General features: G+C 39.6%; 50 protein-coding genes, 1 tRNA gene and 1 pseudogene (2 of these 52 running past the window's edge). 37 read left to right on the top strand and 15 right to left on the bottom strand.

Annotated elements, in window-relative coordinates; all coding sequences use genetic code 11:
- The 6 genes from rpoC to tnpB all read left to right on the top strand — a co-directional run.
- Window positions 1-3,877 carry the 3' portion of a DNA-directed RNA polymerase subunit beta' gene (rpoC, locus tag PALI_RS04010; protein WP_077536748.1) on the top strand. Its footprint begins 299 nt before the window's first position, so 3,877 of the gene's 4,176 nt are visible here — the last part of the coding sequence; its start codon lies off the left edge, out of view; its stop codon occupies window positions 3,875-3,877.
- A 193-nt stretch (window positions 3,878-4,070) separates the two neighbouring features.
- Window positions 4,071-4,445: a 30S ribosomal protein S12 gene (gene rpsL, locus PALI_RS04005; RefSeq protein ID WP_008165517.1), complete on the top strand. Its 375-nt coding sequence runs from the start codon at window positions 4,071-4,073 to the stop codon at window positions 4,443-4,445.
- Between the two features lie 96 nt (window positions 4,446-4,541).
- Complete coding sequence (gene rpsG / locus PALI_RS04000; RefSeq protein ID WP_010392135.1) at window positions 4,542-5,012, top strand: 30S ribosomal protein S7; 471 nt, start codon at window positions 4,542-4,544, stop codon at window positions 5,010-5,012.
- A 27-nt stretch (window positions 5,013-5,039) separates the two neighbouring features.
- On the top strand, window positions 5,040-7,154 hold the full coding sequence (gene fusA / locus PALI_RS03995) for an elongation factor G (RefSeq protein WP_193154985.1): 2,115 nt from the start codon (window positions 5,040-5,042) through the stop codon (window positions 7,152-7,154).
- Between the two features lie 62 nt (window positions 7,155-7,216).
- Window positions 7,217-8,401, top strand: a complete 1,185-nt coding sequence (gene tuf, locus PALI_RS03990) for an elongation factor Tu (RefSeq protein ID WP_024589451.1) — start codon at window positions 7,217-7,219, stop codon at window positions 8,399-8,401.
- A gap of 457 nt (window positions 8,402-8,858) precedes the next feature.
- Window positions 8,859-9,059, top strand: coding sequence for an IS66 family insertion sequence element accessory protein TnpB (gene tnpB, locus PALI_RS20320; RefSeq protein WP_193155043.1), 201 nt, complete (start codon window positions 8,859-8,861; stop codon window positions 9,057-9,059).
- A gap of 409 nt (window positions 9,060-9,468) precedes the next feature.
- Here the strand turns inward: tnpB and PALI_RS03980 are convergent, their stop codons facing one another.
- Window positions 9,469-10,149, bottom strand: a complete 681-nt coding sequence (locus PALI_RS03980; RefSeq protein ID WP_077536751.1) for a 4'-phosphopantetheinyl transferase family protein — start codon at window positions 10,147-10,149, stop codon at window positions 9,469-9,471.
- Window positions 10,150-10,495: 346 nt separating this feature from the next.
- Window positions 10,496-10,618: a hypothetical protein gene (locus PALI_RS20225; RefSeq protein WP_264299765.1), complete on the bottom strand. Its 123-nt coding sequence runs from the start codon at window positions 10,616-10,618 to the stop codon at window positions 10,496-10,498.
- 593 nt (window positions 10,619-11,211) lie between these two features.
- On the opposite strand from PALI_RS20225, the gene PALI_RS03975 reads away from it, so the two are divergent.
- The gene (locus PALI_RS03975) at window positions 11,212-11,631 is read left to right on the top strand and encodes a hypothetical protein (RefSeq protein ID WP_077536753.1); all 420 of its coding nucleotides are present in this window, start codon (window positions 11,212-11,214) and stop codon (window positions 11,629-11,631) included.
- Window positions 11,632-11,675: 44 nt separating this feature from the next.
- Here the strand turns inward: PALI_RS03975 and PALI_RS03970 are convergent, their stop codons facing one another.
- Complete coding sequence (locus PALI_RS03970) at window positions 11,676-12,107, bottom strand: VOC family protein (RefSeq protein ID WP_193155042.1); 432 nt, start codon at window positions 12,105-12,107, stop codon at window positions 11,676-11,678.
- A gap of 529 nt (window positions 12,108-12,636) precedes the next feature.
- Between PALI_RS03970 and PALI_RS03965 the strand changes: the two genes are divergently transcribed.
- The 7 genes and pseudogenes from PALI_RS03965 (at window position 12,637) to PALI_RS03935 (ending at window position 20,317) form a co-directional block, all read left to right on the top strand.
- Window positions 12,637-13,794 carry an IS30 family transposase gene (locus PALI_RS03965; protein WP_193154361.1) on the top strand — a complete coding sequence of 386 codons (1,158 nt, stop codon included), beginning with the start codon at window positions 12,637-12,639 and terminating at the stop codon, window positions 13,792-13,794.
- A gap of 6 nt (window positions 13,795-13,800) precedes the next feature.
- A pseudogene (locus PALI_RS03960) lies at window positions 13,801-14,628 on the top strand (IS3 family transposase); the annotation flags it as partial.
- 653 nt (window positions 14,629-15,281) lie between these two features.
- Window positions 15,282-16,265 (top strand): class I SAM-dependent methyltransferase, encoded by a 984-nt coding sequence (locus tag PALI_RS03955; RefSeq protein ID WP_193154984.1) that lies wholly within the window; start codon window positions 15,282-15,284, stop codon window positions 16,263-16,265.
- 10 nt (window positions 16,266-16,275) lie between these two features.
- Complete coding sequence (locus tag PALI_RS03950) at window positions 16,276-16,653, top strand: cupin domain-containing protein (protein WP_077536759.1); 378 nt, start codon at window positions 16,276-16,278, stop codon at window positions 16,651-16,653.
- A complete protein-coding gene (locus PALI_RS03945; protein ID WP_077536760.1) occupies window positions 16,654-17,727 on the top strand; it encodes a pyridoxal phosphate-dependent aminotransferase in 1,074 nt (357 codons plus the stop codon).
- Window positions 17,720-19,054 carry an MATE family efflux transporter gene (locus tag PALI_RS03940; protein ID WP_193154983.1) on the top strand — a complete coding sequence of 445 codons (1,335 nt, stop codon included), beginning with the start codon at window positions 17,720-17,722 and terminating at the stop codon, window positions 19,052-19,054. Before PALI_RS03945 ends, PALI_RS03940 begins: the two co-directional genes overlap by 8 nt.
- A 30-nt stretch (window positions 19,055-19,084) precedes the next feature.
- Entirely contained in the window at window positions 19,085-20,317 is a 1,233-nt protein-coding gene (locus tag PALI_RS03935) for an ATP-grasp domain-containing protein (protein WP_193154982.1), read from the top strand.
- Window positions 20,318-20,588: 271 nt separating this feature from the next.
- Here the strand turns inward: PALI_RS03935 and PALI_RS03930 are convergent, their stop codons facing one another.
- The 6 genes from PALI_RS03930 to PALI_RS03905 form a co-directional block, all read right to left on the bottom strand.
- On the bottom strand, window positions 20,589-20,930 hold the full coding sequence (locus tag PALI_RS03930) for a hypothetical protein (RefSeq protein ID WP_226894484.1): 342 nt from the start codon (window positions 20,928-20,930) through the stop codon (window positions 20,589-20,591).
- A gap of 9 nt (window positions 20,931-20,939) precedes the next feature.
- The gene (locus PALI_RS03925; RefSeq protein WP_193154981.1) at window positions 20,940-21,371 is read right to left on the bottom strand and encodes a VOC family protein; all 432 of its coding nucleotides are present in this window, start codon (window positions 21,369-21,371) and stop codon (window positions 20,940-20,942) included.
- Between the two features lie 399 nt (window positions 21,372-21,770).
- A complete protein-coding gene (gene rnk / locus PALI_RS03920) occupies window positions 21,771-22,184 on the bottom strand; it encodes a nucleoside diphosphate kinase regulator (RefSeq protein ID WP_193154980.1) in 414 nt (137 codons plus the stop codon).
- Window positions 22,185-22,377: 193 nt separating this feature from the next.
- Window positions 22,378-24,024, bottom strand: coding sequence for a chaperonin GroEL (gene groL, locus PALI_RS03915; RefSeq protein ID WP_193154979.1), 1,647 nt, complete (start codon window positions 24,022-24,024; stop codon window positions 22,378-22,380).
- A gap of 48 nt (window positions 24,025-24,072) precedes the next feature.
- The gene (locus PALI_RS03910) at window positions 24,073-24,360 is read right to left on the bottom strand and encodes a co-chaperone GroES (protein ID WP_077536773.1); all 288 of its coding nucleotides are present in this window, start codon (window positions 24,358-24,360) and stop codon (window positions 24,073-24,075) included.
- A 109-nt stretch (window positions 24,361-24,469) separates the two neighbouring features.
- Complete coding sequence (locus PALI_RS03905; RefSeq protein ID WP_193154978.1) at window positions 24,470-24,946, bottom strand: FxsA family protein; 477 nt, start codon at window positions 24,944-24,946, stop codon at window positions 24,470-24,472.
- A 177-nt stretch (window positions 24,947-25,123) separates the two neighbouring features.
- Here PALI_RS03905 and cutA point away from each other — a divergent pair, with 177 nt between their 5' ends.
- The 15 genes from cutA to PALI_RS03830 all read left to right on the top strand — a co-directional run bounded on the left by cutA (window position 25,124) and on the right by PALI_RS03830 (window position 40,681).
- Window positions 25,124-25,444 (top strand): divalent-cation tolerance protein CutA, encoded by a 321-nt coding sequence (cutA, locus tag PALI_RS03900; RefSeq protein WP_193154977.1) that lies wholly within the window; start codon window positions 25,124-25,126, stop codon window positions 25,442-25,444.
- Complete coding sequence (locus tag PALI_RS03895) at window positions 25,444-27,279, top strand: protein-disulfide reductase DsbD (protein ID WP_193154976.1); 1,836 nt, start codon at window positions 25,444-25,446, stop codon at window positions 27,277-27,279. The genes cutA and PALI_RS03895 overlap by 1 nt, the downstream gene beginning before the upstream one ends.
- Window positions 27,280-27,507: 228 nt before the next feature.
- On the top strand, window positions 27,508-27,960 hold the full coding sequence (gene aroQ, locus PALI_RS03890; RefSeq protein ID WP_077536777.1) for a type II 3-dehydroquinate dehydratase: 453 nt from the start codon (window positions 27,508-27,510) through the stop codon (window positions 27,958-27,960).
- Between the two features lie 41 nt (window positions 27,961-28,001).
- Window positions 28,002-28,457: an acetyl-CoA carboxylase biotin carboxyl carrier protein gene (gene accB, locus PALI_RS03885; protein WP_193154975.1), complete on the top strand. Its 456-nt coding sequence runs from the start codon at window positions 28,002-28,004 to the stop codon at window positions 28,455-28,457.
- 26 nt (window positions 28,458-28,483) lie between these two features.
- Entirely contained in the window at window positions 28,484-29,824 is a 1,341-nt protein-coding gene (gene accC / locus PALI_RS03880) for an acetyl-CoA carboxylase biotin carboxylase subunit (RefSeq protein WP_077536779.1), read from the top strand.
- A gap of 126 nt (window positions 29,825-29,950) precedes the next feature.
- Entirely contained in the window at window positions 29,951-30,421 is a 471-nt protein-coding gene (gene tsaE / locus PALI_RS03875; protein WP_182702969.1) for a tRNA (adenosine(37)-N6)-threonylcarbamoyltransferase complex ATPase subunit type 1 TsaE, read from the top strand.
- Between the two features lie 24 nt (window positions 30,422-30,445).
- Entirely contained in the window at window positions 30,446-31,789 is a 1,344-nt protein-coding gene (locus PALI_RS03870; protein ID WP_193154974.1) for an N-acetylmuramoyl-L-alanine amidase, read from the top strand.
- Between the two features lie 36 nt (window positions 31,790-31,825).
- Window positions 31,826-33,673, top strand: a complete 1,848-nt coding sequence (gene mutL / locus PALI_RS03865; RefSeq protein ID WP_193154973.1) for a DNA mismatch repair endonuclease MutL — start codon at window positions 31,826-31,828, stop codon at window positions 33,671-33,673.
- A 10-nt stretch (window positions 33,674-33,683) separates the two neighbouring features.
- The gene (gene miaA, locus PALI_RS03860; protein ID WP_193154972.1) at window positions 33,684-34,601 is read left to right on the top strand and encodes a tRNA (adenosine(37)-N6)-dimethylallyltransferase MiaA; all 918 of its coding nucleotides are present in this window, start codon (window positions 33,684-33,686) and stop codon (window positions 34,599-34,601) included.
- 79 nt (window positions 34,602-34,680) lie between these two features.
- Window positions 34,681-34,944: an RNA chaperone Hfq gene (hfq, locus tag PALI_RS03855; protein ID WP_077536783.1), complete on the top strand. Its 264-nt coding sequence runs from the start codon at window positions 34,681-34,683 to the stop codon at window positions 34,942-34,944.
- A 16-nt stretch (window positions 34,945-34,960) separates the two neighbouring features.
- Window positions 34,961-36,250, top strand: coding sequence for a ribosome rescue GTPase HflX (gene hflX / locus PALI_RS03850; RefSeq protein WP_077536784.1), 1,290 nt, complete (start codon window positions 34,961-34,963; stop codon window positions 36,248-36,250).
- Between the two features lie 100 nt (window positions 36,251-36,350).
- Window positions 36,351-37,520: an FtsH protease activity modulator HflK gene (gene hflK, locus PALI_RS03845; protein WP_077536785.1), complete on the top strand. Its 1,170-nt coding sequence runs from the start codon at window positions 36,351-36,353 to the stop codon at window positions 37,518-37,520.
- Between the two features lie 5 nt (window positions 37,521-37,525).
- Window positions 37,526-38,404 (top strand): protease modulator HflC, encoded by an 879-nt coding sequence (gene hflC, locus PALI_RS03840; protein WP_193154971.1) that lies wholly within the window; start codon window positions 37,526-37,528, stop codon window positions 38,402-38,404.
- 214 nt (window positions 38,405-38,618) lie between these two features.
- On the top strand, window positions 38,619-39,932 hold the full coding sequence (locus PALI_RS03835; RefSeq protein WP_077536787.1) for an adenylosuccinate synthase: 1,314 nt from the start codon (window positions 38,619-38,621) through the stop codon (window positions 39,930-39,932).
- Between the two features lie 110 nt (window positions 39,933-40,042).
- Entirely contained in the window at window positions 40,043-40,681 is a 639-nt protein-coding gene (locus PALI_RS03830) for a tetratricopeptide repeat protein (RefSeq protein ID WP_193154970.1), read from the top strand.
- 69 nt (window positions 40,682-40,750) lie between these two features.
- Here the strand turns inward: PALI_RS03830 and PALI_RS03825 are convergent, their stop codons facing one another.
- Window positions 40,751-42,598 (bottom strand): cation:proton antiporter, encoded by a 1,848-nt coding sequence (locus PALI_RS03825; RefSeq protein WP_193154969.1) that lies wholly within the window; start codon window positions 42,596-42,598, stop codon window positions 40,751-40,753.
- A gap of 861 nt (window positions 42,599-43,459) precedes the next feature.
- Here PALI_RS03825 and proB point away from each other — a divergent pair.
- Entirely contained in the window at window positions 43,460-44,566 is a 1,107-nt protein-coding gene (proB, locus tag PALI_RS03820; RefSeq protein WP_077536790.1) for a glutamate 5-kinase, read from the top strand.
- Complete coding sequence (locus tag PALI_RS03815; protein ID WP_193154968.1) at window positions 44,563-45,810, top strand: glutamate-5-semialdehyde dehydrogenase; 1,248 nt, start codon at window positions 44,563-44,565, stop codon at window positions 45,808-45,810. Before proB ends, PALI_RS03815 begins: the two co-directional genes overlap by 4 nt.
- Window positions 45,811-46,040: 230 nt before the next feature.
- Here PALI_RS03815 and PALI_RS03810 read toward each other — a convergent pair whose 3' ends face one another.
- The 4 genes from PALI_RS03810 to PALI_RS03795 all read right to left on the bottom strand — a co-directional run bounded on the left by PALI_RS03810 (window position 46,041) and on the right by PALI_RS03795 (window position 53,283).
- Entirely contained in the window at window positions 46,041-48,242 is a 2,202-nt protein-coding gene (locus PALI_RS03810) for a two-component system response regulator (RefSeq protein WP_193155041.1), read from the bottom strand.
- A gap of 331 nt (window positions 48,243-48,573) precedes the next feature.
- The gene (locus PALI_RS03805) at window positions 48,574-51,648 is read right to left on the bottom strand and encodes an ATP-binding protein (RefSeq protein WP_226894483.1); all 3,075 of its coding nucleotides are present in this window, start codon (window positions 51,646-51,648) and stop codon (window positions 48,574-48,576) included.
- Window positions 51,649-51,785: 137 nt separating this feature from the next.
- Window positions 51,786-53,048 (bottom strand): ABC transporter substrate-binding protein, encoded by a 1,263-nt coding sequence (locus PALI_RS03800; RefSeq protein ID WP_193154966.1) that lies wholly within the window; start codon window positions 53,046-53,048, stop codon window positions 51,786-51,788.
- Window positions 53,049-53,207: 159 nt separating this feature from the next.
- Window positions 53,208-53,283, bottom strand: a tRNA-Ala gene (locus PALI_RS03795).
- A 165-nt stretch (window positions 53,284-53,448) separates the two neighbouring features.
- On the opposite strand from PALI_RS03795, the gene PALI_RS03790 reads away from it, so the two are divergent.
- Both PALI_RS03790 and PALI_RS03785 read left to right on the top strand, forming a co-directional pair.
- Window positions 53,449-53,844 carry a hypothetical protein gene (locus tag PALI_RS03790; RefSeq protein WP_193154965.1) on the top strand — a complete coding sequence of 132 codons (396 nt, stop codon included), beginning with the start codon at window positions 53,449-53,451 and terminating at the stop codon, window positions 53,842-53,844.
- Between the two features lies 1 nt (window position 53,845).
- The gene (locus PALI_RS03785; protein WP_193154964.1) at window positions 53,846-54,346 is read left to right on the top strand and encodes a prolyl-tRNA synthetase associated domain-containing protein; all 501 of its coding nucleotides are present in this window, start codon (window positions 53,846-53,848) and stop codon (window positions 54,344-54,346) included.
- Here PALI_RS03785 and PALI_RS03780 read toward each other — a convergent pair.
- Complete coding sequence (locus tag PALI_RS03780) at window positions 54,313-55,461, bottom strand: MFS transporter (protein WP_138584541.1); 1,149 nt, start codon at window positions 55,459-55,461, stop codon at window positions 54,313-54,315. The two genes, PALI_RS03785 and PALI_RS03780, sit on opposite strands and share 34 nt — an antisense overlap.
- A gap of 198 nt (window positions 55,462-55,659) precedes the next feature.
- Between PALI_RS03780 and PALI_RS03775 the strand changes: the two genes are divergently transcribed.
- From PALI_RS03775 to PALI_RS03760, 4 genes are all read left to right on the top strand, one after another.
- Window positions 55,660-56,199, top strand: a complete 540-nt coding sequence (locus tag PALI_RS03775; RefSeq protein WP_138584540.1) for a DUF2058 domain-containing protein — start codon at window positions 55,660-55,662, stop codon at window positions 56,197-56,199.
- 181 nt (window positions 56,200-56,380) lie between these two features.
- The gene (locus tag PALI_RS03770; RefSeq protein WP_077536799.1) at window positions 56,381-56,704 is read left to right on the top strand and encodes a c-type cytochrome; all 324 of its coding nucleotides are present in this window, start codon (window positions 56,381-56,383) and stop codon (window positions 56,702-56,704) included.
- 141 nt (window positions 56,705-56,845) lie between these two features.
- Window positions 56,846-57,613 carry a class II aldolase/adducin family protein gene (locus PALI_RS03765; protein WP_077536800.1) on the top strand — a complete coding sequence of 256 codons (768 nt, stop codon included), beginning with the start codon at window positions 56,846-56,848 and terminating at the stop codon, window positions 57,611-57,613.
- Between the two features lie 26 nt (window positions 57,614-57,639).
- Window positions 57,640-57,671 carry the 5' portion of a mandelate racemase/muconate lactonizing enzyme family protein gene (locus PALI_RS03760; RefSeq protein ID WP_193154963.1) on the top strand. The gene runs 1,144 nt beyond the window's last position, so 32 of the gene's 1,176 nt are visible here — the first part of the coding sequence; its start codon is at window positions 57,640-57,642; its stop codon lies off the right edge, out of view.

The raw sequence follows: 57,671 nt of genomic DNA, 5'->3' as shown, positions 1-57,671 counted from the left end.
TCGTATGGGTCATATTGACCTTGCGAGCCCAGTTGCACATATATGGTTTTTAAAATCATTACCGTCACGTATCGGCTTAATGCTAGATATGACGCTTCGTGATATTGAACGTGTTCTTTACTTCGAATCATTCGTAGTAACTGAGCCTGGTATGACAACGCTTGAGCGTGGTCAGTTATTAGGTGAAGAAGAGTACTTAGATGCACTAGAAGAACACGGTGATGAGTTTGAAGCGAAGATGGGTGCTGAAGCAGTTTTAGACTTGCTTCGTGAACTCGATCTTGCTCAATTAATTGCTGAGATGCGTGAAGAGTTACCAACAATTAACTCTGAAACTAAGCGTAAAAAAATCACTAAACGTCTTAAGTTAATGGAATCGTTCCACCAATCAGGTAATAATCCTGAGTGGATGATCATGACAGTACTTCCAGTATTGCCACCTGATCTACGTCCATTAGTACCACTAGACGGTGGTCGTTTTGCGACATCTGATCTAAATGACCTTTACCGTCGTGTTATTAACCGTAATAACCGTCTTAAGCGTCTACTAGATTTAGCAGCACCGGACATTATTGTACGTAACGAAAAACGTATGTTGCAAGAAGCGGTAGATGCGCTACTTGATAACGGTCGTCGTGGTCGTGCAATTACAGGTTCTAACAAGCGTCCTCTTAAATCTCTTGCTGATATGATCAAGGGTAAACAAGGTCGTTTCCGTCAGAACTTACTTGGTAAGCGTGTAGATTATTCAGGCCGTTCTGTAATTACAGTAGGTCCTACACTTAAGCTTCACCAATGTGGTCTTCCTAAGAAGATGGCACTTGAGCTATTCAAACCATTCATCTATGGCAAACTAGAGCGTCGCGGCATGGCTACGACAATCAAAGCAGCTAAGAAAATGGTTGAACGTGAAGTTCCGGAAGTATGGGATGTACTTGACGAAGTAATTCGTGAACATCCAGTATTACTTAACCGTGCACCAACACTTCACCGTTTGGGTATCCAAGCGTTTGAGCCTGTGCTTATCGAAGGTAAAGCGATTCATTTGCACCCATTAGTATGTGCGGCTTACAACGCCGATTTCGATGGTGACCAAATGGCGGTACACGTACCGTTAACAATCGAAGCGCAGCTTGAAGCTCGTGCATTGATGATGTCAACAAACAACATTCTATCTCCTGCGAATGGTGAGCCAATCATCGTTCCTTCACAGGATGTTGTATTGGGTCTTTATTACATGACTCGTGACCGCATTAATGCTAAAGGCGAAGGCGCGATATTTAAAGATCCAAAAGAAGCAGAAAAAGCATACCGTAGTGGTAATGCAGACCTTCATGCAATCGTGAAAGTACGTATTAGCCAATCAGTTAAAAACGAAGATGGTGTAGTAGAAGATACTATTACTGTTATCGATACAACTGTTGGCCGTGCAATTTTGTCTCTAATTTTACCAACTGGTATGCCGTTTGCGTCAATCAACCAGCCACTAGGTAAAAAGCAGATTTCTGGCTTGTTAAATGAGTGTTACCGTCGTCTAGGTCTTAAAGATACTGTTATCTTTGCTGACCAAGTTATGTACACAGGTTTCCATTATGCAATGAAGTCAGGTGTTTCTATCGGTATCGATGATTTAGTTATCCCACCGGTTAAAGCACAAATCATTGAATCAGCAGAAGCTGAAGTGACTGAAATCAACCAACAATTCCAATCAGGTCTTGTAACGGCTGGTGAAAAGTACAATAAAGTTATCGATATCTGGTCACGTGTAAATGAAAACTTATCACGTGAAATGATGGCCAATTTGTCGAAAGACACGGTTATCAACGCACAAGGTGAAGAAGTAGAGCAACCGTCATTTAACTCAGTGTTTATGATGGCCGACTCGGGTGCTCGTGGTAGTGCCGCTCAGATCCGTCAGCTGGCAGGTATGCGTGGTCTAATGGCACGTCCAGATGGTTCCATCATCGAGACGCCAATCACAGCTAACTTCCGTGAAGGTCTAAACGTACTTCAGTACTTCATCTCAACGCATGGTGCGCGTAAAGGTCTTGCCGATACAGCACTTAAAACAGCGAACTCGGGTTACCTAACGCGTCGTCTAGTAGACGTTGCACAAGATTTGGTAATCAACGAAGATGACTGTGGCACAGAAGATGGCTTAACAATGAAACCGCTTATTGAAGGTGGTGATGTTGTAGAAGCACTTCGTGAGCGTGTACTAGGTCGTGTTGTTGCTGAAGATATTGTAATTCCAGGTACAAACACTGTACTTGTTGAACGTAATATCATGCTTGACGAAAAACTGTGTGACCTTTTAGAAGAGCACTCAGTAGATGAAGTTCGCGTACGCTCTGTTATCACTTGTGATAATGACTTTGGTGTTTGTGCTAACTGTTATGGTCGTGACCTAGCACGTGGTCATATCATCAACGCAGGTGAATCAGTAGGTGTTATCGCGGCACAATCAATCGGTGAGCCAGGTACACAGCTTACGATGCGTACTTTCCACATCGGTGGTGCGGCATCTAGAGCGTCTGCAGAAAATAATGTACAAGTTAAAACTAACGGTACGTTAAAACTGCATAACTCTAAATATGTATTAAATACAGACGATAAGATTGTTATTACTTCACGTTCAACGGAAATTACTATCATCGATAGTCATGGCCGTGAGAAAGAGCGTTATAAAGTACCTTACGGTGCGGTATTAACAGTTAAAGATAATGCAGAAGTTCAAGGTAACGACATTGTTGCTACTTGGGACCCGCATAGTCACCCAATCGTTCTTGAGCATAAATCAAAAGTATCGTTCAGCGATATTGATGACTCAAATACTGAAGCACAGACTGATGAACTGACTGGTTTAACCCGTGTAGTTGTTAAAGATCTTGCTAAAGTTAATACAAAAGAACCTAAGCTTATCATCGAAAGTGAAGAGCGCGGCTTGCAAGAAACACGTCTTCCTTCATTCACAACGATTGAAGTAATTGATGGCGTTACAGCAAACCCAGGTGACGTGTTAGCACGTATCCCGCAAGAAGGTTCGAAAACTCGTGATATCACGGGTGGTCTACCACGCGTAGCCGACTTATTTGAAGCGCGTAAGCCAAAAGATCCAGCTATTTTAGCTGAGGTTACTGGTACAATTAGCTTCGGTAAAGAGACTAAAGGTAAGAAGCGTTTAGTTATTACTCCACCAGAAGGTGATCATTACGAAGAGATGATCCATAAGTGGCGTCAACTTAACGTGTTTGAAGGTGAGCAAGTGTCTAAAGGTGAAGTTATCGCCGATGGTCCTGAATCACCGCATGACATCTTACGCTTACGTGGTGTGACTCATGTTGCTAACTACATCGTTAACGAAGTGCAAGAGGTTTACCGTTTGCAAGGCGTTAAGATCAATGACAAGCACATTGAAACAATTATCCGTCAAATGTTACGCAAATGTACCATTATACACGGTGGTGATACTGACTTCCTAGCTGGTGAACAAATCGAAGTGGCGCGCGTAAATATCGCAAACCGTGACCTTGAAAAACAAGGTAAGATCCCAGCTAAGTATGAAATCCAATTAATGGGTATCACAAAAGCATCACTAGCAACAGAATCTTTCATCTCTGCAGCGTCTTTCCAAGAGACAACACGTGTTCTTACAGATGCGGCAGTGAATGGTAAGAGCGATGAGCTTCGCGGTCTGAAAGAAAACGTAATTGTGGGTCGATTGATCCCAGCCGGTACCGGTTTTGCGTATCATCAAGAACGTATGGCTCGCCGTAAACAAAGCAAAGTAGTCGTAGAAGAGCAAACAGTAAGTGCAGAAGAGGCAACTCAAGCACTTACAGATGCTCTAAATGCTGATTTGTCTGGAAATCAATAAACTGTTCTTAATCAATAGATTAAGAAATAGTAAGGCAGTTATATACTGTCTTACTATCAGTTTAGGTTGACAGGTTAAACTTTGCTCATTAAAATTCCGCCACCCATTTACTTGTGTGCTCAATGCAGGCTTGTAAATAAAGGGCGGATTTTTTCTTTTTTCAGTAGTAATTTTAATTTCAGGAGCTATTTAAATGGCAACTATTAACCAGCTAGTGCGTAAGCCACGCCGTAGTAAGGTTACGAAAAGTAACTCAGCTGCACTTAAAGCGTGTCCGCAAAAGCGCGGTGTATGTACTCGCGTATATACAACTACACCTAAGAAACCAAACTCGGCGTTACGTAAAGTAGCTCGTGTACGTTTAACTAACGGTTTCGAAGTAACTTCATACATTGGTGGTGAAGGTCATAACCTTCAAGAGCATAGTGTAATCCTAATCCGTGGTGGTCGTGTTAAAGATTTACCAGGTGTGCGTTTTCACACTGTTCGTGGTGCACTTGACTGTGCAGGCGTTAGCGACCGTCGTCAAGCTCGTTCTAAATACGGTACTAAACGCCCTAAAGGCTAATGTTTTCCGTTAGTAAGGCCAAGCACTAAATATTTATAATTATTGTTTTGGGTGATTGACTCGAAAGAGCAAACCTGAATAAACCGGAGATACAAAATGCCTAGAAGACGCGTAATCGGTCAACGTAAAATTCTTCCAGATCCTAAGTTCGGATCGGAACTTCTTGCTAAATTCGTTAACATCGTGATGTTAGACGGCAAGAAATCTACTGCTGAAAAAATTGTTTATGGTGCGCTAGACGTGGCTGCTGAGAAATCAGGCAAGTCGCACCTAGAAATCTTTGAAACTGCACTTGATAACATCCGCCCACAGGTAGAGGTTAAATCTCGCCGTGTTGGTGGTTCAACTTATCAAGTACCAGTTGAAGTACGTCCAGTTCGTCGTAACGCATTAGGTATGCGTTGGTTAGTAGACGCTGCACGTAAGCGTGGCGAAAAATCTATGGGCTTACGTTTAGCTCAAGAAATCGTTGATGCTGCTGACAACAAAGGCACTGCGGTTAAGAAACGTGAAGACGTTCACCGTATGGCTGAAGCGAATAAAGCATTCGCTCATTACCGTTGGTAATCTGTCTTTAACCTTTAAGAGGATCATATGGCACGTACAACTCCACTTGAGCGCTATCGTAATATAGGTATTGTTGCTCACGTAGATGCAGGCAAAACCACCACAACAGAACGTGTTCTGTTCTACACGGGTCTTTCTCATAAGATCGGTGAAGTACATGATGGCGCTGCAACTATGGATTGGATGGAGCAGGAACAAGAGCGTGGTATCACAATCACTTCTGCTGCAACAACGTGTTTTTGGAAAGGGATGGACGCTCAATTTGACGCCCATCGTATCAATATTATTGATACTCCAGGACACGTAGATTTCACTATCGAAGTAGAGCGTTCTTTACGCGTACTAGATGGTGCGGTAGTTGTTCTTTGTGCTTCATCTGGTGTACAGCCGCAAACTGAGACAGTTTGGCGTCAAGCGAACAAATACGAAGTTCCGAGAATGATCTTCGTAAATAAAATGGATCGCACGGGCGCTGACTTCTTAGCAGTGGTTAGCCAGGTGAAATCTCGTCTTGGAGCAACGCCTGTTCCAATTCAGTTGCCTGTAGGCGCTGAGGACGACTTTAAAGGTGTTATTGACCTTATAAAAATGAAAATGATTAACTGGAACGAAACGGACCAGGGTATGACTTTTTCTTATGAGGCAATACCGGCAGAACTTCTGGAATTGGCTGAAGAATGGCGCTCTCATTTAGTTGAAAGCGCTGCTGAAGCTTCAGAAGAACTGATGGATAAATACTTAGAAGGTGAAGAGTTAAGCGAAGCAGAAATTAAAAATGCTTTGCGTCAACGCACATTAGCTAATGAGATTGTTCCAGTTACTTGTGGTAGCGCATTTAAAAACAAAGGCGTTCAAGCTGTGCTTGATGGCGTTGTTGAATATATGCCGTCGCCAGAACAAGTGAAACAAATCCAAGGTATCTTAGAAAATGGTACTGAGGAAGAACGTCCGGCTAATGATAAAGCGCCGTTTGCTGCACTCGCTTTTAAGATTGCAACAGACCCGTTTGTTGGCACCTTGACCTTTTTCCGTGTTTACTCTGGTACTGTTAAACAGGGTGACACGGTATATAATCCAGTAAAAAGTAAGCGTGAGCGACTTGGCCGTATCGTACAGATGCATTCAAACTCTCGTGAAGAGATCAAAGAAGTTTTCGCAGGCGACATCGCGGCAGCTATTGGTCTTAAAGACGTAACAACAGGTGAAACACTGTGTGATCCGAATTCTATTATTACGCTTGAGCGTATGGAATTCCCAGAACCAGTAATCTCTATTGCGGTTGAGCCTCGCACTATAGCTGACCAAGACAAGATGGGTATCGCGCTAGGTAAACTAGCAGCTGAAGACCCTTCTTTTCGCGTACAAACTGATGAAGAATCAGGCCAGGTTATAATCTCTGGCATGGGTGAACTTCACCTAGATATCATCGTCGACCGTATGAAACGTGAATTCAGTGTTGAATGTAACGTTGGTAAGCCGCAGGTCTCATACCGAGAAGCTATTCGTTCAACTGTTAAAGTTGAAGGGAAGTTTATACGTCAGTCAGGTGGTCGTGGCCAATATGGGCACGTTTGGATTAAACTTGAACCGATGGATATTACGGATGATGAGTCACCAATTTACGAGTTCGTTAACGAAACCGTTGGTGGGTCTGTTCCTAAAGAGTTCGTCCCTGCGGTAGACAAAGGTATCCAAGAGCAAATGTCTCAAGGTGTACTGGCAGGCTACCCATTACTTGGCGTTAAAGCGACTCTATATGATGGTTCATTCCATGATGTAGACTCGAATGAAATGGCATTTAAAATAGCGGGTTCACTGGCAATGAGAGACGGGGCGCTACAAGCGAAACCTGTACTTTTAGAACCAGTAATGAAGGTTGAAGTACTTACGCCTGATTCAAATATGGGTGATGTAGTTGGCGACCTAAACCGTCGTCGCGGCATAATCGAAGGCATGGAAGATGCATTAGGTGGACTTAAGCAAATTAATGCGCAGGTTCCTCTTTCTGAAATGTTTGGTTATGCGACTGCTTTACGATCTGCAACACAGGGCCGTGCCTCATACTCTATGGAGTTTGTGAAGTACGCTGAAGCCTCTAAAAACGTTGCAGATACAATAATTTCAGCTCGCGCTGTTATATAATTTTAGCTTGTCTGGCTCAATAGTGAGTCAGGCTTTAATTTCTTTATTAGGAATTTTTTAAGATGGCAAAAGAAAAGTTTGAACGCGTAAAACCGCACGTAAACGTTGGTACAATTGGCCACGTTGACCACGGTAAAACTACACTAACTGCAGCAATCACTAACGTACTTGCAAAAGTATACGGCGGTGTTGCTAAAGATTTCGCATCAATCGATAACGCTCCAGAAGAGCGTGAACGTGGTATCACTATTTCAACGTCTCACGTTGAATACGATACTCCTTCACGCCACTACGCGCACGTAGATTGTCCTGGTCACGCCGATTATGTTAAAAACATGATCACTGGTGCTGCTCAAATGGACGGCGCGATCTTAGTAGTTGCTGCGACTGATGGCCCTATGCCACAAACGCGTGAGCACATCCTTCTTTCTCGTCAGGTTGGCGTTCCTTACATCATCGTGTTCATGAACAAATGTGACATGGTTGATGACGAAGAGCTACTTGAACTAGTAGAAATGGAAGTTCGTGAACTTCTTTCAGAATACGATTTCCCAGGTGATGACTTACCTCTAATCGCTGGTTCTGCGCTTAAAGCGTTAGAAGGCGAGAAAGAGTGGGAAGATAAGATTGTTGAGCTTGCAAACGCACTTGATACTTACATCCCAGAGCCAGAGCGTGACATCGATAAGCCTTTCATCATGCCTATCGAAGACGTTTTCTCAATCCAGGGTCGTGGTACTGTTGTAACTGGTCGTGTTGAAGCTGGTATCATCCGCATCAATGACGAAGTAGAAATTGTTGGTATCAATGATACAACTCGTTCTACTTGTACTGGTGTTGAAATGTTCCGTAAGCTTCTTGACGAAGGTCGTGCTGGCGAAAACATCGGTGCACTTCTACGTGGTACTAAACGTGAAGACGTTGAACGTGGTCAAGTACTAGCTAAGCCTGGTTCAATCAACCCACATACTACATTCACTTCAGAAGTATACGTACTTTCGAAAGATGAAGGTGGTCGTCATACTCCATTCTTCAAAGGTTACCGTCCACAGTTCTACTTCCGTACAACTGACGTAACAGGTGACGTACAGTTACCAGATGGCGTAGAAATGGTAATGCCTGGTGATAACATCAAGATGACTGTAACTCTAATCGCGCCAATCGCGATGGATGAAGGTCTTCGTTTTGCTATCCGTGAAGGTGGCCGTACTGTAGGTGCTGGTGTTGTAGCAACTATCGTAGCGTAATAATTAACCTTAAAGTTAATTATTAGAAAAAGGTCACTTAGGTGGCCTTTTTTAATGCCTGAAGAAAAGTGTCATATGAAGGTGGCGCTCTTACCTTAGGCGTAGGTGCTTTGTAGCAATTATCGTAGCGTAATTATTAGCTTAGCTAATTATTGGCAAAAAAACCGAGCTTAGTCTCGGGTTTTTTAATGCCTAAAATAAAGTCTTTGCTTAATTTTTATCTCTCAATAATCCTTATTATAATACCAATCGGCGTAAACCTTTGAGTAATTTAATGGTAAGTGTCTAGCAGAGTACACCAGCCTATAACTCGTCGAAACTACTAAGCTATTTTCGAATTTTAATTAGGAAATGACCATGGGAAAAACATGTAGCTCTGAGCTGTGGCGAAGCAATACGCTAGCGAACTGAGTGTTGCTAACAAAGTGCGTTATCAAGGCGTTTTGTTAGCACAAAAATCACGAAACACGTCGACTTTCAAAAACCCATTAGTGGACTTTTAGTACTCATTGAGGGTGTGCAGAAACGTGATACCTACATTAGGGCATTATTTTTATTTTGCAACAAAGCGAAAGATAAACTCAAATTGCTGTATTGGAATAAAACAGGCTTCAAACGAATCGAAAATGTGGTCAATAAAATTTGGCTACAGTTTTAGAGTCTTCGCACTATTTTAGGTTAATTTAGCACTAAACCGGCGTTATAATGATTGCAACGGAATGCGTTGCAGGTTTAAATTTCGCCACTTTTTCCACCAAATTTGTATGCAGCTAGCATAACCTTTCTTTCTTAACGTAATTGGTATTACAGTTTAGATGGGGTTTTAATTCTTCAGTATCTGTTTAAGTATGCATACAGCCCACTAGTGGCTCGTGTAATCGCTTTCCACGCCTTGGCATAGGTACGATTATTAACTCAACGAAATTAAGTAGAGCTTTCATCCAATTACTCAATGGTCTTGCGATCCTATCTGCATAGGGAAAGCTAATTAATTTTATGAATTGGCACCAGATTACCTAGAAACGAATAACACAACATCGCTATAGTTGAGCCTAAGTGATAAAAAACTAACAAAATAAGCACTCCGTAACAATATACTCTGAGGTCACTTGGTAATAGACGTTGAGCTTTGTGCCCGCAGGGACGGCGCTACTTAGAGTATCCATAATCTGAAATGTTAACATATTTTGATTAAAATCTAATAATTTGGCACATTTAAAGCCGAAGAATTCACCAACACTTGCGTATAGCGCTTTATAAATACTCTCTTTTGCTGAAAATATAATGCTCAGTGGAGAGGAGAGTTGTTTACCTAGTCGCTGAAATACCAAGGTTTCATCCTCTCTTAATATTTGATTATTAAGATTATCCTCAAGCTCATCAGGCATCTTCTTTTCAATATCTATACCGATTCCTTTGGCTTGGTTTGCATGCATAACTATCGCTATAGCAAGATCTGTCGTATGTGAAATTGATCCTATTGCTTTTACAGGCCATAAAGGCGCTCTACTTTTTGACGTGCCGATAATCTGATGTTTAAACCCCAATTTATCAAGGGCTCTTGTGGCACAAATTCGACCAGCTAAATATTCAGCTTTTCTTTTTATTACTGCCTTATTTAATTGTTCAGGAAAAGGTTGTCCGTAATATTGAAAACTATTGGGGGTAAAATATTGCTCAGAAAAGTTTATACAATAAAAGGGTACTAGTAATTGAGAGGTGAAATTAAAATTTTCTAGAATTTGCATTTTTTACTCCAATATTGAGCGGCTAAGCGTTTCAGGTCTAGTTTATAAGGTCAAACATGCAATTTAAAATACAATATCAGCTTTAAGGTACTAAAGTTTTGACGTCGAAAGACCAAGCATATGCGTAATGCTGGTCGGTTAAGTGAAAGCCAATAAATGAAAAAGCTACAGGGCGATTCAACTGAATTTTCCTGTAGCCCTCTAATTATGTAACTTGAAGCACTTATATCGAATTTCTATAATCAGTACTAATTTTATGAATAAGAGTGAATATATATTCATAGAATGCTTAACGAGCTGGAATTAGAGTAGATGCTTTTAAATCTAAACTAATACACGTACTAGATCACATTAATTGGTAGTGTTCATCAACTAGTTCAACATGGTTTCCCATAAAATAATTCAGAACATTGTTATCGTCATAGATTACATCTTTTAACTTAATTTTTTCTGAGTTACTTAGCTCCATGAAATGCTCAATCAATTTTTCATCATGGCTTTAGGTAATCTGTTAAATCTAAATATACTACGTTTACACCTGAATCATGAACCAGTGATCTGCTTCTAATTAAGGGACGTGAGTTTAAGCGTCACTCAATTATCAATATTCTGCTTTAAATTATAAAACGTTATTACATCCATTAAAAAGCATAAATTAATTAGGGTCGCTCGATATACAAAGTAAATGCCAAGTGATTACTGACAAGGCAATAATCGCCATGATTGAATGCTTTGTAGCGGCTTATATTCGATATTTAGCAAAGCGATAAAATACTTAGTCAATAAGCTTTTTATTTGAAATTTAAGTGATAAATGATATTGGGTTGTTTTTTTTGTTGCTTAAGTGTATATTTTTCGGGTGATTTTTGTCGATATTTTGTTTTTTAAAGTAACGATACGTATAGGATAGTTTATATACTTAAAGCATTAAGAGTTTAATAGGGTCTGATTTATATTTTAATTAGCATTTTTAAATTTGACCCTAGTTAGGCTTTTAACCGTTTACGTAGTTAAGATTTTAAAAAAGAAACGGTTTCTTATAATTATAAAAGGATATTCTTAATGAAAAAAATATATTCGATTTTACTTGGTGCCTCAATGTTTAGCGGTGCAGCAATGGCGGATACAGTGTCTTGTTATGTTGATACTCAAGCTTATGACCAATATAGCGAAAATCAGTGCTTTGGCGGTGGACCTCTATCTAATCATAGACAAGGCGCGGTTGTGTTTAAGGTTAATGCAAGTAAGCCTATACAAAGTGTGACTTGGAATATTTCAGCGTTTGGTGCAATTCCTCGAGCTAACAGTTGTAACGGTAGTACCTGCATTGTTGATGTTGGGCGTGGAGAGCGTAATGTTGAAGGTTGTGTAGACAAAATTTACTATAAAGACTACACATGGGCTGATGTAAATTGGTGTGCAACAGCTAATGCATATTACTGGGCGGACGGTCAAAGCCCTTTATCTGGCTCAGAAAAATAAGAAAAAGCTTAACGCCGTATTACATTTTATAATACGGCGGTGTTTTATTTATTCAATTGTAGTAAATCCCATTTTGTACCATATAAGTCTTCAAAAACCACTACGGTGCCATAGGGTTCTACTCTAGGCTCTTCCTTAAATATAACGTCTTTAGAAAGCATTAAATTATAATCCCGCCAAAAGTCATTGGTGTGCAAAAATAGAAACACACGACCACCCGTTTGATTGCCAATAGCGCTAATTTGTTCGGGTGTTGTGGCTTTAGCAAGTAGTAAATTAGCTCCTTTAGAACTGGCAGCGTTTGAATTAGCCCCGTTTGAATTTGGAGGTGAAATTAACACCCAGCGTTTACCTCCTCCTAAGTTAGTATCCTCTACTAACTCAAAGTTAAGCTTTTGAGTATAAAACTTAATTGCCTCGTCATAGTCCTTAACAACTAATGCAATGCTGCCGATATGCTGTTGAACGCTAGTTATGTTTAGCTCACTCCGTACTATTAAATAAATGTGCTTTTTATCATATTTCGTAAACGATCACGTAGGGTATATGCCCGCAGTATGTAACTTAGTTATGGGTATAAATTAAACAGTATCAATCTACTTTAAATCGATTTTTAGTACTAAGTGCATAAAGTGTTTATCTGTGTAATTCACCAGCACGTTCAGGTTGATAGGTTACTTCTTTTATTTTCACCTTTATTAAGCCACCACTCGGTTTAGACCACTCAATTTCATCGCCTTGGTTTAGCCTGTAGTGGTACAGTGATTTTGGCCACCCATTAAGAAAGAAATGTTATGCTAATAAGCATACAAATTTGGGTGAAAAAATGACGAAATTAAAACGCGCAACGTATTCAGCGGCAATCAAATTAGAAACAGCTCAGCTTGTAGTCGACCAAGGTTATACGCAAGAAGAGGAATTGTTCAGGGAGTCGGACATCAAGAGAGCGTGGTGAATTCAATAGGTCAATGCAACACCTTATAATTGATTATTAATTAGGTTGTTATGACTGACTTATCAAAACGTGGTTTAAGTGATATTGAAAAGCTGAAAGCATGGTTCTTATGGCGTGAAGGTAAAACGCTTAGCGAAATAGGCTTGACGCTTGATAGGCATGCTGGTTCTATATTCGGTGTACTTAAATTAAAAGGTGGAATATCGCCAGTGCAACGAAAACGTCGATTATCGTTTCTTTCTTTAGAAGAGCGAGAAGATATATCAAGAGGTTTAGCTTCAGGCTTATCTATCAGGGCAATAGCTCGTAATGTAGAAAAGGCAGCGTCAACAGTAAGCCGTGAAATCAAACGCAATGGTGGTATTGCCAAATACCGTGCAGTTACGGCTGATAAAAATGCGCTAGAGCGAGCATTAAGGCCAAAGCAATGTAAATTGCAAAAAGGTAATCCACTTAGCGATTTGGTTGAATCTAAGCTACTAGATGACTGGTCACCAGAGCAAATTTCTGGCTGGTTAAAAATAAAACACCCAGCATCATCTGAAATGCATATCTCACATGAGACTATTTATAAAACGTTATTTATCCCATCACGCTATATTTTCGAAAAAGCAGTCCTTAGCTATCTTCGCTCAAAACGTAAGTTGAGGCATGGTAAACGCTCAACAAATAAGGGAATTTATAAAGGTATTATTGATGCTAAAACAATTCATGAAAGGCCTCATGAAATTGAAACACGAGAAACTCTAGGTCACTGGGAGGGCGATTTAATATCAGGAAGTAGCAACTCACATATAGCAACATTGGTTGATCGAAAAACACGGTATACAGCTTTGGTACAAGTTAATGGTAAGGATACTAAAAATGTAGTAAATGCACTTATTCTGAAATTTAATGGTTTACCAAAGGCACTTAAAAACACACTAACGTGGGATCGGGGAATGGAATTAGCAGACCATAAAAGATTTACTAAAAATACGAATACAGATGTTTACTTTTGTGACCCGAGTAGTCCGTGGCAAAGGGGAACAAATGAAAATACAAATCGCCTATTAAGGCAGTACTTTCCCAAAAAGACAAGCCTACATGGCTTTGACCAACGTTATTTAGATAAAATCGCTAATAAACTAAATAATCGACCAAGAAGAATATTAAACTATTTAACTCCTAATGATATGATTAAAAACCATGTTGCACTGACCACTTGATATCACCACCGCTCTCTTGATGTCCGACTCCCTGAACAATTCTCATTAATTGAGAAATTGAATCAACGAGAGCGTTATCCAATTAGTGTGCTATGTAGTGTATTCAATGTGCATCGCAGCAGCTATAAGTACTGGGCCATACGGGATACAACGCCGACACCTGAGCAAGTAAGGTTAGAGGCTGAAGTAAAAGCAATACATGCGATGAGTGGTGGTTCAGCAGGGGCACGGACAATCGCAGCGATAGCAACGAACAATGATTTTGAATTGAGCCGTTATCGTGCAGCTAAGCTAATGGTTAAATTAAAGCTCGAAAGCTGCCAAGTACCTCAACATTCATATAAACGTGGTGGTAATGAACACCTTGAAATCCCAAACCTGCTTGATAGACAGTTTGATGTTGTTGAGCCTGATACCGTGTGGTGCGGTGATGTGACGTATATTTGGACGGGCAATCGCTGGGCTTATTTAGCCGTCGTTATTGATTTATTTGCACGCAAAGTGGTTGGCTGGGCAATGTCGTTATCACCAGATACTAATTTAACGCTAAAAGCGCTTGAACTCGCGTATGAAAGCAGAGGAAAACCGACAGGACTGATGTTTCACTCTGACCAAGGTAGTCATTATACAAGTTTAAAATATCGCCAACGTTTATGGCGCTATAAAATCACACAAAGTATGAGTAGACGTGGAAATTGTTGGGATAATGCGCCAATGGAGCGATTTTTTAGAAGTTTTAAGACAGAATGGATGCCAAAGGTTGGATATGGAAATTTTATAGACGCTAAATATAGCGTGAGTGATTACATAAATGGATATTACAATAATGCTAGGAGCTGTTGATCTTTGGTGGTTGAATTTACAGCAGCATAAATGCCAAACATACGCTGCCCAAAGGGTTCTACCTAGGGGCAATTAACTCTTTGTTGCTCGGTTTTTACTTAGCCCACTCGATTACAAACCTCGCGCCGCGATTTAATCGCCCCTAGATTGAACAAATTTCAATCCACAAAGATCAACACGCCCTAGCCATAATGAATATCTTAAGAAAACTAGCCACTCGAATTACAGCTTATCGTTAAAAGTAGGCATCAATACGTTAATGTTAGTTGCTAACTTTTTGTTTTAAGGGCGTTATTAACTGCTGTTACTCTCATCTCTATTAACGTCAAAGATAGTTAGGATTAGAATAGATACTCTAAGGTAATTTCCTCCCCCCTCTTGCTTGCCTTGAGCAAAATTTAAGTATTTAGATTCATTACTCTAACGTACTAGATTAAATGTTGTTAATTAGCTAGGGATATGTTTTTATATCAAAAGATAATTGTCTAATCCCTATAATAGATATAAACATTTTCGAACGATTAAAGATAAATAGAAGTTTTTTATAAAAGCTTTTAACTGATTATTTGAATTACAGAATCAATAACAGGGGACGGATATCCAAAATTGGCAAAACAATATATTTCAATTAACTAAGGATAGTTATGCAAGCTTCAAGTATTTTCAACGGTTATATCGGATCACACTTATGTTACCATCTCGGGAAAAGTGGAATCTTTGATCTTTTCAACGATGCCGAAAAAATTGACATAAAAACCCTCACGGATAATAAAAATAACGAACAAAAATCAAGCCTGTTTAAATCCTTAATTGACTATAGCCTTAAGTTTGGACTTTTTGAGCAAGATCAGCATGAAAAGTTATCGTTAACGACATTGGGTAAAGATTTAAAAAAAAACGTAGGCTTTTTTACTTGGGCTGTGGGCGGTTATGGTGATTTCATCAAAAACTTTACTTCGATAAATCCAGACAATGGCGAATCTTTTTACTCAATGGTCGACGGTGGTGATGTGGCACTGGGTTCGCGCCAAGCCAATCGTGCTTTTATGTGGGATACGGTGGTCGCTGAATTTGACCAACAAGATATCAAAAACATTGTTGATTTAGGCAGTGGTAATGCAGGTGCATTGATTAATGTCTGTAAGGTTTTTGACGGTGTTAATGGTATTGGTATCGACATTAGCAGTAAAGCGATTGTTGAAGCCAACGAAAACATTTTAAACAATGATATGCAACAGCGCATCACGGTGCACAATCAAAACGTATTAGACGCTATTGATGACCCTGCACTGGGCGAAAAATTTGACCAAGTCGATACAGTAATGTCTTTTATGATGATGCACGATTTGTTTAACGCCCAAGACCCAGTCAAAGTATTGCGTAAGCTGCGGACTACCTTCCCAAATGCAAACACTTTTTTCATCGCTGACACCTTTTTGTCAGATGAGCAGCAGCTTGACGCCGATACACCGATTTTCAGTTATGGTTTTGAGTATGTGCATCATTTTATGAACATTAAATTGTTCAACAAAGAAGACTATGAGCAGTACTTTGTTGAGGCCGGGTTTGAAATCACTAAGGTGAAATATCTTAATGTGCCAAATACCTATTTATACGTTTTAAAATAGGGGCAATATTATGAGTAATCATCAGTTTTATAGTGATTTACCAATATTCAAAGAGGTTGAGGGCCATACTCGCTCGGTGCCGTTTTTTCTTTGCCAAGAGATGTTTGGTGGTATGCCCTTTGAGCTGGCCGGTGGCGATATTTCTCAATTGGTTGATGTGCCTGTGGCCAGCCCTCATTGTCATGAGGTTGATGAGATTTATTTTTTAATCTCGGCCAAACCCGCTGATGCGATCATTGATGTAACCATTGACGGGGAGGTGAAAACTTATGTTTCACCAAGTGTCATACATGTGCCAGCAGGTAAAGAGCATCAATTTATCACCAAAAAAGCCAGTAGTGGCAGTTTTTGCTTTGGTATTTTGTACGGTAAAGAAGGAAGCCAGTAAATGACTAAATTAACCACCTTTAACGCCAGCGATAATCATGTGCAAAATCGTTTGCATCTAAACGAAACCAACAGTGATAAATTGCAAGTTTTAGATTCGTTATTTTTGGACGAGTTTAAAAAAATCAGTACCTACCCCGATCCAAGCAATGCTGAATTAATCAACACCTTGGCAGAGTTTTATCATGTGCCAAAAGACATGCTAATACTGGGTAACGGTGTCGACGAAATAGTGTTATTGATGTGTCTAACCTTTTTAAAAGGTGGGAAGTCGAGTTTAATTGCTGAGCAAACTTTTCCTGGTTATGAAACTTCAACCATAGTGGTGGGCGGCAAAAACATTAAAGTGCCTTTGGTGAATTTAAAATGTAACCTAGAGCGCTTTAAAGATGGTATCAATGATGATGTGGCGGTAGCATTTTTATGTAATCCTCATAACCCAACAGGTTCGCTGATGAGGATCAATGAGGTAGAGCAGTTTATTGAGGTGATGAACCAAAACAACATTATTCCGATCATTGATGAAGCGTACATTCAATTTGCTGATGAACAAAAACACTCGGTTTTGCAAAAAATAGCCAACGGTGCCAATGCGATAGTGCTTAGAACGTTTTCTAAAGCTTATGGTTTGGCCGGATTGCGGGTGGGTTTTGCCATGGGACCTAAAGCATTAATCGACCTAGTCGCACAGTCGGCGTTGGCTTTGCCTTTTAGGGTGAACCGATTTGCCCAACGTTTGGCTGGTGAAGTATTATCATTGGGCACGCTAGAGAAAACAGTGCAAGAAGTGAATGGTTTGATGGCACAGTTGACGGCTCAACTGAGCCAAAACAACATCGAATTTGTGCCTTCATCTACCAATTTCATGTGCTTTAAACCGCACCATGGCACCGAGCAATTGATGGCTAGGGCGAATCATTTGGGCACTCAGGTTCGCGACTGCACGGCTTTTGGTTTATCTGGCTGGATCCGAGCATCGATTTGCAGCCAGCAAGATTTACACAATTTGTTAAATTTGCTCAGCATTGTGCCCGTTGAGGCTAAAGACGAAGAACTACTTCAAACCTGTGAGTAATGCCACCTTTAATTTACGCTTTAAGCAAATTTTAGTTACCGCTATACCGCATATGTTGTTGATGATGTCGCAAAGTTTGATCAGCATCGTCGACATGCTCATTGTGGGCAATATTGGCGTGACTGCGATTGCGGCTGTTGGTTTGTGTGGCTTTATATTTGCAGTGCTCACCAGCGGTGTTACCGGCATTATGATCAGCGTGCAGTCTGTTGTTGGCAAAAAAATCGGCGAAGGAAAACCGCAAAGTACAGTGAATGCATTGCATGGCGCTTTGCTTGTTGCCATTGTAGTTGGTTCAGTCATTACGTGCAGCTTATTTTTTATCCCTTGGTTTATCTATTTGTTGATCGATGATCCGCTGTTGGCCAGTAACAGTATCGAATATCTTCAAGCCCTGGTGTTGGCTGCACCTGCTATAGGCGTGGTTAGGGCCTTTCGGGGTTATTTTGCTGGCATCGGAAAAAATCGATTCAGCTTGATGGTCATTTTGTCTATTTATACGGCAAATATTTTGATCAGCTACAGTTTGGTGTCGCTTGGTTTTGGCATCAAAGGAGCTGGATTGGGCACTGCCATATCGTTTTATATTGGCGTTTTGTTATTTTTGGCTTGTGGTTTTTTAGTCGATAAACAGTATCGTTTTTTTAAGCGGGTATCGATCACAGTTCATTTCAAAGAGATCGCTAAGTTGTCATTTTATGCCGGTTTTCAACAACTTTTTTTCTCCGCAGGATTTGCTGTCATGTTTATCATTGCCAGTCAAATCGGTGCTCAATCACTGGCTATTGTTACGGTGCTGAACAATTTGATGCTGTTTAGTGTGATGCCGTTGATTGGATTAGGTCTGGCGTCTGCAACATTTGTCAGTTATTCGTTAGGTGCAAAGCAAAACGGTGAGGCAAAAAAATGGGGCAATACAGCTCTGGCAGTCGGTTTAACCTTATGTGCACTGCAATTATTGATATTATTGATACCACAGCAAGTGCTGACATTATTTTTAAAAGATTCGGCTTTGGTTGAGAAAGTGCTTGGATTATTTCAACTCACTGTTATTTTTATCTTTTTTGAAGCTTTTGCACAAATTTTGAAATTTGCGATGTTTGGAGCAGGTTATAATCGTCGAATTGCTAGGGTAACTATCGCTTTACAATGGCTATTGTTTATCCCTGGGGTTTATTACCTTTGTATCGTGAAAAATCAGCACATTGACGTACTTTGGTTTTGCTTTTTAGCTTATAGAGCCATCGAGGCACTATTGATAGCCCTGATGTGGCAAGGTGAAAAATGGTTTTTTGATAGCACAAAACAGGCTGACATCGCCAAATAGCCTCTGAATTAATTATTAAAGGATTATCTAATGAACATACTCATTATTAACTTCGAATCGTTGTCAGCAAACCCTGTTTCACAATGGTTGGCACAGCACAATTGTTACATGATCACCACTGAATATTCGCTCAAAAATATTACCCCGGATGCTGCAAGCAGCTATAAGCATATTGTTGGTATTGATAGTGCTGATAATGATGATTTGATTTATTATTTTGCCGAAAAGCTCAATAGTAATGTTAAATTTGATTATGTAATCGGCATTCGCGAGTTTGACCTTTTACCTGCGGCTTATTTACGCAAGCAATGGGGTTTACCTGGTGCGTCTTTAGCGTCTACTATGGCTTATCGCGATAAAGGGCTAATGAAAACCCTGTTACGTGATAATAATATTGATGTTCCAGCGTTTTCTGTGATCGACAATACTTTGGATTTGACCAATTTCATTAATACCAACCAATACCCAGTATTGATTAAGCCTAGGGCATCAAAAAGCTCAAGAGGAATTTCGGTGTTAAGGGATGAACAGGATTTATATCAAAGGCTTAAAGTAGGTTTGAAACGATCGTCAGAAGACTTAATTAATTTAATGGTCGAAGAATTTATTGATGGTCCAATGTACCATATTGATGGTTTGGTGATCGACGGTGAGATCCGCTTTATTTGGCCTTCACTGTATGTGACCAATTGTAGCGGATTCCCTGACGGCGAGCATATTGCCAGTTGCATGTTGGCATCAAACGACCCATTGCTTGAGTCACTCAATCGTTATGTCAGCGATTGTATTGATGTATTGCCCTCGCCTGAAAACTTTGCTTTTCATGCCGAGGTGTTTCACTGTAGTGATGGTTCATTAAAGTTATGTGAAATCGCTGCCCGTGCTGGAGGTGGTCCGGTGATGACAGCCATTGAAAATGTGTTTGGTATCAACATAAAAGAAATTGCTTTTAAAGCGTCTATTGGTCAAAAAGAACCCCAGATACTTGATCATGTGATTGTTGAACCAGAGCAATTTTGCGGTTGGATCATCATTCCAAATAAAGTCAGTAATACTTATGTTGATCACTTGCCGAGAAAATGTCCTTTTGAACAGGTGAAAAACTTTAATGTATTCGCCAGCAACGGCGATTATTTTGATGACGAGCGGTGTGTATTAGCCGAAATTGCTATTACTGGGGCTAGCACGGAAGAAGTCAAAAACACCATTGAAAAAACTATGGATTGGTTTAATTCGACGGTACAGTGGAAGTCGAGTATGTGATTTTTTTAAGCATGCTACACCAAAGAAGTTAGTATTAAATCAAGGGTAAAAATTCATTCTAAATAAAGTTTAACCGTATAAAAAACCATATCAAAGTGAATGAAAACCATGATGGTTTTTGATTATAAATGGAATCTTCTTTATGCTGCTTTTATCCTTAAATCTAGATGTTTTAAATGTCTCCTTTCATACACACCGAACCCGAGGAGCCAAACCTCCGGTAATCCACCCATTAAAAAGCGTACACCTACATAAAGCCAAACACTGCTCGCTATAATATTCCACGTATTAATGCAGGGATAATTATTAAGCTTCGTATGATACACAAGGTTGCAATAGCAATTAAAGCGGTTCTAGTAAGTACTATGTTACGCACTAAGCCAATTGCTGATAAGGCAAATACAGTACAGGCAAACATTAGTCCAGCTATTGCAATACTACCTAAAGGCGCAAGGAATGTACCTTGCTGTGATGATTCTATTATTTGTATTGGGGCGCGAGCAAATATAAACCAACGAGTGCCACCCCATATACAAAGTAAATGCCATACAGCGGCTGCAGATGCAATAACTCCTGCGCTTAATAAAGATTTTGCTTTTATATTTAACAGCACTTTATCTCACTAATTATTAAGCTGTAATAAATCCCATTTTGTACCATATAGGTCTTCAAAAACCACTACGGTGCCATAGGGTTCTACTCTAGGCTCTTCGTTAAATGTAACGCCTTTAGAAAGCATTAAATTATAATCTCTCCAAAAGTCATTGGTATGCAAAAATAAAAACACGCGACCACCCGTTTGATTACCAATAGCGCTAATCTGTTCAGGTGTTGTGGCTTTAGCAAGCAGTAAATTAGTCCTGCTCGAATTAGTCCCATTTGAACAAGCCCCGTTCGAGTTAGGAGGTGAAATTAACACCCAGCGTTTACCCTCTCCTAAATCAGTATCCTCGACTAACTCAAAGTTGAGCTTTTGGGTATAAAACTCAATTGCCTCGTCGTAGTCCTTAACAACTAATGCAATACTGCTTATATGCTGTTGAACGTTAGCCATATTTGGTTTACTCCGTACTATTAAATAAATGTGCTTTTTATCATATTTAACCTGAACTCTGGTTAAGAGATTTACCAACGTATTGAATTATAGTGATATTTAAATTTATTTTCTCTAGCCAGAAATTTTCAGTGAAAACAAGACGAACTTACGCGTCAATAGCTGGCCTATTGCAAGTAAATTCAACGCAGTGAGCGCTGAAAATAGCTGCTTGAGATAGATTTATTATCCAGAGTTCAGGTTGTTTAGTAAGCGATTACGCAGGGTATATGCCCGCAGTATGTAACTTAGTTATAGGTATAAATTAAACAGTATCAATCTGCTTTATAATAAAAAGCAAAACCCAGCCGAGGCTGGGTTTACTTTAAGTCGAGTTTTAGCGCTAAGTGCATAAAGTGTTTATCTGTGTAATTCACCAGCACGTTCTGGTTGATAGGTTACTTCTTTTATTTTTACCTTTATTAAGCCGCCACTCGGTTTAGGCCACTCAATTTCATCGCCTTGGTTTAGCCCAAGTAATGCGCTACCCACAGGTGATAATATCGATATTTTATCGCCGCTAGAGTCACTGTTCTTTGGATACACCAAGGTTAACGTAAATTCTTCTTTAGAAGACTCAACAATAAAGTTTACAGTTGAGTTCATCGTTACGACTGACGATGGCATATTTTTAGGTTCGACTATTGTTGCTCGTGCCAGTTCAGCTTCCAATTCTTCTTTATTAGCAAAGCTACCTGTAGGTAGTGATTCCATTAAGTCATACAATCTATCTGCATCGAGTGATGAGATGATTAGTTCAGGTTTTTTATTCATCTTAATATCCTTAATAATTTTTAATAAATAAAATTAACTCTGAGTATGGCTTGGCATGCATTTAAGAAGCAAAGGGATACGCGAAGTCATTTTATTAATTAGCCACACCTGTGGCTTTTACTTTATTTGTGCCCAATAGCTAAAAACCCAGCCGAAGCTGGGTTTTTATTTGAGCTAGGTGTTTAGGGGATGATTACATCATTCCGCCCATACCACCCATTCCGCCCATGCCACCCATATCAGCGCCACTAGCTTCATCTTTTGGGATTTCAGCTACCATTGCTTCAGTAGTGATCATTAGACCCGCAATAGACCCTGCAAATTGTAATGCAGAGCGTGTTACTTTAGTTGGATCTAGGATACCCATTTCAATCATGTCGTTGTATTCGCCAGTTGCTGCGTTGTAACCAAAGTTACCGTCGCCGCCTTTAACTGCGTTAATTACAACAGATGCTTCTTCGCCAGCGTTAGTTACGATTTGACGAAGTGGCGCTTCCATCGCACGAAGTGCAACTTTAATACCGTGGTTTTGATCTTCGTTGTCGCCAACTAAATCTACCAGCTTGCTAGCTGCACGTACAAGTGCAACGCCGCCGCCAGGTACTACGCCTTCTTCAACCGCTGCACGAGTTGCATTTAATGCATCTTCAACACGGTCTTTTTTCTCTTTCATTTCCATTTCAGTAGCAGCACCTACTTTGATTACTGCAACACCGCCAGCTAATTTAGCCATGCGCTCTTGTAGTTTCTCTTTATCGTAGTCTGATGTTGCTTCTTCGATTTGTGCTTTAATTTGTGAAACACGACCGCTAATACCCGCTTCTTCACCAGCGCCATCAATGATTGTTGTATCATCTTTAGTAATAATTACGCGCTTAGCTGTACCTAGGTCTTCAACTGTTGCTTTTTCAAGCTCTAAGCCGATTTCTTCAGAAATTACAGTACCGCCAGTTAATACAGCGATATCTTGTAGCATTGCTTTACGACGGTCGCCAAAACCAGGTGCTTTAACAGCTGATACTTTAACAATACCGCGCATGTTATTAACTACTAATGTAGCTAGTGCTTCGCCTTCAAGGTCTTCTGCGATAATTAGTAGTGGTTTGCTTGCTTTAGCAACTGCTTCTAATGTTGGTAATAATTCGCGGATGTTAGATATTTTTTTATCTACAAGTAGAATAAATGGGTTATCTAGTTCAACAGTGCCTTTTTCTGGGCTGTTGATAAAGTAAGGAGATAAGTAACCACGGTCAAACTGCATGCCTTCAACAACATCTAGTTCGTTTTCAAGTGATTGACCTTCTTCTACAGTAATAACACCACTGTTACGGCCTACTTTTTCCATTGCTTGTGCAATGATATCGCCAATCTCTTTATCAGAGTTAGCTGAAATAGTACCTACTTGTGCAATGGCTTTAGTATCAGAACAAGGAACAGATAACGCTTTAAGCTCTGCAACAGCAGCAATAACTGCTTTGTCGATGCCGCGCTTAAGGTCCATTGGGTTCATGCCCGCTGCAACCGCTTTAAGGCCTTCGTTAACAATAGACTGTGCAAGTACTGTAGCGGTAGTTGTACCATCGCCTGCTGCATCATTTGCTTTAGATGCAACTTCTTTAACCATTTGTGCGCCCATGTTTTCAAACTTGTCTTCAAGTTCGATTTCTTTTGCTACAGATACACCATCTTTAGTGATAACTGGAGAGCCAAACGATTTGTCTAGTACAACGTTACGGCCTTTAGGACCTAATGTAACTTTTACTGCGTTTGCTAGGATGTTTACGCCAGTTAGCATTTTAGCGCGTGCGTCACCTGCAAAAAGTACTTCTTTTGCTGCCATGTTTTAAATTCCTCTAAATTCTTAAATGTTTATAAACGAAAAGTAGGTTTAGCCTACAATGCCTAAAATATTATCTTCACGCATGATCAGGTACTCTTGACCTTCGATCTTTTCAACTTTTTCAACATATGAGCCAAATAACACAGTGTCACCGGCTTTAACTTCTAACGCTCTCACGTCACCGTTTTCTAAAACGCGACCATTACCTACGGCTATAACTTCTCCGCGAGTTGACTTCTCAGCTGCAGAGCCAGTTAATACAATACCGCCAGCAGATTTTGTTTCTTCTTCTAGACGTTTAACGATTACGCGATCTTGTAAAGGACGAATGTTCATGTTTTTAGTTCTCCTAACAGTTTCTGAACAGTACAGAAAAAAGCTTTTCTAATTTGCATTCATTAATGGGGGTAGAGTGAAAAATTCCAAGAGAAAAAACGATAAATTTTTAATCTTTTCGCTCATATTCACCATCAATAGTTGTTGGCTGGTCCATTTGCTGCTGTTCACGTGTTGAATGCGGTTGTTGAGCAAATGGCGACGGCCCTTGTTTCATACTTGCGCTCATTCTAACAGTTGCTTGGCTAGCAAGGCCTGCAGCCAATTTGTTACGAATAGCAGGGGTTAGTAATAGTAGTCCAAATACGTCAGTCATAATGCCTGGGGTAAGTAATAATACGCCCGCAATTACAACGCATATTCCGGTAAATAATTCTTTAGCTGGCATTTGCCCTTGCGCCATTTGCGTTTGCACATTCTGCAATGCGCCCATGCCTTGTGTCTTCACCATTTTGGCACCTAAAATAGCGGTAATAACAACCAGTGCAATTGTTGCAAATCCGCCAATTACGTCGCTTACTTGAATCAGTAAGGCGATTTCGATAATAGGGATGATGATAAACAACACAAATAAAAATCTAAACATAACGCTCTCTAAATAATGACACTCAAAAGAGTTGATGAAATATAAATGAGGGTGACGAGGTCTCTTTTCAAGGTTAGGGCATCGCTATAGTTATTTTACTGTTATTTTAGCGTCTACACATTGTACCCTCTATCAGATACTATGAAGCTAGACACTGTCAAATAAGTAAGGTTCATAATGACTACGCAATTTAAACTGATTTTTACGACCTGCAAAGACGAAGCCGAGGCACGTATGCTCGCAAGGGCGTTAGTAGAGAAAAAACTCGCTGCTTGCGTAAATATCTTACCTAATGTGGGAGCTATTTATATGTGGGAAGGTGAAATAGCAGAAGCAATAGAAGCTAAATTACTTATAAAAACGAAATCAGACAAGATGAACGATGTGTTTTTAACCATAAAAGCAATGCACAGTTACGAAGTGCCAGAGATACAAGTTATTGATGTTGCAACCGGAAACTTAGCCTATTTTAATTGGATGGATGAGGTATTAAATTAATGCGTTTTTTCTTTTTATTGTTGGTAACTTTATTAGTTGTGCCTGTAAAGGCTGCGACTAATAATGTGCTTGGTAATTTATTAGGACCTCCTCAACATACTTTTTTGCCTGTAGAGAAAGCGTTTGTATTTGATTTCGACCAGCAAGGCAATACCTTGTTTGTGGGCTGGGATATAGCACCAGATTATTACCTGTATAAAAAGAAAATAGAAATCATTGCCAAAGGCGCAAACATTCAAGTGGGTGACTCTGGTAGTGGCGAAATTATTGAAGATGAATTTTTTGGTAAAACAGCAGTCTTTTTTAACGCTGTAAGTGTAATAAGTAAATTAAGTAATGTTACCGACGGTGCCGTAGTTAAAGTGCGTTACCAAGGCTGTGCTAAAGCCGGGCTTTGTTATCCGCCAGAAGTTATTAGCATTCCACTTAGTGTAATTAGTGGCGCACAGGTCAAAAATGTAGATCGAAATAGCGCTTCTGGTGAAGCCGCAACAGCGCAAAGTACGTTTGCAGCACTCAATGAGCCTGCCACTGAACCTACAACAAATTCTGGTGATACCGAAAAAGAACTTACTTTTACTGAGCAATTAGCAAGTCAGAGCTTAATAACTAATTTACTCATATTTTTTGTCGTTGGTGTTGGCCTTGCTTTTACGCCGTGCGTATTTCCAATGTTCCCTATTTTGTCGAGCTTAATTGCGGGTCAGCAAAACCTTTCAACTAAAAAAGCATTTGCGTTATCGTTTGTATATATACAAGGCATGGCAGTTACCTATGCAGCGCTTGGTTTAGTTGTTGCTGTTCTTGGTGGGCAAGTGCAGGGATATTTACAGCATCCATTTGTGTTAATCAGCTTTAGTTTATTGTTTGTATTATTGGCTATGTCGATGTTTGGCTGGTACGAAATAAAACTGCCAAGCAGTATGATGAATAAACTCACTCAGGTAAGTAATAATCAAAAAGGCGGCAACTATGTTGGCGTATTTTTAATGGGTATACTTTCGGGATTGATTGCATCACCTTGCACTACGGCGCCACTGTCGGCTGCACTGTTATTTGTAGCGCAAAGTGGCGATTACCTAGTAGGTGGTTTAACGCTGTACGTGCTCAGTTTGGGTATGGGATTACCATTGTTATTACTCGGTACATCTGGCGGTAAATTGCTGCCTAAAGCGGGTGGTTGGATGGAGCAAGTTAAAACCTTATTTGGTTTTGTAATGTTAATAGTGCCGCTTATATTACTTGAGCGACTAATCAGCGCTGACATTATATTATTAATGGCAGGTGTGCTTGCATTAGCAACAGCACTGTACTTACATCATTGGCAAAGTAGCCAAACACAAAGCAAGTTCAAAACTGCATTATGGTTTGCTGCAACTCTATTAGTTATTACAGGCTTTACGTTAACTAAAAACTACTTTTGGCCAGTACAAGTACAAACAGTACAGGTAAGCTCACAAAATAATGAGTTTAAACAGGTTGCTGATTTAGCAGAATTAAAAGAAGCAGTTGCACAAGCAAACGACGAAGGTCGAATGGTTATGGTCGATTTATATGCCGATTGGTGTGTGGCGTGTAAAGAGTTTGAGCATTACACCTTTCCAGATGCCAAAGTGCAAAGTGAGTTTAGCCATTATCAGCTTATTCAAATTGACTTAACTGAAAGTGATAATAAAACAATTGAGCTAATGGAAGAGTACACGGTGTTCGGTTTACCGAGTATTTTGTTTTTTAACACCCAAGGTAAAGAGCTAAGTACACAACGTGTAACGGGCTTTTTAAATGCTGAGGATTTTGCTAAACACCTCGCTACAGTGCGCGCTAGCGCACAATAATAGTGCAATAACGCCACTTGATTTAATCAAGTGGCGGATTCTGATTTCCTTCCTGATTTATTCCTATAGCACTGATTAGACCAGTATTTTGCTGCTATTTACGTCGAAATCACTATAATAGTTGGTTAACGTGAGAAATTGTTGCTACATTACTTTTTTTACTTACTTAAAAGTGAAAAATTAGTTAGTAACCGCTTAACTCATTACTTATAGGATATATCGCGTATTATGACTGCAAAATTTAACCTTTTAGTTATAAATGGTCCAAATTTAAACATGCTGGGCAAACGTGAACCGGATAAATACGGTTTTCAGACGCTCAGTGAGATTATGAACGAACTAACCAGTGCAGCTGATAGTCTAGATGTTAAGTTAACGCATTTTCAAAGTAATAGTGAGCAAGCACTCATTGAACGAATACACGATGCTTGGCAAGCGGTTGATTGCATAATAATTAACCCAGCTGCATTTACGCATACTAGCGTCGCATTACGTGATGCACTGTTAAGTGTTGATATTCCGTTTTTTGAGGTGCATTTAAGTAATGTGCACGCACGTGAAGCGTTTCGCCATCATTCGTATTTTTCTGATGTGGCACAGGGCGTGGTATGTGGATTAGGCGCAATGGGTTATCACGCAGCATTAAATGCAGCAGTTAACCGGTTGCAAAATACAATTTAATTTAAATTAACACACAAACTAACTAATAGGCGGGTCGTGTAATGGATATTCGCAAGATAAAGAAGTTGATCGAATTAGTAGAAGAATCAGGTATCGCTGAGCTGGAAATTACTGAAGGTGAAGAATCAGTACGTATTAATCGTAACAATATGAGCGCAGGCCCAGGTTACCCGCAATTTGCTCCACAGCAATATGCACCAGCGCCAGTAGCCCCAGTTGCAGCGGCTCCTATTGCAGTTGAAGCAGCACCAGCAGAACCTACGGGTCATCAGGTTAAATCACCAATGGTTGGCTCTTTTTATGCAGCGGCCTCTCCAGAAGCGCCAGCGTATGTAGAAGTAGGTCAGCAAGTTAAAGTTGGCGATACACTTTGTATCATCGAAGCTATGAAAATGATGAATCAAATTGAATCAGACAAAGCAGGTACAGTAAGAGCTATTTTAGCTGAAAATGGCGAGCCAATTGAATTTGATCAACCTCTATTCATAATTGAATAATAGCGTAACGTAAAAGGCCAACTCTAATGTTAGATAAAGTAGTCATTGCAAACCGAGGTGAAATTGCACTTCGTATATTGCGCGCCTGCAAAGAGCTTGGGATCAAAACGGTTGCTGTGCATTCAACGGCGGATCGCGATCTTAAGCATGTATTGCTTGCAGATGAAACCATCTGTATTGGTAGACCAGCAGCCACTGAAAGTTATTTAGATATTCCGCGCATTATTGCAGCGGCAGAAATAACTGATGCGGTCGCTATTCATCCAGGTTACGGTTTTCTTGCAGAAAACGCCGATTTTGCCGACCAAGTTGAGCAAAGTGGCTTTGTATTTATCGGTCCTACAGGCGACACTATTCGCCTTATGGGTGATAAAGTATCTGCTATCGCAGCAATGCGTAAAGCAGGCGTTCCATGTGTGCCAGGATCTGACGGTCCGGTATCAGATGATAAAGAACGCAACATGCAAATTGCTAAACGCATTGGTTACCCAGTAATCATCAAAGCCGCTGGTGGCGGTGGTGGTCGTGGTATGCGCGTTGTTCGCAGCGAAGCTGAACTTATTGATTCAATAGCCTTAACACAGCAAGAAGCTAAGCAGTTCTTTGGCAATGGTATGGTTTACATGGAGAAATTCCTTGAAAACCCACGTCATATTGAAGTTCAAGTATTAGCGGATGGCCAAGGTAATGCAGTACATTTAGGTGAACGTGATTGCTCAATGCAACGTCGTCACCAAAAAGTAGTTGAAGAAGCGCCAGCGCCAGGTATTACAGCTGAAACACGTAAATTTATTGGTGAACGCTGTACACGTGCATGTATAGAAATTGGATACCGTGGTGCAGGTACGTTTGAGTTTTTATACGAAAACGGCGAGTTTTACTTCATTGAAATGAATACACGTATTCAGGTTGAACACCCTGTAACTGAAATGGTTACTGGTATCGACTTAATCAAAGAACAATTAAAGATTGCTGCGGGTCAGCCTTTATCGTTCACTCAAGACGACGTTGTTATTCGCGGTCATGCTATTGAGTGTCGTATTAATGCTGAAGATCCAGAAACGTTTATTCCGTCACCGGGTAAAATTACACGTTTTCATCCAGCTGGTGGGTTAGGTATTCGTTGGGACAGCCATATTTACGCTGACTACACGGTTCCACCACATTACGATTCTATGATTGGTAAGTTAATTACTTACGGTGAAAACCGTGACGTAGCCATTGCCCGTGCGCGCAATGCACTTAATGAACTTGTTATTGACGGAATTAAAACTAATACTCCTCTGCATAAGAGAATTCTTGCAGATGAGAACTTCCAAAATGGTGGTACGAACATCCACTATCTTGAGAAAAAACTAGGATTATAATTCTAGCGTTTTAAAGAACCGGCTTAGGCCGGTTTTTTTATGCCTGAAACTGCAATTTATCGCCTTAAATAAATATTCTGGTATGATTAGCAAACATACGCTTTTAAGTGAATTTTTGAGGTAGTAATGACGCGTAGTTTTGAATCACACCTAAATGATGAAGTAGCCACAGTCGCCATGGGAAACCAAGTTGCGGCTATTATAGAACAAGGTGCGGTGATTTATTTACACGGCGACTTAGGGGCTGGTAAAACAACCTTTACCCGTGGCGTTGTGCAAGGCTTTGGCCATGCAGGTAAGGTTAAAAGTCCGACATATACATTAGTAGAACCTTATGAGCTTGAACGAGCAAATGTTTATCATTTTGATTTATACCGTTTAGGCGATCCAGAAGAGCTCGAATACATGGGAATACGAGACTATTTTTCGGCAGATGCAATTTGTGTTGTTGAATGGCCTGAGAAGGGTGGCGAATTTATTCCTGTGCCTGATTTAGATATTACCCTAAGCTATGTGGGTAACGAACGTAAAATTGTTATTAATAGTGCGAGTGATCGCGGTATAGCAATTGTCGAAAAACTAAATAAAAAACAATAAAATAGTGAAGGCAGTAATTATCAAATGAGTCGAGCTGTAGTTAAACTCTTTATTTACCTTATGGTTATTACCATAAGCCTGCCGCTGTGGGCGAAAAATACTATTAATAGCGTACGTGTATGGCCATCTCCAGACAGTACGCGTGTGGTGTTTGATTTAAATGACAAGCCCGACTTTAGTTATTTTATGCTAAAAAATCCTAGTCGTTTGGTGGTGGATTTAGAAAACACCAACGAGTTAAAAATACTGCCAGGTGTCCCCCCAAAACACCAAATAGTAAGTAAGTTACGCTACTCAAAACCAAAAAATAAACAAAGTGTCCGGTTAGTTTTTGAGTTAAATGCCGCAGTGAAACCTGTGGTATTTGCGCTTGCGCCTACTGGGCCTTATAAAAATAGATTAGTTGTTGATTTATATAGTAAAAATAAAAGTACAGCTGTTACATCATCGACACAAATTGCGGCTAAAAATCGCCAGTTAAGCCAAGAGCGCGATATTGTTATTGCGATTGACGCAGGTCATGGTGGCGAAGATCCTGGCTCCATCGGTCCATCAGGCACGTACGAAAAAACGGTCACACTACAAATCGCTAAACGCTTAGAACGTATGATTGATTCTGAGCAAGGAATGATTTCGCGCATGGTCCGAAGCGGCGACTATTTTGTAAAGCTCAACACTCGTACAAATCGTGCTCGTGAGAAAAAAGCCGACTTTTTTGTTTCTATTCATGCAGATGCATTTTCAAGCCCAGGTCCAAATGGTGCCTCCGTGTGGGTATTGTCGCTCAGGCGAGCAAACTCAGAAGTTGGTAAGTGGATTGAGGATCAAGAAAAACATTCAGAGCTATTAGGTGGTGCGGCCGATGTAATGAAAGATGCGGCTAACGAAAAGTACTTAGCGCAAGCATTGCTTGATATGTCGATGGATCACTCAATGAAAACAGGTTTGAGCGTGGCTGAAGTGATGGTAAAAGAGTTACGCAAAGTGGCGAAACTGCACAAAAAAGATCCACAACATGCGAGCTTTTCAGTATTAAAATCGCCAGATATTCCTTCTATTTTGGTGGAAACAGGGTTTATATCTAATCCACGAGAAGAAAAACTGCTTAAAAGTGCGAATCATCAAGAGCGTTTAGCTAAAGCGATATTTACTGCGATTAAAACTTACTATTTAAAAAATCCACCTGATGATTCTTTATTTGCCAAATTAAAGTCGCAGTATCCGACTAAGCATAAAGTGCGCCCAGGGGAGTCTTTAAGTATGTTGGCAAGTCGCTATGGCATTACAGTCAGTAAATTAAAGCAAGTTAACAAACTAAGCTCTAATACTTTATTTATTGGTCAAGAGCTCGATATACCGCAAAGTTAGACCTTATTGTCAGCGCAATGTTTGCTAGGAAATCTTATGAATATTGAAATATTACCCGCGCGTTTGGCTAACCAAATTGCCGCAGGTGAAGTGGTTGAACGCCCAGCGTCGGTAGTAAAAGAGCTTGTCGAAAATAGTTTAGATGCTGGCGCTACACGTATTCAGATAGATATAGAGCGCGGCGGTCATAAGCTTATTCGTATTCGCGATAATGGTTCTGGCATTAGTAAAGATGAACTAACACTTGCGCTGTCTCGTCATGCAACCAGTAAATTAAAATCACTCAATGATCTTGAAAATATTTGCTCTCTTGGCTTTAGAGGAGAAGCGCTTGCCTCAATTAGCTCGGTATCGCGCTTAACGCTTAGTTCAAAACCTAAAGTGCAAGAAGCGGCTTGGCAAGCCTTTGCAGAAGGTCGCGATATGGCAGTGCAGGTAAAGCCAGTTGCGCATCCCGATGGGACAACTATTGAGGTAAAAGATTTATTTTTTAATACCCCAGCACGCCGCAAATTTTTACGCACTGAAAAAACAGAATTTAGTCATATTGATGAACTTATAAAGCGTATTGCTCTTAGCCGTTTTGATGTATCGATTACACTGACTCATAACGAAAAAGTAGTTAGGCAATACCGCGCTAAAACAGATCCAGCACAAGCAATCGCACGGGTGGCACAAGTTGCCGGCAAGGCATTTGTAGAGCAAGGGTTACATATTCAATCAGGTGAGGGCGGTTTACAACTGCATGGCTGGGTGCTGCCAGTAGGCTCAGCAAATACCACTCAGTACACTTATGTAAATAATCGTATGATGCGCGACAAGCTTATTTTACATGCGATCCGCCAAGCATTCGAAGAGGTAAGTGGTACTCAAGAATTACCTGGATTTGTTATTTATATTGATATTGACCCGCGACAGGTTGATGTAAATGTTCATCCAGCTAAGCATGAAGTGCGTTTTCATCAAGGGCGCTTAATTCATGACTTTATACTACAAGCCATTAAGCAGGTCGTAGTGCCACTGCAAGGTGAGTTTACCAATGAACCAGCAAGCGCTGAGAATGAGGCTGCACCTGCGTTTATAGAGGCGGCGCATAGCTGCTCGAATAATGTGGAGGCAGAAGGGGTATTTGATTACCCTAAATCGCAATTACAACCTGCTCACTCTAGGGGGGTTGATAAGTCGTCATCAGGAGCTAGCCGTGGCGGCCATAGTGGCGCATATTGTGCGACACCAAGCACAAGCCATCATGATGTAAATGCGTTTTATCAAGGTGTTAGTGAGCAACATGCGGCGCATTTTGACAACGTAGCAAACATACCCGTAACACCGCAGCAGTTAGAGTCTGCGCATAATGTTTTAAAGGTTGTTTCAATTATCAGTGTTCATGACGGTGTATGTGTATTCAGTGCTGGGCAGCAATTGTATTGCTCACATTTTAAATATGCATTAGTGGATGATTGGCATAATCAAATTAAAGAGCTTGGTAACTTGGAAGGAAAAGCCTTGTTGTTACCTGTGCGAGTCAATTTACCAAAAGAGGATTGCTTGGTGATAGAAGCGCAGCAATCATGGTTTACTTTACTTGGTTTTGAGCTCGTAATAGAAAAACAATTTGTAATGGTTAAAAAATTGCCTGCGTGCTTATATTTACTCGATGTAAGTACAGCGGTAGATGAGCTGCTTAATGCATGCAAAGCAGAGCTTGAAAATATAGATAACTGGTTGGAGTGGCAACTGAAATGCGTGCCAACTCGTTTTTATGCAAGCAATGTATTTTTAACGCAGCAGCTGCGCTTACAAAATAATCCGCAAACTATTGAACGTTTACGTCAAAAAGCAGTTAAAATAGAGCTAAATCACTATTTAACGCAATTAGATTAAGGTATTCGTGTTGAGTCATTTACCAGTCATATTTTTAATGGGTCCAACCGCTGCTGGAAAAACGGCGTTGGCAATCTCGCTGTGTGAGCATTTAAATACAGAAATAATCAGTGTTGATTCAGCGTTAGTGTATAAGAGTATGGATATCGGCACCGCTAAACCAGATGCTGAAGAGCTTGCTCGCGCACCACATCATTTAATTGACTTACTTGATCCGAGCGAAACGTATTCTGTGGCTGATTTTAGGCGTGATGCAATAAAAAAAATTGATGAATTTCACCAACAGGGTAAAGTACCTGTATTGGTTGGAGGTACGATGATGTACTTTAAGGCACTGGTCGACGGTTTATCGCCACTTCCAGAGGCTGATCCACTAATAAGAGCAGAGCTTGAAGCACAGGCTAAGCAATATGGTTGGCCGCATTTGTATCAAGAGCTGGTAAAAATTGATCCACAAGCCGCTCAGAAAATGAGTGAAAATGATTCACAAAGAATTAATCGCGCTTTAGAGGTTTACCGTATAACAGGTAAAACAATGACTGAATTGCAAAAGCAAAAACAGCCTGCTTTACCTTATACTTTTCATCAGTTTGCTATTGCACCGCAAGAGCGCAGTGAGTTACATGCTCGAATTGAAGAAAGGTTTAAAATAATGATAGAACAGGGGTTTGAAAATGAAGTTTCGACCCTATATCTACGTAAGGATTTGCACCCCAATATGCCTTCTATTCGTTGTGTAGGTTATAGACAAATGTGGGATTACCTTGCGGGTGAAATTGACCATGATGAAATGCTTTTTCGCGGTATCGCAGCTACACGTCAATTGGCTAAGCGTCAATTAACTTGGTTGAGAAGCTGGCCTGATGTAACTTGGTTAACAACAGGCGATGAAGAAAACTTGCATCGTGTAGTAAGTTCGCTAAGCTAGTAGTAGTTGAATTATTTAGCTTTGTTAAATAAGTTCAGCCACTTAATTATAATAACACCTAGAACGAAGGAATAATAACATGGCAAAAGGCCAATCGTTACAAGACCCATTTTTGAATGCACTACGTCGTGAGCGCATTCCAGTATCAATCTTTTTGGTTAATGGCATAAAATTACAAGGTAAAATTCAGTCATTTGATCAATTTGTTATTTTACTTGAAAACACTGTAAATCAAATGGTGTATAAACATGCAATTTCAACCGTTGTCCCTGCTCGTGCAGTCAACTTCCAAGGTGTTTTAGGGGATGACAACTCAGAAGAGCCAGAAGCTGGAAATGTTTAAATTAGGAGCGTAATATTTGTTTGACCGCTATGAATCCGGCGAGCAGGCAATTTTAGTCCATATCGACTTACCTAAAGAAGGAGATCGTGAAGATCTTCATGAATTAGAGATGTTGGTATCTTCTGCTGGTGTTAGTAGTTTGGCGGTTGTGCAAGGCAGCCGTCAAGCACCACATCCGAAACTATTCGTCGGTACCGGTAAAGCAGAAGAAATAGCTGAAATTGTAAAAATCCACAATGCAGATGTCGTTATTTTTAATCATCAACTTAGACCGTCACAAGAACGTAATTTAGAGCGTGTTTGTGAGTGCCGTGTCCTTGATAGAACGACACTAATTCTTGATATTTTTGCCCAACGTGCACGTACCCATGAGGGTAAGCTGCAGGTAGAGTTAGCACAACTTCGTCATATGTCGACTCGATTAATTCGAGGCTGGACCCACCTTGAACGCCAAAAAGGCGGGATTGGTTTACGTGGACCTGGGGAAACTCAGCTCGAAACTGATAGACGTTTATTGCGCGCGCGCATTCAAAATATTCGTGCGCGTCTAGCCAAGGTGGCAGTACAACGTGAACAGGGTAGGCGAGCTCGTACACGTAATGAAATACCTACCGTATCGTTAGTGGGATACACTAATGCGGGTAAATCAACGTTATTCAATCGAATTACAAACTCAGACGTGTACGCAGCCGATCAGTTATTTGCAACGCTCGATCCGACCCTACGTAAGCTTGAGTTAGGAGATGTTGGCCCCGTTATTTTAGCTGATACAGTAGGCTTTATTCGTCATTTGCCGCACGATTTAGTCGCTGCTTTTAAAGCAACACTTACTGAAACTCGTGAAGCTGATTTGCAACTACATGTGATTGACGCGGCAGACTCTCGTCTTCAAGAAAATATTGAACAAGTACAATCGGTGCTCAAAGAAATTGAAGCCGATGAAGTACCACAGCTATTAATTTATAATAAAATTGATGCGCTGGATAACGTAAGCCCACGTATTGATCGAGACGACGAAGGCCAACCTATAAGGGTATGGCTTAGCGCTCAAACTGGTGAAGGGTGTGAATTACTGAGCGAGGCTATTAGCGAGCTGCTCGCTAAGAAGATGTTTAACGAAACCTTATTTCTTACGCCATTGTATGGTCGTCTAAGGGCTGCATTATTTAGTTTAAACGCAGTACATGAAGAGCGATTTGATGAGCAAGGGAATTGGCTGCTAGATGTTAGAATGCCAATGGTTGAGTGGAATCGTTTAATTAAAGAATTTGGTCCTGAAATTGCTGGTTTTATCAGCCGTAATTAAAAATTGGCGTTTTAATGTCGGTTTTAGTATGAGAAACGCGGTAGATTTGTTAGATTTAACACAATTTCCTAATTTATTTAGATAACAATGGAGTATAGCTATGGCCTGGAATGAACCGGGTAATAATGGCAATGACAAAGATCCGTGGAATAATAAAGGCGGACGTGATCAAGGCCCACCTGATTTAGACGAGGTGTTCCGTAAGTTTAGTAACAAGTTCGGCGGCTTATTTGGCGGGAAAAAATCCGGCAATGGTAGCAGTGGTGGACTTGGCGGAGCCGGTATTTCATTCATACTCATTATCGCCGTTATTGTATGGGCGTTAAGTGGTATTTACACGGTTAAAGAAGCCGAGCGTGGTGTGGTTCTTCAGTTTGGTAAATATGACCGAATTGCGGATCCTGGTCTGCGCTGGAAAATGACCTTTATTGAAACAGTAATCCCAGTCGATATTGAAGCAGTTCGTTCATTATCAGCTTCTGGTTTTATGTTAACCGAAGACGAAAACGTGGTAAGCGTTGAGTTTCAGGTTCAATATCGTGTTATTGACCCATATCTTTACCTATTTAGTGTAACTAATGCTGACAGCAGTTTAGAAGAAGCGCTAGACAGTGCGCTGCGTTATGTAGTTGGTCATGCAAAAATGGACCAAGTATTGACTAATGGACGTGAAGTTGTTCGTCAAAGCACTTGGGATGAGCTTAATAAAATTATTGAACCGTATAACTTAGGCTTAATAGTGACTGACGTGAACTTTAAAGATTCTCGTCCGCCAACTGAAGTTAAAGATGCATTTGATGACGCGATTGCGGCACAAGAAGATGAAGAGCGTTTCATCCGTGAAGCAGAAGCCTATGCCCGTGAAATTGAACCACGTGCTCGTGGTCAAGTAACACGTATGACCCAAGAAGCTGAAGGTTACCAAGAGCGTATTACACTCGAAGCACAAGGTGAGGTAGCTCGCTTTGAAAAGCTATTACCTGAATATCAAGCGGCTAAAGAAGTTACCCGTGAGCGCTTATACATTGATGCAATGGAAGAAGTGTTAGGTAGCAGCTCTAAAGTATTGGTTGATGTGAAAGGCGGCAATAATATGATTTATTTACCTCTTGATAAAATCATGGATAAGCAAGGAACTGCAACACGTGTTGCACTACCAAGCTCAAGTGATATTCAAGATTTACGAAATAAAGTAAATACGTCACGCAATAGCTCTGTTAATAGTGGTAATGACCGCTTTAACAATGATCGCTTCAATGATGGGAGATAATCATAATGAAAAACTTTAGTTTAGTAATATTATTAGCTGCCATTGTTATGTCTTTCTCGTCGGTATTTGTTGTACCTGAAGGACAAAAAGCAATTGTAATGTTGTTTAGCAAAGTACAAAAAGACAACGACGATCAAGCGATTGTATATGGTCCAGGCCTGCAATTTAAAGTGCCATTTTTTAGTCAAGTACGTCGCATTGATGCGCGTATTCAAACATTAGATGGTACACCTGATCGTTTTGTTACCAGTGAGAAAAAAGACTTAATTGTTGATTCGTTCGTAAAATGGCGTGTTAACGACTTTAGTGCTTTTTACTTGCGTGCTCGTGGCGACAAGCAATATGCTGAAACGCTACTTAAGCAAAAAGTAAACAACGGTCTTCGTACAAACTTTGGTACACGTACAATTCGTGAAATTGTATCGGGTGAGCGTAGTGAGTTAATGGAAGAGGCGTTAGTACAAGCTTCTGAAAGCGCACGTGAACTTGGTATTGAAGTATTAGACGTGCGTGTTAAGCAAATCAACTTGCCACAAGAAGTAAGTAGCTCTATTTATCAACGTATGCGCGCTGAGCGTACTGCGGTTGCTAAAGAGCATCGTTCTGAAGGTCAAGAAAAAGCTGAGACTATTCGTGCTGGTGTTGATCGCCGCGTAACAGTAATGCTTGCTGATGCAGAGCGTAATGCACGTTCTGTTCGAGGCCAAGGTGATGCTGATGCCGCAGGTATCTACGCTAATGCGTATAATAAAGACCCTGAGTTCTTCAGTTTTGTACGTTCGCTTGAAGCTTACAAAAAGACGTTTAAAAATAAGCAAGACGTTATGGTGCTTTCACCAGATAGCGACTTCTTCCAGTATATGAAAGGCGCAAAAGCTCAATAAGTTTTACGCTAATTATTAAAAAATTAAAAAGCCCTGCATTTGTGGGGCTTTTTGTTGAATGTAATTTGATGCTTTAAATCACTGTTATTCATGTGGTTATATGATGATATTTGGATATAACAATTGTACGCAGAAAAAATAAGCTGAACAGGGGTGATCTTTACTTTAGTTTTCTGGTAAAATCTCGTCCTAATTTTCTCTAAGTGAATTTACGATGGGTAAAAACGTTGTTGTATTAGGCACCCAATGGGGTGACGAAGGAAAGGGTAAGGTAGTTGATCTCCTTACAGACAAAGCATCTTTAGTAGTTCGTTATCAAGGTGGCCACAATGCGGGTCATACTTTAGTTATCGAAGGTGAAAAGACGGTTCTACACCTTATTCCATCGGGTGTATTACGTGACAATGTTAAATGTGTGATTGGTAATGGTGTCGTTTTATCGCCAGAAGCGCTAATGAGAGAAATTGGCATGCTTGAAGAACGTGGCGTACCAGTACGCGAGCGTCTTCTTATAAGCGAAGCGTGTCCGCTGATCTTGCCTTTCCATGTTGCATTAGATGTAGCCCGTGAAACTGCACGCGGTGATAAACCAATTGGTACAACTGGCCGTGGTATCGGTCCTGCGTACGAAGATAAAGTTGCGCGCCGTGGTTTACGTGTAGGCGATTTATTTAATCCTGAATTATTTGCAGCTAAATTAAAAGAAGTTCTTGAGTACCATAACTTCACTTTAGTTAACTACTACAAAGTAGACGCTGTAGATTTCCAAAAAACGTTTGATGATGCAATGGCTGTTGCTGATATCTTAAAAGCAATGGTTGTAGATGTAACTGAGCTTTTAGATCAAACGCGTTTAGCAGGCGAAAATATTTTATTTGAAGGTGCACAAGGTACATTACTTGATATCGATCATGGTACTTACCCTTATGTAACATCTTCAAACACTACCGCTGGTGGCGTTGCTACTGGTGCTGGTTTTGGCCCTTTAAACCTTGATTACGTTTTAGGTATTATTAAAGCGTACACGACACGTGTTGGTTCAGGCCCTTTCCCTACAGAGCTTTACGATGGTCTTGATAAACAAGATCCAGTAGGTAAGCACTTAGGCGATAAAGGTCATGAATTTGGCGCAACAACAGGTCGACTTCGTCGTACTGGTTGGTTAGATGCAGTCGCTATGCGTCGTGCGGTTCAAATCAACAGTATCTCAGGTTTTTGTTTAACTAAGCTTGATGTTTTAGATGGTTTAGAAACACTTAAAATCTGTACTGGTTACAAGCTTGAAGATGGCACAGTTACTAACGTAACGCCATTAGCAGCTGAAGGTTACGATAAAGTAACGCCAGTATACGAAGAAATGCCAGGTTGGTCAGAGAACACAGTTGGTGTAACTACACTTGAAGGCTTACCTAAAGCTGCGATTGACTACATCAAGCGTATTGAAGAAATTACCGGTGTTCCAATTGATATTATTTCTACAGGTCCAGATCGCGTAGAAACTATGGTACTTCGCAACCCGTTTGTGTAATTACTATTAGCCAAAAGAAGCTGCCTAGTGCAGCTTTTTTTATGCCTAAAATTCACCTTGGAACGATCTTTGTATATTATTTAATAAGTTTATTTTTATAAGTGGTGAACATGCGTTTATTTTCTCATAATTGCGTATTAACGTTTTCGTTAATCTCGCTGTCTTTATTGATAATACCCAATGGCTTAGCTGAAGAAACGTCCGCCGCAGTGCCTTTGTACACAGAGCCTGAGCTAATTGCGTTGATCAATAAAAATACACATTTAGCTCGCGTCAAGGCAGATGATTGCCAGCTAGTGCAAGATATAGAGGCACGAGCCAATAAAATGGCATTGCCATCTTATCAATTTCTATATGGTGATATGCTAGCTTATAACGTGTGTGTTGACCGAAACGTAGAGTTAGGTGTCTATTATATGCGAAAAGCTGCTGAGCAGGGTTTAGCGGCAGCATTAGAGCAGTTAGGACGTTACTACGACACAGGGCGTTTGGTTCAACAAGATAAAGCAATGGCAGTTACTTATTTACGTGAAGCTTCATCGCAAGGCAATTTAAACGCACAATTACGTTTGGTTAAGCTATTTAACGATGGTTTTGGTAGCCCACGTGATTTTGAAGATGCTTATCGGTGGTTATTTCACTCTATGGTGGCAGATAAAGCGACGCATAAAAAAATTGAAAGGGCACTTGCTGAGCTCGCACAAAAAATGCCTGGCAGTGTTGTGGCGCGAGCTCGTCTTCCTATTTAATGGCTCTTAAAAAACAAAACCCTAACTTTTTAAGTTAGGGTTTTGAGTTTTTACTACCTGTAAAAGTGTTTAACTTTCTTCTTTAGCCTTTATTTGCGGATCTTTTAAAATTGACATTTTAGGTGGTTGCAGTGCAACAACTCGTTCACCTTCTTGCGGTGGTTTTTCCATGTTAATAGTAAAAGGTCTTAGCTTAATAGGTGTATCTTCGTCGCTATCTTTATCACCTTTAAGAATAAATAAAGGGATAGCTTCTGGGTTCATTTCTAAATACTGCTCCCAGCTAAACTCATCAGAGATACGCGTTGCGCTCACTTTACCACCTTTGGCAATAATACTACTCAAACGTGCATATGAACCTTCATCCCCAAACAGTATTTGTCTAGATAAAAATGTTGCGCTATCTTTATTTGCTTTTGCGTGCGACGTTGATGAGCGTAGCGAAAATACATTTTTTTCATTAAGTAAGTGAGAAAAGTATTGAACACCTAACGCGTTATGGTGGCGATTAGGTGATAACGCTAATACGCTTCGAATCGTTGTTAGTGGCAAATAGCGCTCAGCATGTTCTGATTGTGGATTACCGTAATAACAAGCTAGGCCATCCATACGAGCCATTCTGCAGTTCTCCCATGCTGGATCTGAAAGGTGAACCGGAATATTTTGCTCTTGTAAACCACGGCCGATTGCACGTGAGACATGGTTGGCACCAATAATTAATATAGTATTTGGTGACGGTTGACGTACACCCAATAACTTAGCAACAGGAATAGCGGTTAAGCTCTGTAGTACAACGGTAATAATGATCACTGTAAATATGAGTGGCACCATTTTTTCAGCATCAGCAACGCCAGCTTCCATCATACTTAGTGCGAATACAGACCCCACAGCAGCGGCAACAATACCCCTAGGGGCTATCCAAGCAAGCACTAAGCGAGACTTCATTGGCAGCTCAGTGCCATAGGTAGAAATAGCAATACACAATGGGCGAGCAACAAAAAGCACTATCGCTAAAAATATAAATACATCACTGTCGAGCATCATTAAATCAGAAAGCTGCAACCGAGCTGCAAGTAGAATAAATAATGTTGAAATTAAAATCATCGATAAGTCTTCTTTAAACTCAAGGACGGAATCAATTTCTAAATCATCTTGATTAGCAAGCCAAATGCCAAATACAGTCACTGCTAATAGGCCAGATTCATGACTTAAATAGTTTGATATCGAAAAGCTAACAAGCACTAATGCTAAAATACCAAATTTATGTAGCTCAAATGGGAGCCATTCGCGTCGCATTAACAGTGTTGTTAGCCAGCCAGCGGCAACACCAATACTTAAACCAACACCCAGTGTTTTAATTAGAGCGATAATAGTATGGCTAAGTACTTCTCCCTGACCTACGAGCATGACGGCTTCAAATACTAATACCGCAAATAATGCACCAATTGGGTCAATTACAATACCCTCCCAGCGAAGTATTCGATCTATATCCTGTGTTGGTCGCATTGAATTTAGCAGTGGTGCTATAACGGTAGGACCTGTTACAACGAGTACAGCACCTAGCACTGCTGCTACGCGCCAATTAAGCTCAAGCAGCCAGTAAGCACTTAAGCTTATAATAATACAAGTAACTAGCATGCCAATTGAGCAAAGGTTCCTTACCACTTTGCCAATGCCTTTTAGCTCCCTAAAATGCAGGGTGAGTGATCCCTCAAATAAAATGATTGCAACGCTTAGTGATACAACCGGAAAGAGTAAATCACCTAAAAGTGCATCAGGATCTAAAACACCACTAAATGGTCCAAGTAAAAGACCAGTAAGCAATAAAAAGAGGATAGCGGGTACTCTAAAAGCCCACGCGACCCATTGGGCAAGCACAGAGCAGAGTGCGATACCGGCTATGTAAATTGCTGACATAGATTAAGAATTCCTTATTTGAGACGATATATTTTAAAAGTATAACTTTTGTTAATTATTAATACAGGGGTATACACGGGAAATTAAAATATTACTAATCAATTTTAGCTGCTTATAAAAAATTAGTCGGTTTTAATTACAGTGATTAAGGGTGAATACCTTATAAACCCCTAGCAGGCCTATCTATCTAATTGATTTATATATTAAATAACTGTTTAGATAGCAATGCATAATAGACTTGTTTGAATTTTAGCCTTGATCTCAGTGCGTAATATAGCGTATTATACTTCGAGTTCGAATTATTAGTTATCTAATTAAGATTGCAGGATTAAATAATTGGGTGTTAATCTTATGCTCATATTCGTTATGTATAATCCTGTTTTAAATGCTTAATTAGTATTCGAGCGTTAAAATATCATTTACCGAACTATTTGGTATGGTTTTTCTAAACAAGTTTGTTTATCCAATTAAACAAATAAAGGTTTGAGTTGAACTATTACCTTTCAATATTTAATCCCCATCGTGGCGATTAAATCTCGGTCCTTAAGTCTTCACCCTATCTGTTGGTGTATCAGACTCTAGAGGCTCTATGTATGTTGTTAATAAAAAAGCCACACACAGCTTTTTACAGCGATGCATAAACAACACTTTTTAAACTTTCTTACTAGTACAACTCATAAACTGAGCTGTATCTATTTTATTTCTGAGCTTAAATTTAAAACAATGTTTTAGATTTTGCCTACTTGTGTGTGTTTAAAAGCGTTGTGAATGATAAATAAATCCGAAGCTATGTTTTGTACCTAGCTACTTAGTTTTAGCTCACCAATAGTGGGCACATATAAAATGGAAAGTTGAGCATTTATGCAAAAGTTAAATTGGCGACGCATTGTACTTAAAGTAGGCAGCGCTTTAATCGCACCAGATCAAGATGGTTGCCGTTCACGTTATATATTAACCATCGCACAGTTTATCGTTCGTTGTCGTGCCCGTGGTATTGAAGTGATCTTGGTTTCTTCTGGCTCGGTAGCTGCTGGCTCACACTTATTCCCATCGGATAAGCCTCGCTCGGTTGTCATGAAAAAAGCAATGGCGGCGGCAGGTCAAACAGAAATGATAGCTATGTGGGATCGCTTTTTCGATTTTCCATCAGCGCAATTGTTATTAACGCATGGTGATTTACGAGACCACGAACGCTACCAAAGTATTCGAGAAACAGTATTTACTTTACTTGAGCACGGTATATTACCAATCATCAATGAAAACGACGCTGTAACGACAGACGATCTTAAAGTGGGTGACAATGATAATTTATCTGCAATGGTTGCTGCCGCTGCCGATGCCGACGCGCTACTAATCTTTTCGGACGTTGATGGGTTATACGATAAAAATCCTAACTTACACCAAGACGCCACTTTATTACCTGAAATAAAATCAATTGATGAATCTATTTATGCTATGGCAGGATGTGCTACAAGTGCTGTAGGCACAGGTGGTATGAAAACTAAAATAGAAGCGGCTGAAAAAGCAACATCACACGGCATAGCAACCTACATTATTAATGGGTTTAAAGAAGAAACTTTTACTCGGCTACTTGCGGGCGAAAACCCAGGCACTATCTTTTTACCTTACGAAAAACCGATGCAAGATTCGGTACATTGGATGACGCACACAGCAAACGAGCAAGGTGAAGTTGTTGTTGACGGGTCGTTTGATGAATCGCTTGAAGGTGAAACCGGATGTATTCGCGGTGATGAGATAGTTGAAGTGCATGGTGAATTTGCTATCGGTGACACTATTTTAGTCCGTAGTGAAGACGGTACGCGTTTAGCAAAGGCGACCGCGAATTATAGTAGCTGTTTGTTAAACTTTATTGCAGACAACGAACAGAGTGAATTCAGCGAAAAAATGCAGGATTCAATTGGACCAGTTATATCTGAAAAACATATCGCACTATTGGAGAAATCATGAGTTTAATTACGGACATTTCACGTCAAGCAGCTAAAGCTGCACATACACTCGCTTTACTCGATACCGAGACTAAAAACAAAGTATTAGTTGAAATGGCAGCGGCACTAAGAGAGCAAAAAGGTTTTATAATTAAAGAAAACGAAAGTGATTTAAGCGCAGCACGCGACAATAACTTAGCAGCTTCAATGATTGACCGTTTAACGCTAAACGATGAGCGTATAGAAGCAATGGCAGAAGGTATTGAAGTTATTGTTAGCCTTGATGATCCTGTTGGGCAGTTACGCGATATTACTGAGCGTCCAAATGGTATCAAAATTCGTAAAATGCGTGTACCTCTTGGTGTTGTATGTATGATTTATGAAGCCCGCCCAAATGTAACGGCCGATGCGGGTGCACTTTGTTTTAAATCAGGTAACGGCGTAATTTTACGTGGCGGTAAAGAAGCACTTAAAAGCTCACAAGCTATCGCAAGTGTAATGCATAGTGTGCTTGAAAAGCACAACCTACCAGTATCACTTATTTCAGTGATTCCAGATCCAGATCGCGCACTATTAATGGAATTAATGCAGCAACGTGAAAGCATTGATTTAATCATTCCACGTGGCGGCGAAGGCTTAATCAACTTTGTTACTGAAAATAGTACGATTCCTGTAATTCAGCACTACAAAGGTGTTTGTCATCTTTACGTAGATAAAGATGCAGACTTAGAAGTTGCGCTTAACTTACTACTTAATGGCAAAACGCAGCGTACTGGTGTTTGTAATGCACTAGAGGGCTTGGTTGTTCACCAAGATGTTGCCGATGAATTTTTAAATCTGTGCGCCGTGGTGCTACGCCAAGAAGGTGTGAAAATAAATGCTGACAGCTTTGCGGCTAAATATTTTGATAACGCAACCGTGCTAGCAGACGATGAATTTGGTGAAGAGTATTTAGATTTAGAGATTGCCATCCGCGTGGTACCTAATTTTACAGCCGCAGTTGAGCATATTGCACAATTTGGCTCAAACCATACAGAGGTTATTTGTACTAAAAATCAAACAGCGGCAGAGTTATTTCAACGCAGTGTAGATGCTTCTGTTGTTATGGTTAATACCTCTTCACGTTTCTCTGATGGTTCACAGTTAGGTTTAGGTGCAGAGATTGGTATAGCGACATCTAAGCTTCACGCATATGGCCCTATGGGTCTTGAATCACTCACTACTGAAAAGTACTTAGTGAATGGTGAAGGTCAAGTCCGCGAATAAGCTAACTAACCTGAACACTGGATAATAAATCCATCTCAAGCAGCTATTTTCAGCGCTAACCACGTTGAATTTACCGAAAATCTCTGGCTAGAGAAAAACAAATTTAAATATCACCATGATTTAATACGTTAGTAAATCTCTTAAGTAGGGTTCAGGTTAACTATATAAAACAATAAAGCCGAGCATAGCTCGGCTTTATTGTTTTAGCTTCGAAATGACTCGCAACACCGTTAGTTATTTATTTTTTTAAGCCATTCGCTTGCAGGTTCTGGCTTATGTAAATGATAACCCTGCAGAATTACCTGAGGATACTCTTGTAATAAATCAAAGTGAGATTGATTTTCTACTCCTTCAGCCACAACATCTAGTTGAAATAAATTTCCTAAACTGACTATCATATCAATAATTAATTTATCGTTATTATCCTTCGGCGCATCAAAAACAAATGATCTATCTATTTTTAATTCTTGGATCGGTAACTGTTTTAGATAAGTAAGACTAGAATAACCAGTGCCAAAATCATCTATCGATACACGCACACCTAGGTTTTTTAATAATTGCACCGCTTCGATTGCTGATTCAATATTATTTAACAGCGTGCCTTCAATGATTTCTATTGTTAATTGGTTCGGCTGTATTTTGTAGCTATCTAGTTGCGTTTTTAATAGCGATAAAAAACGCGGTTCATGGAAATGTCGACCACTAATATTTACAGATATACTTAGTGCTGCATGGCGTTTATCTAACTTTTTAATCAACGATAAAGCATTTTTAAGTACCCAACAATCTAGGTCATAAATGATGTCTGACTCTTCAGCAATAGGAATAAACTCCGCTGGGCTAATAAACCCTTTCTGAGGATGGATCCAACGCAATAATACCTCACCGCCTTTTAGTATTTGCTGACTATTAAATTGTGATTGTACATAAAGGGTAAACTCATTTTGTGAAATAGCTTTGCGTAAATCTTGTTCAATTTCAAATCGACGTTTAGCTTGCTCACCAAACGAATTATCAAAAAAAGTAACGCGGTTTCCGCCTTTCTCTTTCGCTTTATAACAGGCGGCTTCGCAGTTTCTTATGGTTTCAATTGCACTTTCCCATTTGTCTTCACGAGGAAAAATATACGTGCCGATGCTTATGGTAATACTGATTTTTTGGCCGTCAATTATAAAAGGCTCATTAATCGCACTTAATAATTTTTGGGCCTTATGCTCAGCTATTTCTTGAGTTCTTAGGCGACCAACACCTTTCTCAACACTGCTCAGCGCTGAAAACCCATCACTGCCTAAACGTGCTATAACATCTTTTTTACCAAGCTTATTGTGAATGCGCTTTGCAAGTTCTTTTAAAACTTTATCGCCTGCTAACAAGCCTAGTCCATCGTTGATGGAGCGAAAGCTGTCAATATCTATAATATAAATATAAGCATAGTTATTATTTAAAGAGCAATTTTGTAGTTGTTGCTCTAACTGCTTTAAAAAGCCATTTCTATTTGGTAACGCTGTTAGCTCATCATGCCATGTAAGATAGTCAATGCGTTCCTGTGTGATTTTTAGGCTTGAAATATCGCTAAAAACAGCAATGAAATGAACTTTAGTGTCTTGTTCGCTCTTTACCATACTAAGCGTTAATAGCTCAGGGTATAGTTCACCATTTTTTCGTCTCGTAACAAGCTCCCCACTCCAATAACCGGCCTTATTAGCATGCTGCCATACATCACTAAAGCTAACGCCTAGTTGATTATTTTGCTTTAGCTCATGCAATTGCGTGTTGAGAGCTTCTGTTTCAGTAAACCCTGTAATGCGGCAAAAAGAAGGATTAACAGCGATAATACTGCCTAGTGAATCGGTTATAACAACGCCATCTGCAGTGCCTGTAAGAGCTTGGTAAAATAACTTTTGCTTTGAAGATAGCAGCTTTAACTCTTCTTCTCGCTTGCTTAACTCAAGAGCAAGTGCTTCTATCTCAAGTAGTTTATCGTGTAAGTCAAAGTTTTTTTCGATGAGTCTATCAAGCATCCCTTGTGATGTTATATGGGTGCGAACCCTTGCTCTGACTAACGCAAGTTTGTAAGGCTTATGGATATAATCAATAGCGCCTAGCTCAAAACCATACTCTTCAGAGTCCTCGGTTGTAAGTGCTGAAACAAAAATAACAGGGATACCTTTAGTACTTTGTCTCGATTTTAGTGTTTTACATACTTCGTATCCATCCATGCCTGGCATCATAATATCAAGTAGGATCAAATCGGGGCGAGTAGATTCTACAAAAGCTAAAGCTTGTTCACCGCTGGTAGATACTCTGATGTCGTAATCGGTAAGTAACCCCTCTACCAAAACATGAAGGTTATTGGGTTCATCATCAACAATAAGTACTAAAGGTTTGTGCTTACTGCTATCAGACTCAGTTGTTTTTTTTGCCAAGTACATCGAATGCACACTCAATCCTTTTGATGATAATTACTATATAATTTAGCTTAGTTCTTTGTTATTGGCTAGGGCGTGTTGACCTTTCGTGATTGATTTTGCAGCAGACTGTTTGGTATTTAGGCAAGGCAGAGCCTGTGATGTGTGGTTGTTCCCCATAAATAGGCGATAACGCAGCATAAATGGCAAACATGCGCTGCCCTTTGGGTTCTTTCTAGGGACGATTAACTCTTTGTTGCTCGGTTTTTACTTAGCCCACTAGGTTACAAACCTCGCGCCGCGATTAAATCGCCCCTAGATTGAACAAATTTCAATCCACAAAGATCAACACGCCCTAGTTTAAATTCCTTTCTCTAAACTTGGTTATTAGCTCTATTACTAATTGATAGTTAAAGTGATTAATAGCTGATTTAAGGCCAAGAATAGGGTGAGGTGGCTCAAATGGTAAGTTGTCTAAATTGCTCAGTAAGCTATTAGGAATAGGCTTGGCATTAATAGCTAATTCATATATCTCTTCTATTACATCATTTAGAGCCGCATTGGTATCCAAACTATTATCACTATGGATTTGTTGGGTTAATAGGTACTGTTCTATTGCTTGAAAAGTAATGGCGAGCTGCTTTCCAAGTTGTGCAAATGAAATAACGTCTTTATTTTTAATCTGTGATTCAATTTTTTTAGCGTTGTGTTCTAGGTTTTCTAATCCTAAAGTTCCTGCAAGGCCTTTTATTGTATGAATATGACGCACCAGATCTATATTGTTATTAGCGTCTAAAAATTCTTGGCACTTTGTTATAAAGTCCTCGTAATCAGTAGAAAATTGTATAAGCAGTTTATTAAATAAACGTTCATTGCCCTCCAAATTTTTAAGCGCTAACGAAACATTGATAAGCGATTGCTCTTTATTTGTTGATAGGTGTTTATTTATAACCTCATAAAATGTATCAAAAATAAGTGGTTTTGCTAAAAAGTCATTCATACCAGCTGTTATAGCTGCTTTTTCATCTTCAGGTAATACCGCCGCTGTTAATGCTATTATTGGTAGTGTTTCGCCGCTTTCTCTTAATTTTTTTGTGGCTGAAATACCGTCCATCACAGGCATTTGGATATCCATAAGAATAATGTTGAATGTCTCTTTTTTTATGCATTCAATCGCTTCTAGTCCATTTAGTGCAGCAACACTATCCACCTCTAGCTTTTTCAGCATGGCGGTTGTAATTTCAACGTTTAATGGGTTGTCATCAACTATTAATGCTTTGCAGCCTTTAAATTTATTGAAAGTTTTATTTTTAGCGATTGTTATCGTTTTTTGTGGAGCAAGTAACTTTAAAATATCAGAATCATTGTAGTGTTTAGCTATAACATGCACATCTTTATGTATCTCTTGTAGAGTAGGCTGGTCTGTATCAGTAATGATCACAATTATTTTTAGAGCGTGTTCAAATGCCTGACTGCTCTCAATTAGTTTATGTAAAATAATACTGCTTTTTGCTTCATCCTGGGTTAATGATAAAATAACAATATCAAAGGGCGAGTTAGGTTGAGATATTTTAGCAAGTGCGCGTAGTGGCTCTTTAGTTGTTTCAGGGGTTATATTTATATCGCTTAACAATGTTATCAGCTTGGTTACTTGTTCTTTTTTAGGGGCAATTAATAAAGCGCGTTTTTTTGATTTATGCTGAGGTGGTAATGTAAATGGCAAAGTAAAATAAAACTCACTGCCTTTATTCATCTCGCTTCTGACTTGTATATATCCGCCAAGTACTTTTGCAAACTGCTGACTTATTGTTAAACCAAGCCCTGTACCACCGTATTTACGGGTGGTTGAAGCATCACCCTGATAAAAAGAATTAAACACTTTTTCAAGTTGCTCCTGCTTTATTCCGACTCCAGTATCCTTAATGCAAAATCGTAGATTTATAATGTTTTTTTGCTGAGAAATAGTTTCTATAATAAGTTGTATTTTCCCGTGGTCGGTAAACTTTATCGCATTCCCAACACAGTTATTTATTATTTGGTTTAAGTAGAAAGGATCACCAATTAGTTCTAAATGAGGGTCTGCATGTAAATTAAATTCGAGTGCTAAGCCTTTTTGGTTCGCTGTATCTTGAAATAAATTAGCGGTGTTATTAACAATGGAGTCGAGTGTGAATGGAATACTTTCTATTTTTACTTCTTCTGAGTCAAGTTTAGAAAAGTCTAAAATATTATTCAAAATATGAAGTAAATTGTGCGCACTAGAAAAGGCCTTGTCGGCATAATGTTGTTGCTTTGTAGGGAGGGAACTATCTTTAAGTAGCTGTAACATGCCTAAAACTCCATTCATCGGAGTACGCAGTTCATGGCTCATGTTTGCAACAAAATCGCCTTTTATTTGATTGGCTTTTTCAGCTTGTGTTATGGCAATAGTGAGTTCTTTATTCATGGCTTCCATCTGTATGTTCAAGCCTTGAGTTTCGATGAGCAGCTCTTTCGTTTGTTTATTTTTGGTATATAACGCATTCGCCGCCTTTATGGCTGAGGCTATTTCACTTTGGTTATTGCTTTCATAATCTAGAATGATCGGTTTTTCGTTATTCATATCATTTAGCAAAGCGGTAAGCTGGGTGATGGGCTTAATAACTTTATTAAAAATAAAATAGCTCACCACAATGAGAATAACGGTAATTAACACGGCCAATAAGTTTGCTTGCTCGGCATTGGTGATTAAGTGTGAACTGAGTGATTTTTCAGCTTCATCTAATTTGCTTTTTTCTGCATCTTTAATTTGATTAGCTAAGTAAAGCAGTTCATTTTCAATACCCGTTAGTACAACATTAATAGAAAAAGTATAGCTACGTGTGAGTAATACAAGCTGATTATATGCTTGTTTTAATTGAGTGGTATGACTTATAAGTGAGTTACTTTCTTTTGATATGCTTGATAATTTAAGGTGCAAATGCTCAAGGTTTTGCTTAACATTTTGTGCGTTATCAAAATTTGGCTTATAAAGATAACTGACTGTTGCATGTTCCAAATTACTTATGGTGAGTAAAATATTTGTATAGAATGCTTTTTTTTCATTTTTTGTTGAAGTGTCTAAGCTAATAATGTGTGCTTTTAGCTCTGCAATAGGTTGTTTAAATTGTGTTATGTAGAGCTGCTCACGCTTTGTTCTATTAATAACAACTTGGCTAAATGTTTCCTGATAATTATTGAGGTACTCTTTTAAGCGCTTTAGCTCTTCTTGATATGATGAGGTGTGTGATGAGGCATTCATGTTTAATTTACTTAAACTAAGATTGGCTTTTTTTAAATAAAAATTAAATTTTTCTATGGTGTTTTCATTAGCATGGTTCACATAGGCAATAGCTTGGCCTTGGAGCGACACTACATCATTTTCTAAGTCAGTGACGTTTTCACTTTGCATGAGGGCACTGTGTTGTATTTTTTGCGTGTTAAGTAACGATTTTTGTGAGTAATTAAATAAGTAGCTTTGTAAAAGTAATAAGCTAGTAAGGAGGCATGCAGCTAAAACTATTTTTGATTTTATTGAATGCATTTTCATTAGCGACTAATCAACTCATACCATTTTTGTAAACTATAGTCGTATGTTGGCATCACTGTATTCCATACCGCAACATTGCTAAACCGTTTAAGGTAACTGCCGCCATTGCGTTGTTCTCCCATTTTTACTGCTATCTTTCCATTGGTATCTAATAAATTAGCTTTTGCAGCTTTACCGTCGTACCAGTAATCCCACTCATGAGGCGACAGTAAAGGTTTTGAACGTTGAGGATTACTAATATAATAGCCTTGGCGAGCAATAAAAGCGCCGGGCCAACCAGATAACCACCAATTCATATAATCGTAAGCTGCATCTTTTACACTATCTTGTGTTTGTGATGATAAGCACATAACGCCATGCCAGCCTCTATAGCCTTCTTTTGGCGCTGCAAAACGTACATTTACACCTTGCCCATTTAGCGTTGAGACAGCTGGTGAAAACATGCTTTCTATGTGTACTCGTTCACTTTTCATAAACTCGACGGACTCGGGAACTGAGTTCCAATAACCACTAAAATGACCTTGGCGTTTAAAATCAAGTAAAATACTAAATAGCTTATCTAGCTCAGCTCGAGTCATCGCGCCTATATTGTCAAAGGTAATAAGCCCTTTGCTTTGAGCTGCCAATGCAAGATCGAATAAGCCAATAGCGGGCGCATTTACAATGCCTACTTTGCCTTTATTGGTACTGTCTAGTAGCCAGCTCCAACTTTCTGTTTCATAAGCAATGCCCGGTTTAATAAATTGTGTGTTATAGCCAAAAGAGTCAACATTATGTACATAGGGTAAAAAGCTGATGTGGTCGCTTTCTTGTGGGCTTAATGTACCATCTGCTTGCACATTTAATAATTTATAAGGCGCGTCCCCCGCACCAATATTGGCATTGGGCGTTAGGCGTCCAGTTTTGGTCAGTGGGTTTATTTCATCAAAGTGAGTCAGTCGTTTTTTTTCTATAGGCTGAATCGAGCCTGCATTCCACAGTATATTAATACTGTTAGACCACTGCTCATATAAATCGAATGAGCTGGGATCCATAGAGGCTTTTTGCAAGACTGCAGCACTGCCAGCAGGAGAAAACTGTATATCAATACCTAAGTCACTCATTGCTTGTTTGCGAATAGCCTCTTGCAAAGTTACATGAGTACCAAGCACTCTCAATGTTATTTTTTTTCGAGCAAATACATAAGGAGCATGTGTAATTACACCGGCTGCTAATCCTAGAGTTGCAAGTTTTTTTAGTGTTGAGCGTTTAGGGGTGTCCATTTCAAGCCTAAAGTCTTAATGCATGTGACATTATGTATAGCTAAGAACTTGTAAAGACTCAAGTTAAAATAAGCGAATTATAAATGAGAGTGGGATAAGGTTTAATGGATTATGTTATAAAATATAGGTAGTTTTAATATTATAGAAGGGGTAGGAAAGTGGTGGAGCTAAGCAGGATCGAACTGCTGACCTCCTGCGTGCAAGGCAGGCGCTCTCCCAGCTGAGCTATAGCCCCACATTCCTATTTTATGTATTACATAAAAGCTTGACTGCTGAGTTTCAAGCGGGACGAACTTTAAGTTTTTTTATAAATTTGGTCAAGTATTTTTTTTACTATTTTCACTGTTTACGTCAATTTTTGATAGACTTGGCTTAATTTAAAACTAAAACGATAAAAATAATGAAAAAATGTGCGCTAGTGTTCATGGTTTTACTCGCCGGCTGTGTTTCAAGCAATGAACCATCTTTTGAAATAAATAATAAACAGTTTCACGAAAAACAGGATGATCAAGGGAATAAGTTGTTTGCTTATGTGGTTTCGGTAAAAGCAAAACACCGCGATAACTTTGAACTCGATCGTGGCCCGAATAATAGACCAAGCCGTAGTGAAATTAAAAAATATATTGAGCAAGAACATTTTGAAGAGTCGAGTGTTTTAAAGCTAGAGTTAGAGGATCAAGCTGTTAAGTTATTAAACCAAGAGCTAAAAATACGGCAGTATTGTGATAATAAACACGAAGTAAGCGAAGTATTGTGGCGAGACTTAAGTGTACTGCTCAGAGGGCGTTGTTTGTAATATGTTAGCAGATAAAACAATGTTAGCGACGATTCTAGCGCACTTACATATTGCCTATGATGTAATCGAGCACCCGCCGTTACACACAAGCTTAGCGGCTGATGAGTTTATGGTTAAGCGCCCAGGTACGCGACTGAAAAATTTATTTTTACGTGATAACGAAGGTAAGCAACATTTTTTAGTGATTACAGCGCATAACAAGCAGCTGGATTTAAAAACACTTTCAAAGCAACAGGGCCTTTCGCGTTTAGGATTTGCATCAAGTGAACGACTAGCAAGGTTTTTAAAAGTGGCACCTGGGTGTGTATCAATGTTGGCACTTTTAAATGATAAGCAAAATCAAGTGAGCTTATGGGTTGATCAAGATATTTGGCATGGAGATTTGTTTCATTGTCATCCGTTTGAAAACACCCAAACGTGGTTGCTTAATAAATCAGATTTAGAAATATTTTTTAATCACACAAAGCATCAGCCTCGCGTTGTATTTTTGCCCTCAAGATAAGCCCACACAATTAACGATAAACCACATAAGCAAACAGTAAGTAGAGTAAGCATAAACGCTGTTTGCCCATAATGTTGGTACACCACACCGGGTAATAACGAACCCAATGCGCCACCACTGTAATAAAACGATACATATCCGCCATTGGTTACACTAGGTGGCGCTTTGCTTATTTTATTAACAAGCGGCGCTGCGGTTGAGTGAATTACAAACATTGCCCCACAAAATAAAGTGAATGCGATTAAAAACAAGCTAAGCTGGTGGCTCATTAATAAAATAATACTCACACTATAAAAGCTAAATACAGCGGCTAAAAGGTGCCAAGCTGAAGGGGCTTTTTTAAGTAACCAAGGCGCAGCAATAGAGGCGAGGGCACCAACTAGGTAACCACTGTAAACCAAGCCAATATCGCGAGTATTTGTGATTAAAAACGTATTTTGCAATATAAATGGTAAATAATTAAGTAGTGCGGCAAAGCAAAAAAACATACAAAAAACGGCACCATATACTTTAAGTACAGCGCCTTCTTTTAGTTGTTTAATGTAATCTAGTGGTAAAAGCTGTGACTTTGTTGATGGATTTGTAAAGCGAGAGTGTTTAATTGTTAAAGCTAAAAAAATAAGCATAAAGGCTATAACATAATAAAAGCTCTGCCAATGCCATAAATCGCTAAACAAAGCGGCAAGTACGCGGCCAAAGTAACCCCCAATAATACTGCTACCTATATAAAGGGTCATATTTTTTTGAAGTGCATCAGCGCGATAGCTCATACCTATATAGCTAGTCATTGCAGTTAAAGCCGCAGGAAGTGTTAAGCCTTGCAAAAACCTAACTAACAATAAAAGCTCAAAGCTAGGTACATAAATGAAAAGTAGACAACTTAGGCCTAAAAAAACCATTGCAATACGCAATATGAGCAGCGGGTTATGTTTTGCTAAAAGTACACCATAAACCAGCGGTGCAATAGCTAAAGGTAGCATAGTTGCAGTCATCAGGCTGCCGGCTACTGCAGGGGCTACACTAAATTCGTTCGCAAAAAGGCTGAGTAGAGGTTGTGGTGCATAAAGCACAAAAAAGATAAATACCGAGCAAACGAGTAGATGAGGTAAACGCATTATATGGCTTATACATTTGCTTATTGACTGTACAGTAGTGTATTAAAAATTGCCTTTAATTGATAATTAAAACCACTAATTTTGCGCTACATCATGGTTTGTTTTAACTAGTTTGCTAGATTAATGTCGATAGCGCTGTTATTTGCACTCGTTGGTGATTAAAATAACCTTAATATTAGTTTTTAGTGGAACAAAGCCATGGGTTCATTACAAGACCAATTGCTTCAAGCAGGATTAACAACATCGCATAATGCTAAAGTTGCTAAATCAGAAAAACGTAAGCAACAAAAAAAGCAAAAGAAAGGGGCTACAAGTAACCCAAGTGATCTGCAAAAGCATATTCAACAAACTAAGCTAGAGCAGCAAAAAAAGGCTGAAGAGCTCAATCAAGCACGTCAAGGTGATTTAAAGCAGCGCGAGCAAGAAGCACGGGTTAAGCAAATTTTAGAGCATCATAACCAAGATGCTATTCGTGGTGAGCGCACATTTAATTTTACTTATCAAAATAAAGTAAAAAATATCGACGTAAACGAAAAAACGCAAAAAGCGTTATCGGGTGGTCGTTTAGCTATATGTGTACTCGAAGGGCAATTTTACGTTTTAGACGACGAACCAGCACGCAAAGTGGCTGAAGTTGACGAAAAGTATATTGTTTTTCATGTAGAGCCAGAAAACAAACCAAAAGACGAAGACGATCCATACGCAGATTTTGAAGTACCCGATGATATAGTTTGGTAATAAGCTATTAAGGGTAAGCTCATTTTTATTTGCTAAGGTATATAAAAATGAGTAGGAACGAGTTAGCAGTTTGGTTAAGTTGATCGTCTAGCGTCGTTTCGTACGTATGCTTTTTATTTGATTGTTTACTACAATCAATAGAACAGTTTTTTCTAACCGTTAAAAAAGAAGAGTAAATACAATGAGCAAGATGAAAACACTACTACTAGGCGCGGGTATTAGTTTAGCCGCAAGCTTCTCGTTTAATGCAGCTGCCGCTGATGGCGCTGCACTTTATACAGCTAAAAATTGTCAAACCTGCCATGGCGCTGAAGGTAAAGCACCAATTATGGGTATGTACCCAAAACTAAATGGTCAAAATAAAGACTATTTAGTTGCACAAATGAAAGACATTAAATCAGGCGCGCGTAGCAACGGTATGTCTATGGCCATGAAAGCAATGGTTGCAACGGTGACTGATGAAGAGTTTGACGCAATTGCAGATTACCTAGCTAACGTAAAATAATTTACGCAGTTATTTAGTTTTATAAACAGCCACACAATAGTGTGGCTGTTTTGTTTGTGTTTGCTATAAAATAAAGACTGCTTTAGACTTCTAAACATCTATTTGTACTGATTAACAATGTACGCTTTGAAAAGGTTTAATATGTTTGATTTACCTCAACTTGATTTAAAAAATAAAGTATCAGCACAAGAGTGGCAACTGCGTATTGACTTAGCGGCATGTTATAGGCTGGTTGATCATTTTCGTTGGGGCGATTTAATTTATACGCATTTATCAGCACGTTTGCCTGGCACCGATCATTACTTAGTCAATGCCTTTGGTTTAACTTTTGATGAAGTAACTGCGTCTAATTTAGTGAAGGTCGATTTAAATGGTAATATTATCGACGATACGCCATTTAGTATTAACCCAGCAGGTTTTACCATTCACAGTGCGATTCATGAAGTTCGTGAAGACGCGCATTGTGTTATTCATCTTCATACTAAAGAAACAATTGCTGTTGCCACGCAAAAAAAAGGTTTATTACCGCTTAGCCAGTATTCAATGTTTTCACTGCCATCGCTTTCTTATCATGGCTACGAAGGGCTTGCGGTAAACGACGATGAACGAAAAGTGCTACAAGACGATTTAGGCAGTACTAACCATATGTTATTAGTCAATCACGGTGGCCTAACGGTAGGTCCAACTGTGGGCGATGCGTTTATGCGCTTTTATGATTTACAGCGCGCATGCGAAATACAATTAGCGCTGCAAGCAAGCTCGCAAGAGGTTATTGAGGTACCGCAGCCTATAATCGACAATATTTATAATCAAGCAAACGTAGTACACAGTGGCAGCACTGGCGGGCAACTTGCGTGGCCTGCGATGTTACGTAAAGCGTATCGACTTGACCCTAGTTTTGCAAAATAACCCATAGTGGTTAATAAGGAATTTAAATGAAAGTAAATCGTGTTGAAGTATTTGATAT

The sequence above is a fragment of the Pseudoalteromonas aliena SW19 genome, assembly GCF_014905615.1.
GTDB lineage: Bacteria > Pseudomonadota > Gammaproteobacteria > Enterobacterales > Alteromonadaceae > Pseudoalteromonas > Pseudoalteromonas aliena.
This window is presented reverse-complemented; position numbering and strand designations above follow the sequence as displayed.

Bases quoted from the DNA above. Each gene is read 5' to 3' on its own strand.
- rpsL (WP_008165517.1), top strand. From the start codon at position 4,071: ATGGCAACTATTAACCAGCTAGTGCGTAAGCCACGCCGTAGTAAGGTT.
- rpsG (WP_010392135.1), top strand. From the start codon at position 4,542: ATGCCTAGAAGACGCGTAATCGGTCAACGTAAAATTCTTCCAGATCCT.
- fusA (WP_193154985.1), top strand. From the start codon at position 5,040: ATGGCACGTACAACTCCACTTGAGCGCTATCGTAATATAGGTATTGTT.
- tuf (WP_024589451.1), top strand. From the start codon at position 7,217: ATGGCAAAAGAAAAGTTTGAACGCGTAAAACCGCACGTAAACGTTGGT.
- PALI_RS03980 (WP_077536751.1), bottom strand. From the start codon at position 10,149: ATGCAAATTCTAGAAAATTTTAATTTCACCTCTCAATTACTAGTACCC.
- PALI_RS20225 (WP_264299765.1), bottom strand. From the start codon at position 10,618: ATGGAGCTAAGTAACTCAGAAAAAATTAAGTTAAAAGATGTAATCTAT.
- PALI_RS03975 (WP_077536753.1), top strand. From the start codon at position 11,212: ATGAAAAAAATATATTCGATTTTACTTGGTGCCTCAATGTTTAGCGGT.
- PALI_RS03965 (WP_193154361.1), top strand. From the start codon at position 12,637: ATGACTGACTTATCAAAACGTGGTTTAAGTGATATTGAAAAGCTGAAA.
- PALI_RS03955 (WP_193154984.1), top strand. From the start codon at position 15,282: ATGCAAGCTTCAAGTATTTTCAACGGTTATATCGGATCACACTTATGT.
- PALI_RS03950 (WP_077536759.1), top strand. From the start codon at position 16,276: ATGAGTAATCATCAGTTTTATAGTGATTTACCAATATTCAAAGAGGTT.
- PALI_RS03945 (WP_077536760.1), top strand. From the start codon at position 16,654: ATGACTAAATTAACCACCTTTAACGCCAGCGATAATCATGTGCAAAAT.
- PALI_RS03935 (WP_193154982.1), top strand. From the start codon at position 19,085: ATGAACATACTCATTATTAACTTCGAATCGTTGTCAGCAAACCCTGTT.
- PALI_RS03925 (WP_193154981.1), bottom strand. From the start codon at position 21,371: ATGGCTAACGTTCAACAGCATATAAGCAGTATTGCATTAGTTGTTAAG.
- rnk (WP_193154980.1), bottom strand. From the start codon at position 22,184: ATGAATAAAAAACCTGAACTAATCATCTCATCACTCGATGCAGATAGA.
- groL (WP_193154979.1), bottom strand. From the start codon at position 24,024: ATGGCAGCAAAAGAAGTACTTTTTGCAGGTGACGCACGCGCTAAAATG.
- PALI_RS03910 (WP_077536773.1), bottom strand. From the start codon at position 24,360: ATGAACATTCGTCCTTTACAAGATCGCGTAATCGTTAAACGTCTAGAA.
- PALI_RS03905 (WP_193154978.1), bottom strand. From the start codon at position 24,946: ATGTTTAGATTTTTATTTGTGTTGTTTATCATCATCCCTATTATCGAA.
- cutA (WP_193154977.1), top strand. From the start codon at position 25,124: ATGACTACGCAATTTAAACTGATTTTTACGACCTGCAAAGACGAAGCC.
- PALI_RS03895 (WP_193154976.1), top strand. From the start codon at position 25,444: ATGCGTTTTTTCTTTTTATTGTTGGTAACTTTATTAGTTGTGCCTGTA.
- aroQ (WP_077536777.1), top strand. From the start codon at position 27,508: ATGACTGCAAAATTTAACCTTTTAGTTATAAATGGTCCAAATTTAAAC.
- accB (WP_193154975.1), top strand. From the start codon at position 28,002: ATGGATATTCGCAAGATAAAGAAGTTGATCGAATTAGTAGAAGAATCA.
- accC (WP_077536779.1), top strand. From the start codon at position 28,484: ATGTTAGATAAAGTAGTCATTGCAAACCGAGGTGAAATTGCACTTCGT.
- tsaE (WP_182702969.1), top strand. From the start codon at position 29,951: ATGACGCGTAGTTTTGAATCACACCTAAATGATGAAGTAGCCACAGTC.
- PALI_RS03870 (WP_193154974.1), top strand. From the start codon at position 30,446: ATGAGTCGAGCTGTAGTTAAACTCTTTATTTACCTTATGGTTATTACC.
- mutL (WP_193154973.1), top strand. From the start codon at position 31,826: ATGAATATTGAAATATTACCCGCGCGTTTGGCTAACCAAATTGCCGCA.
- hfq (WP_077536783.1), top strand. From the start codon at position 34,681: ATGGCAAAAGGCCAATCGTTACAAGACCCATTTTTGAATGCACTACGT.
- hflK (WP_077536785.1), top strand. From the start codon at position 36,351: ATGGCCTGGAATGAACCGGGTAATAATGGCAATGACAAAGATCCGTGG.
- hflC (WP_193154971.1), top strand. From the start codon at position 37,526: ATGAAAAACTTTAGTTTAGTAATATTATTAGCTGCCATTGTTATGTCT.
- PALI_RS03835 (WP_077536787.1), top strand. From the start codon at position 38,619: ATGGGTAAAAACGTTGTTGTATTAGGCACCCAATGGGGTGACGAAGGA.
- PALI_RS03830 (WP_193154970.1), top strand. From the start codon at position 40,043: ATGCGTTTATTTTCTCATAATTGCGTATTAACGTTTTCGTTAATCTCG.
- PALI_RS03825 (WP_193154969.1), bottom strand. From the start codon at position 42,598: ATGTCAGCAATTTACATAGCCGGTATCGCACTCTGCTCTGTGCTTGCC.
- proB (WP_077536790.1), top strand. From the start codon at position 43,460: ATGCAAAAGTTAAATTGGCGACGCATTGTACTTAAAGTAGGCAGCGCT.
- PALI_RS03815 (WP_193154968.1), top strand. From the start codon at position 44,563: ATGAGTTTAATTACGGACATTTCACGTCAAGCAGCTAAAGCTGCACAT.
- PALI_RS03810 (WP_193155041.1), bottom strand. From the start codon at position 48,242: ATGTACTTGGCAAAAAAAACAACTGAGTCTGATAGCAGTAAGCACAAA.
- PALI_RS03805 (WP_226894483.1), bottom strand. From the start codon at position 51,648: ATGCAAAGTGAAAACGTCACTGACTTAGAAAATGATGTAGTGTCGCTC.
- PALI_RS03800 (WP_193154966.1), bottom strand. From the start codon at position 53,048: ATGGACACCCCTAAACGCTCAACACTAAAAAAACTTGCAACTCTAGGA.
- PALI_RS03790 (WP_193154965.1), top strand. From the start codon at position 53,449: ATGAAAAAATGTGCGCTAGTGTTCATGGTTTTACTCGCCGGCTGTGTT.
- PALI_RS03785 (WP_193154964.1), top strand. From the start codon at position 53,846: ATGTTAGCAGATAAAACAATGTTAGCGACGATTCTAGCGCACTTACAT.
- PALI_RS03780 (WP_138584541.1), bottom strand. From the start codon at position 55,461: ATGCGTTTACCTCATCTACTCGTTTGCTCGGTATTTATCTTTTTTGTG.
- PALI_RS03775 (WP_138584540.1), top strand. From the start codon at position 55,660: ATGGGTTCATTACAAGACCAATTGCTTCAAGCAGGATTAACAACATCG.
- PALI_RS03770 (WP_077536799.1), top strand. From the start codon at position 56,381: ATGAGCAAGATGAAAACACTACTACTAGGCGCGGGTATTAGTTTAGCC.
- PALI_RS03765 (WP_077536800.1), top strand. From the start codon at position 56,846: ATGTTTGATTTACCTCAACTTGATTTAAAAAATAAAGTATCAGCACAA.